This window comes from Plantactinospora sp. B5E13 (assembly GCF_039871775.1).
Lineage (GTDB): Bacteria > Actinomycetota > Actinomycetes > Mycobacteriales > Micromonosporaceae > Plantactinospora.
The window spans coordinates 1-57,671 of the sequence record NZ_JBDPLT010000019.1 but is presented as its reverse complement, the minus strand read 5'-3'; the positions used below and the strand labels follow the sequence as shown (position 1 = coordinate 57,671).

Sequence of the window (57,671 nt, the reverse complement as noted above, 5' to 3'; positions counted from 1 at the left end):
GGTGACGGCGCCGATCCGTTGATTCGCGAGCTGCGCGGAGCCGACCGGTAGGTCGATCCCGGCGTGTCGCCGGGTCGGCACGGGAGCGTGGCCGATCCGGGAAATCCTCTAAAGTTCCCTGCCATGACCGCCGTGGAGACGCCGCTCGCCGCGTCGACACCCACCCCTTCCACGCACACCGCTGCACCGCCCGTTCCGCCCTCCGCTCCGCCGGCGACCTCACCGCGTCCGCTGGGTCTCGTCGGCTGGCCGCGTGTGGTGCGTACGCTGATGATGCTGGCCGGCGCGGCGGTCGCGTTCGGCGTCGCCTACACGAACCCGGACCGTCAGCTGCCCCCGTACCACTCGAAGTGGCTGTTGTGGGCGACCGCCGCCGGGGTGCTCGGCGCGCTCAGCGGATCGACGATCGGCTCCGGGGTGGCGCGTTGGCACGACCTGCAGCGGATCCAGCCGGTGCCGGTATCCCGGGTCGTCCCGTCGCTGGCCGCCTTCCTCGTGCTGGTGGCCGGTGCCGTGGTCACCACGCAGGCGATCCTGGGCAGTGACTTCGGCTGGCGTTCGATGACGTTCGTGTCGCTCGTCGTACTCGGGGGGTTGCCGGCCGGGGCCACCATCGCGGGACTGCGGATCGTCTCGATGCGAGGGCTTACCGGCACCCCGGGTGAGCAGTTGGCCGCGTTGATGCGACTGCGGCGGATCCTGGTCCGCGTGTTGCAGATGATGGGCTCGCTGCTGCTGATGATGGTGCTGGTCGGGGCGACCGCGGTGGGCTGGGGCGGCTCGGAGCGGATTCCCCAGTCGACCGCGTTCGCGATCGGGGCGGCCGGCACGATCCTGATCGCGCTGATGCACGTACCCACCGCCACCCTGCTGCGTCGCCGCTGCCAGGTGTACGTGGACGAGTTCTCGGACCTCGCGCACGTGGCGAAGGCCGACCTGATCACCGCCGCCGAGGACCGGATCAAGTTGGAGGAGATCCTCGGGGTCAACCGCACCTCGGTCAGCGAGCTGCAGTCCGGTCTGGTCATCCTCGGCCCGCTGCTGGCCACCACGATCGCCGCCGTCATCCCCAAGTTCTGACCGGGTGTCGGCACGGTCAGGGACGGACGGTGACGTACCAGCCGTGGTGGTCGGTGTGCCGCATCGGATAGCGCCGGGCCGGCCCGAGGCCGACGTCGCCGTTGGTGATCAGATGCTGGACGTTGCCGTCCCCGAGGTGCCGGTGGTCGGCGGGGACGCAGTCCCGCACGCCCTGCGTGCCGTCGAGGCGCAGATTCAGGTCGCCCGCGACGAGCGCCGGGGCCGGGGAGCCGACCGCCGCCCGCATCGCGGGTATCTCCACCTCCAGCAGCTGCCGGCACTGCCGCAACGCCATCGAGGTGGCGGAGTACGTCAGGTGGGTGGTGCAGGCGTAGTAACTGTCGACTGCCGCCACGCCCGACGGGTCGAGGGGACGGCCGACCGAACCCCCGGTCGGCTCACCCAGTTCGGCGCAGGGACTCCGACCCGCCTCGGGGCAGAACGTCCGGACCGCCGGCAGCGTTTCCGCCGCGACGGCGGGTGGTCCGGTCGTGGGCGGTGGTGCGGGCCGGCCCTGCCCGCACGCGGCCAGCGACGCCCCGACGGGCAGCAGTGCTCCGACGAGCGGCAGCAGCGCCCCGACGAGGGGCCGGGACCGGACCGCCCGGACGGGCGCTGACGTGGGACGTCGCCGACGCCAGCGCCGAACGGCACTCCTCGCCGGCACCGTGTGGGCCGTCAGGGGTTGCGGGCCACGGCGCCGTAGGCGTCGATTCCCTCGGCGTCGGGGTCGTCCGGCCGCCACAGGGTGATCGGCACCAGACCCGGCTCCAGGAGGGTCAGGCCCGCGAAGCACTCGGCCAGTTGGTCGGGGCTGCGCAGGATGTACGGGACGCCGCCGCTCTGCGCCAGCCGGTCGGCGCCGGCGACCACCGACGGGCTGGTGTCGGTACCGTCCCAGAGCACCAGGTGGCTGCCGCTGGGGACGGCGTCCATCACCCGGCCCACGATCGAGCGCACCACCGCGAGGTCCGGCTCGTAGCCGAGCACACCCATGAACATCACCGCGACCGGTTTTTGGAGGTCCAGGGTTTCGCCGGCCTCGGCGAGGATCGTGGCCGGGTCGTGGTAGTCGGCGTGTACGTACCTGGTCACGCCCTCGGTGCTGGAGTCGGCGAGCAGGGCGCGGGCGTGCACCAGCACCATCGGGTCGTGGTCGACGTAGACGATCCGGGACTCCGGCGCGGCCTCCTGGGCGACCTGGTGGGTGTTCTGCATGGTGGGCAGGCCGGTTCCGATGTCGAGGAACTGCCGGATCCCCGCCTCGGCGGCCAGGGACCGTACCGCGCGGATGAGGAACTGTCGGGACTGGCGGGCCATGACGACGATCTCCGGATACACCTCGGCGACGGCGTCTCCGGCGGTGCGGTCGGCGTGGAAATTGTCCTTCCCGCCCATCCAGTAGTTCCAGATCCGCGCCGCGTGCGGGACGTCGAACTGCAGTTGCGCGGCGAGGTCGGGATCGGGTTCGGCCATGGTGGTGCTCCTCTGTGCGGATCGTCGGGTGTGGACCGAGAGGGCGACGGGATCGGCACATCGTACGTGGCCGAACATGAATCCCTCTCGGACCCGGATGGTTGCGGTTCCGGGGCGGGGCAGAGCGCCGGACTCCACCCCGCACGCCCGCGCGGGCCCGGTCGTCGGACCCGCCGCGTCATGTCCCGTTGTTGCCCGTCGCCGGGGTGGACGTACTGGTCACCAGCTCCACCCGGCGGTTCTCCGCCCGGTTGGCGGGGGAGGTGTCGGGCACCTTCAGTCGGGCCTCGCCGTACCCCCGGCTGGTCAACCGGTCGGCGGCGACGCCCTGGTCGAGCAGGAAGGTGAGCACCGCCTTGGCCCGTACCCGGCTGAGCACCAGGTTCGACGCGGCCGAACCGCTGGAGTCGGTGTGGCCCTCGATGCGGATCCGGGTACTCGGGTTGTCCCGCAGGATCCGGCCCAGCCGGACCAGGCTCGCCCGAGACGCCGAGGTGAGCGAGGCGCCACCGAGGGCAAAGGTGAGCGGCGGCAGTCCGGCGATCTGTTCGCGTACGTCGGCGACCCCGAGCCGGTCGACCAGCCCGACGCCGCCGCCTCGGGCGGCCGCGAGCACCCTGGCCTTCCGTACCTCCGAGGAGGCGGTGCCGATCAGGGTGAGTGTCCCGCCGTCCAAGGCCACCGTCGCATCGTCGGCGTCGCGGCCGAGCGCGGCCAGCACCCCGGGCAGGCTGGACAGCCCCGTGTCGGTCACGCCGTCGTCGACCGTCAGCCGCTCGTCGACGTCGTCGGTCCCGACCACGTCGGCGGCGGCGCGGACCAGCGCGGTGCGAAAGCCTTCACCGGGCACGGTGCCGCTGATCGACACCGTGCCGTCGGCCATGGTCAGCAACACCGATGGCGGTACGGGCACCGGGGCCGGCTCCGATTCGCGTGGCACCTCGGCCTTGGCCGCGCGTACGCCCTCCAGGGCCCGGACGATGTCGAGCGCCTGTCGGGCCTCGCCCGGCGAGGTGGCCCGCAGCCGTCCGTCGCGCCCGGTGAAGCTGACCCGGACGTCGGAGAGGCCGGCGGTGTGCAGCGCCTGTGTCGAGCGCTGGGTGAGGTCCGCCTCCATCCGGTGTCGGTTCGGGAACTGCTGGGCGGTGAGCAGGACGGCCAGGCCGAGGAGCGCGACCACCAGGCCGACCAGCGGGTGGAACCGGCGTGTCCCCCCTGTTGTCGCCGGCGGGGGCGTGAGCGGCGTGGTCCTCGAAGCGGTGGTCCTCAGCTCCCTGGTCATCAACGCTGTCCCGCCTCGGTCTCGTGCCCGGCCGCCTCGTGCCCGGTTGCCTCCGTGTCGCGGCCGGCCACCAGCCGCAGGGTGAGTTCGGCGAAGCCGTCCTCGTCACCGTCGGCGAGCAGGCGGGCCTGCCGGCCCCAGGTCACCAGACTCGGGGCGAAACTGAGCCCGGCGGCCTCGATGGCGGCCCGCCGGGTGCTGTCGTCGGTCTCGGCGAGCTGCCCGAAGGTGTGGATGCCGGCGGCCCGCAGCGCGGCGGCCATCTTCGGCCCGATGCCCTCGATCCGTTCCAGGTCGTCGTCGGGTACGGCGGCGGGTTCGGTCATCGTGGCCACCCCCGCGGCCACCGGTCGGGCCTCGTGGTCGGTGGCGACCGTCCGGACGTCCTGGTCCGTGGATGACGTCGGGACGTCCTGGTCGGCTGTTGCGGGCGGGACGCCGTGGTCCGTGCCCGACGGCGGTACGCCGTGGTCCGTGGTCATCCGGATCGGATCTCCGGCGGGTACCGGCGGAACACTGTGTTCCCTGGTCGCCGGTCGGGCGGTCGACTCGACGGCAGCCGGTGGAAGGTCGTGTTCACCGGTCGCCGGCCGGCTGGCGGTGTCGGCCGGGGGCGGTGACTGGGTTCTGGTGCCCCAGACCAGCCAGCCGACGAGCAACCCCAGAAGGAACGCCGCCAGAATGATGAAGAGCGACTGGTTGACGAACCAGGCCACGTTTTTCCTCCATGCCGATTGTCGGGATGCGTCTTTCGGGCTCGGTCAGCACGTGGGTACGTCCGGTCCGCAGAATATGTACATGCGGACGGATAGGGTGCCGAATGAGTGGGCCGAACGCGCGGTCGCGATCATCCTATATGGACGGACCGCGCCCCGGTACGCGAATGTATCGCAATAAGATCACAATTTTCTTTAGTGTTCGCTGGGGCTGTGGGCTGGTCATTCATTCACCCGAAAAGGTTGACCCCGGTTCGTCGTCGACGAGCTGAGAAATGGTGGGGCGGGCGTTTACGGTCACATCTCTGACCTCGCTACCGTCACTCCGTCGTGGGCTGCGTAATTGTTGTTCCTGCCTTCCGGAGGCCCCTGTGAAACTGGAGAACTGTCGGCGGGACGTGTCCGAACCAATATGTCCGGTGATTGTCGGCACAGGGGAGGGGGTGCTGGATCAGGCAACGGCGCTTCTCCGGCCGGCCGCCGCGGCCTCCGTTGCCCAACGGGCAAGGCCAACCGGCGCGGCCTCCGTCGCCCGACCGGGAGCCCGACCGGGAGCCCGACCGGGAGCCCGACCGGGAAACCGGCCGACTTCGCCAGGGAATGTCGCATGAGGGGCTTTTCATGGGCGTATATGGCTGTTAGCGTGCTCCCTCATCGATCATCCGGCCGGGTTGACCTCGTCAGGTGTCCCAGGGCGTACTCGGCCACCAGCCCGGGAAGGAAACCGATGGTTCGAACCCTGCGACTGGCCGTCACGGCCGGCGTCGTCACGCTGCTCGGTACGGTGGGAACACCGACGGTCGGCGCGGCGGCCGTCCCCGAAGGCCGGATCGTCGCTGTGCCCGGCGCGGAGGTGGTGCCCGACAGCTACATCGTGGTGCTGAGGGTGACCACCACCACGGCCGGTGCCACCGCGGTGAACGGTAAGGCGAAGGCGCTCGCCGGCCGACACGACGCCGTGGTGCGCACCACGTTCTCGCACGCTCTGCGGGGCTTCTCCGCCACCATGTCGGCCCGACAGGCGCGCCGGCTCGCCGCCGACCCGTCCGTTGCCTACGTGCAACCCAACGTCGTACACCGGATCTCCGCGACCCAGAGCAACCCGCCGTCGTACGGGCTGGACCGGATCGACCAGCGGAACCTGCCGCTCAGTTCGACGTACGCCTACGACCGGACCGCGTCGAACGTCCGCGCGTACGTCATCGACACCGGCATCCGGACCGGTCATGCCGACTTCGGCGGACGGGCGAGCAGCGGCTTCGACGCGGTGGACGGTGGTACGGCCGACGACTGCAACGGCCACGGCACCCACGTTGCCGGCACGGTCGGCGGATCCGCGTACGGGGTGGCGAAGGCGGTACGCCTGATCGCGGTACGGGTCCTCGACTGCGCGGGAAGCGGCACCACCGAGCAGGTCGTCGCCGGGATCGACTGGGTCACCAGGAACGCGGTCAAGCCGGCGGTGGCGAACATGAGCCTCGGCGGCGGCGTCGACCCCGCCCTCGACGACGCCGTACGCCGGTCGATCGCCTCCGGGGTCAGCTACTCGATCGCGGCAGGCAACGGACTGCTCGGGCTCATCCCGCTCGACGCCTGCACGCAGTCGCCGGCCCGGGTGGCCGAGGCGATGACGGTGTCCGCGACCGACCGTACCGACCGCAAGCCGCTCTGGGCCAACCACGGCAGGTGCGTCGACGTCTTCGCCCCCGGGATCGACATCAGCTCGGCGTGGAACACCGCCGACGGGGCGACGAACACCATCAGCGGTACCTCGATGGCGGCGCCGCACGTCGCCGGTGCCGCCGCTCTCTACCTCTCCGCGCATCCGGGAGCGTCGCCGGCCCAGGTGCACGCGGCGATCGTCGACAGCGCCACCACGGGCGCGGTCGGCGGTCCCGGACTCGGCTCGCCGAACCGCCTCCTCTACACCGGCGACCTCTGACGCGGCCGTGGGTGCCCCGCCGGTGGGGCACCCACGGGCACGTCGGAGCGGATCGGGCCGACCGGTCCGAGGCTGTCCTGTCCGGACCGTCGGGGGCGGGCCGGGCCGGAATCAGGAGCCGTTCGGGCATGGCGCACCGTCGGGTCACCGGGTAGAAACATCCCCATCCACCACTGTGCCCGACGTGCCGTGGCCGGCCGACTGGGAGAGCGCTCTCACCGCCGCGGCCGCCGCCCGGGCCGTACCGCCACGAGCAGGGAGACGCCCTGGTGAATCACTTCTCCACGGAACCGCCGCCGCGGTCGCCCCGCCCGCGACGACGGACCGGATGTGCCCGACCCACCGAGAACCACCCCGACGGCGGCCCGTCCGTCACCGGCTGGTCAACCGGGCCGCACCGCTCGGCCTCGTGCTGGTGACGGTCGCCGCGCTGACCCTGACGAACCCGGCGGCGTCCGTCGAGCGGATCCGGGCGGCCCTCGACGCGACGCACGCCGCGCAGATCGACAACGAGATGGGAACCAACCGGTACGCCTTCCTGTTCCGGCCCGGCACCTACGGGAGCGCCGAGCGGCCCCTGCAGATCAGGGTCGGGTACTACACCGAGATCGCCGGGCTGGGCGCCTCGCCGACCGACGTGGTCATCAACGGCAAGGTCGAGGTCTACAACCGCAGCACGTGGAGCCAACCGGAAGACCCCCGCGTACGCGGGCGGGCGGCTGTGAAGCGTGAACCCGGCACGGCACCCGCCGGTCAGACCGGGACCGTCCCACCGCAAGGTCGGACTACCAATCGTGTGCTCACTAAAGTGCACTGAAAGGTAACGGTACGCCGGCTACAAGGTCGGCGACCGGGTACGCCACCACACCCTGTACGGCGGTGGCGTGTACGTCTTCAACCAGAACAACCCGTCGATCCACACCGAGAACGGCTTCGAGGTGCCGGTGACGCCGGGGGTCCGGTTGCACCACGTGATGACGGTGAACCTGAGCGCCGGCACGATCGACCACGTGGTCAACGGCCTGGGTGACCCGGCCGACACCACCCGGACCGGTGCGCCGGTCCATCTGACGGAGTATCCGGTTCCCTGACCGGAGTCACCCGGCCGGCCGTCGACGTGAACGGCCGGCCGGGTCAACCGGTGGTGGTGCCAGCGGCCGGCAGCAGCCGGTCCAGTTGCGCGCGCTGGTCGGCGCGGGTTCGTTCGATCTCGGCGGCGACGGCCCGGGTGGCCGGTTCGACACCGTGCTCCCGCTCGGCCCGGGCGAGCCGGACCGACTGGTCCAGGTGGGCGCGCACCAGTTCGGCGAAGAGCTCGGCGGCGGCCCGGCCGGTGGCCCGGCGTGCCGCCGCGAGCTGTGCCGGGGTCGCCATCCCCGGCATGTCATGGCCCTCGTGCGGGTTCCGCGCGGGGCCGCCGGATTGTCCGTACAGGGCACGTAGCCGGGGCAGCGTGTCGTGGTGGGATGCCTCGAACCGGCGAATCAGCGCGCGCAGTCGCGGGTCGTCGACCCGTTCGGGTAGTTGGTCGAAGACCGGGATGATCCGTTCGTCCATCGCGATGGTCAGCTGCAGCCAGGCCCGGTCGGTGGCGCCGAACCCGCTCGGCGCCTCGGAGGCCGTGACGGTGTCGGTCGGCACGGTCCCGGCGGCCGGAGAGCGGGATCCGGTGACGGGTGCGCCGGACCCGGCGCCCGGAGGGCCGGTGCCGACGGTCGGCGGGCTGACCTCCGTGGCGGGCGGACCGCCACCGCCGCCACCGCAGCCGGCCAGGGCGACCAGGACGGCCAGCAGAAGGATGAGGGTCGGGGTGCGGTGACGGCGCGATCGCACGGATCCTCCCGAGGGGTTAGGGGAGCGCTCCCTGGGCTGTTCTCCGCCATCCGGTGATGTCCGTCGAGGTTCCGGGCCGATCGGGAGCCGGCGGACCGCTCTGGGGCAGGTTGATCAGCAGGGGGATGGATCTACATTGACACATGGCCATGTGTCGGTCAAAGTAAAAAGATGAGAGAGCGCTCTCTCTGTCGCTCTCTCCCCTCCACCGTCCACCCCGGGACTACCGATGGACCGGGTCGTCCACCGCCCGGCGGCAGCACGCCGTCCCCGCCCGGATGCACGCCGACCACGTCCGGGTCTACCAGTAGGAGTCGTCATGTACCGGACCACCCTCCGCAGACGGCCGCGTACCCTCTCGCTCGCCGTCGCCCTGCTCGCCCTGCTCGGCGGCTACCTGGTGGCCGGCGCCGCACCGGCCGCCGCCGCCGACGTCCTGCTCTCCCGGGGCCGCCCGGCCACCGCCTCCTCCGCCGAGAACGGCGGCAGCCCCGCCGCGAACGCGGTCGACGGCAACCCCGGCACCCGCTGGTCCAGCGCCTTCGCCGACCCGCAGTGGTTGCGGGTCGACCTCGGCGCCACCGCCACGGTCAACCGGGTCGTGCTGCGCTGGGAGGCCGCGTACGCCCGGACGTTCACCGTCCAGACGTCGTCGGACGGCAACACCTGGACCACCATCCACACCACCACGAACGGGACCGGCGGCGTCCAGGACCTCGCCGTCTCCGGCACCGGCCGGTACGTCCGGCTGTACGCCACCCAGCGGGCCACCCAGTTCGGCGTTTCACTCTGGGAGTTCGAGGTGCACGGCACCGGGGGCACCCCGCCGCCGACCAACCCGCCGCCGGGCGGGCCGATCGTGCGGGTCTCCGAGTTCCTCGCCGACTGCCCGTTCAGCCACCGGCTGCCGGACGACCCGATCATCTACCCGAACCTGCCGGGCGCCTCGCACATGCACAGCTTCTTCGGCAGCCGGGTGACCAACGCGTACACCAACGTCGGTGACCTGCTCGCCGGTGCCACCAACTGCAACCCGGTGGTCGACACGTCGTCGTACTGGGTTCCCACCCTCTACGCCGACAACCAGCCGGTGGAGCCGGTCACCGGGATCTTCTACTACCTGGGCGAGGGGGTCCGGGACGACGTGATCGCCCGGATCCAGCCGTTCCCGCTGGGCCTGCGGATCGTCGCGGGCAACGCCCGTGCCACCGGACCGGACGAGACCACCATCTCCCGGTGGTCGTGCCTGCACCACAACGAGGTCGGGGCGTCGAAGGACTTCATCACCTGCCCGGCCGACAGCATGCTGGAGTCCTACCTCGACTTCCCACAGTGCTGGAACGGCCGCGACCTCGACTCGCCGGACCACAAGAGCCACATGGCGTACCCGGTCGGCGGCGACTGCCCGGCCACCCACCCGGTGCCGGTGCCGAAGCTGCGCCAGGTGCTGCGGTACCCGGTCAACGGCCCGGCGTCACGCTTCCGACTGGCCTCCGGCGGAGGGTTCACCATGCACGGCGACTTCTTCAACGCCTGGCCGGAGGAGGAACTGGCCCGTCGGGTCCGGGACTGCATCCGGCCGATCATCAAGTGCGGGACCGACGGCCGTCCGTGACCGACACCACTCCCGCCGGCCCGGTCACCCGGGCCGGCGGGGCGTCCGGCCGGTGCCCAGGGGGCCCGGCGACGGGGCCGGGCGCGGTGACCGCTGGTGCTATAACTGTGCCATGACGGCCCGCCAGGCGGACGCGACGGGACGCCCCACGCTCGAGCAGGTCGCCGAGGCGGCCGGGGTGTCCAGGGCCACCGTCTCCCGGGTCATCAACGAGGTGCCCACCGTGGACCCGCGCATCCGGGCCGCGGTCGAGCGGGCGATAGCCGAGACCGGGTACGTTCCGAACCTCGCCGCCCGTTCCCTCGTCACCCGACGGACCGACTCGATGGCCCTGATCGTCTCGGAGGCGCCCGGGCACAACGGCTACGAGGCGCCGTTCCTGCAACGGATCTTCACGGATCCGTACATCGGTCGGGTCACCGCCGGGGCGCAGGAGGTGCTCCGCCCCCGGGGCATCCACCTCGTCATCATTCCGGCGGACCCGCCGGCCCACCACATGGTCACCCGCTACCTGCGGCAGGGGCACGTCGACGGGGTGCTGCTCATCTCGAGTCACGGCGCCGACCCACTGTCCCAACACCTGGTCGACCTCGGCATCCCGGCCGTCCTGTCGGCCCGACCCGGCCGTCCGGTGCCGGTCAGCTACGTCGACGTCGACCAGCAGGCCGGTGCCCGGCTGGCCGCCGAGCATCTGGTCGACCGGGGTCGGCGCCGGCTGGCCACCGTCTGCGGTCCGCAGGACATGCCGGCCGGGCAGGACCGGCTTGCCGGCTTCCGAGCAGCGGTCACGGCCCGCCTCGGGGTCGAGGTGCCGTTCGTCCGGGGCGACTTCACCCGGGGCAGTGGCGAGGCGGCGACCCACCGGCTGGTGGACCGGCACCCGGACATCGACGGCCTCTTCGTCGCCAACGACCTGATGGCCGAGGGTGCGGTGCGGGCCCTCCAGGAGCGCGGCCACCGGGTGCCGGAGGACGTCGCGGTGGTCGGCTTCGACGACAGCATCGCCGCCCGGGAGTCGCATCCGCAGCTCACCACGGTCCGCCAGCCGGTCGAGGAGATGGCCGGGGAGATGGCGCAGTTGCTGCTCGCCCAACTGCGTGACCCGCAGCGGGCGGCGCGCTCGGTCATCTTCGCCCCGACCCTGGTCGTCCGGCAGTCGGCCTGAACACCTGCACCGGCCGGGAAGAGCGGACGTACGACGGTCAGCCGCGGCTCGACCGGTGCTCGGCGGGGGAACGGACGGCGTCCCCGCTGTACCGCCGGCCCCCCGGCTGTCCGAGTGCCCGGCATCGCCTACCCTTCCCCATCCGTCGACAGACACCGCCCGCCGGACGTGCCGGTCCCGGCCGGCGTTACCGTCACGGTGCGGCCCGAGGGTTGCCGTGGCGTACCCCCCCCGCCCCGGGCGCCCGGTGGCCGCCCCTGTGACACCAGCACCCCCGGAAGGATCGTTCATGCTCAACGCCGCTGTCGCCCTGGACCCCGCCACCGTGGTGGCCCCGGTCAACCGCCGTACCTTCGGATCGTTCGTGGAACACATGGGACGGTGCGTCTACACCGGCATCTACGAGCCGGGACACCCGCTGGCCGACGGGGACGGCTTCCGCACCGACGTACTGGCGCTGGTCCGGGAACTGGGGGTGAGCGTGGTGCGGTATCCGGGTGGCAACTTCGTCTCCGGCTACCGGTGGGAGGACGGCATCGGACCGGTCGCGGACCGGCCGCGCCGCCGGGACCTGGCCTGGCACAGCGTCGAAACCAACGAGGTCGGCGTCGACGAGTTCGCCCGCTGGGCGTCCCGGGCCGACCTCGAGATCATGTACGCGGTCAACCTCGGCACCCGGGGCGTGCAGGAGGCGCTCGACGTGCACGAGTACGTCAACCACGGCGGCGGGACGTACCTGTCCGACCTGCGTCGGGCCAACGGCGCGAAGGAGCCGTACGGGATCCGGATGTGGTGTCTCGGCAACGAGCTGGACGGGCCGTGGCAGATCGGCCACAAGACGGCCCAGGAGTACGGGCTGCTCGCCGCCAACACCGCCCGGGCGCTCCGGGCCGCCGAGCCGGACCTGGAACTGGTCGTCTGTGGCAGTTCCGGGTCGTCGATGCCGACCTTCGGCGCCTGGGAGGCCACGGTCCTGGAGCACACCTACGACCTTGTCGACTACATCTCCTGCCACGCCTACTACGAGGAGCGTGACGGCGACCGGGGTTCGTTCCTGGCCAGCGCCGTGGACATGGACCACTTCGTGGACAGCGTCGTCGCCACCGCCGACAGTGTGGGCGCCCGGCTGCGCAGCAAGAAAAAGATCATGATCTCGTTCGACGAGTGGAACGTCTGGTACCTGACCCGCTTCCAGGAGCAGCAGGGCCAGCTGGGGCAGCCGACGTCGGCGGAGTGGGGGGTGGCGCCCCGGGTGATCGAGGACGAGTACAACGTCACCGACGCCGTGGTGGTGGGCAACCTGCTGATCTCCCTGCTCCGGCACAGCGACCGGGTCACCGCGGCCTGCCTGGCCCAGCTGGTCAACGTGATCGCGCCGATCCGGACCGAACCGGGTGGTCCGGCCTGGCGACAGACGATCTTCCACCCGTTCGCCCGGACCGCCGCGCTGGCCCGGGGCGACGTGCTCGCCACCCGGCTCGACTCGCCGACCTACGTCACCGAGCGGTACGGCGAGGTGCCGGTGGTGGACGCGGTCGCCACCCACGACCCGGCCAACCGGGACGTGGTCCTCTTCGCGGTCAACCGCGACCAGCACCAGCCGGTCCGGCTGACGGTCGACCTGAGCCGGTTCGGTGGCGAGTGGGACGTCGCGGAGGCGTGGACGCTCACCGACGACGACCTGACCGCGACGAACACGGCCGAGGCTCCCGACCGGGTCACCCTGCGTCCGGCCGACGCTGGCCCGGTCGAGGCCGGCACCGCCACAGTGGAGCTTCCCCGGGTCTCCTGGAACGCGGTCCGGCTGCGCCGTCGGGCGGACTGACGCCGGTCGGCCCCGACGTTGAGGCCGGCGGCACCCGTGGCCCGGCCACCGTTGGTGGCCGGGCCACCTCGGGCCGGTTGCTCGGGAGTCACTCACCTACACTGGCGGAGATCCCCGCACCCGCCCGTCACCGTTGCGGTGCCGCCGTGGCCGTCGCGCCCGAGAGGACGCGACCCCGGCAGGGCCGGCGGGAGACGGACGTAGGCGGCGGGAAGGCGGGGGAGCGAGATGGTGATGCGCGATCCCGCGATGACCGACGTGGCCCGCCTCGCCGGGGTATCCCACCAGACGGTGTCGCGAGTGCTCAACGGGCACCCGAACGTCCGGGAGCAGACCCGGTTGCGGGTCCAGGCCGCCATCGCCGAACTCGGCTACCGACCCAACCGCGCGGCCCGTGCCCTGGTCACCGGCCGCTCGCAGGTGATCGGTGTGGTGGCGCAGAACACCACCCTCTACGGCCCGGCGTCCCTGCTGGCCGCCTTCGAACAGGCGGCCGCCGAGGCGGGCTTCGCGGTCAGTGTCGGCAGCGTCCGCAACCTGGACCACCGTTCCATCTCGGCGGTCGTCGAGCGGCACCTGACCCACCGGGTCGCCGGCATCGTGGTGATCGCGCCGGTCGAGTCGGCCGGAGAGGCGCTGGAGCGGTTGCCCAAGGACGTGCCCCTGGTCACCGTCGACGGCGATCCGTGCCGGCCGGTGCCGCTGGTCACCGTCGACCAGATCGCCGGTGCCAGGGCGGCGACCCGGCATCTGCTGGACGCGGGCCACCGTACGGTGTGGCACGTCTCGGGGCCGGCGGACTGGTTCGACAGCGCGGGCCGGATCGAGGGCTGGCGGGACGAGTTGCTGGCGGCGGGTGCCGAGGTACCGCCGGTGATGCCGGCGGACTGGTCCGCCGCCTCCGGCTACCGGTGCGGTCAGCTGCTGGCCCGGATGCCGGAGGTCACCGCCGTCTTCACCGCGAACGACCACCTCGCGCTCGGTGTGCTGCGGGCGCTGAGTGAGTCCGGCCGCCGGGTGCCCGACGAGGTCAGCCTGGTCGGCTTCGACGACGTGCCGGAGGCGGCGTACTTTATGCCGCCGTTGACCACGGTGCGCCCCGACTTCGCCGCGGTGGCCGAGGCGAGTCTCGACCTGCTGCTGGCCCAGCTCGGACCCGGTGATCCCGGCACTCTGCGTCGGACCGTCGCGCCGACCCTGGTCCGCCGGGCCAGCGTCGCGGCACCGCCCGGCTGAACCGTGTCGACCGGGCGGCTCAATCCGACAGCGGTGCGCGGGTGCGGCGGCGGGCTCGGCCCGGACTGGCCGTACTGGCCCGGGCCACCAGTTCCGGCGCGAGCACCACGTGGTCGGGCGGTGCCGCGTCGTGCTGCTGGTCGATCTGGTGGAGCAGCACCGTGAGACTGCGCCGACCGAGTTCGGCGAAGTCCTGCCGGACCGTGGTCAGCGGCGGGATGAAGTACTCCGAGTCGGGCGTGTCGTCGAAGCCGACCACGCTGACCTGCTCGGGCACCCGGCGGCCGGCCTCGTGCAGGGCACGCAGCACCCCGAGCGCGATCTGGTCGTTGCCACAGAAGATCGCGGTCACCGAGGGGTCGGCGGCCAACAACCTGCCCTGTTCGTAGCCGGAGCGGGCGGTCCACGCGCCCGGCTCGACGGGGGGCACGATCGCCCCGGCGGCGTAAAGGGTACGTCGCCAGCCCTCGATCCGTTCGTGTGCCTCGGGCCAGTCCGGCGGACCGGCCACGTGGTGGACCGTGGCGTGGCCGAGGTCGAGCAGGTGCTGGGTGGCCAGCCGGGCTCCGTCGGCGTTGTCGATCCGTACGGTGGGCACGGCGTCGTCGTCGACCGCGCCGCCCACTCCGACGCTGGCCAGCCCGGCCGGGACCTGCAGCAGCGCGTTGGTGACCGTGGGCTTCGGTGCGATCGCGACGATTCCCTCCACCGACTGTTGGCAGAGCCGGTCGATGGCGTCGAGTATCGACTGACGGTCGAGGTTCGGCACCGTCGCGACACTGACGAAGTAGCCGGCCCGCCGGGCGGCGTCCTCGATGCCGTAGAGCATCGAGGCGGGCCCGAACAGCGTGGTCTCGAAACCGATGATGCCCAGCGTGCGCGACCGGCGGGTGACCAGCGTACGAGCGGCGAGGTTGCGCCGGTAGTTCAGCGCCCGCATCGCCTCCAGGACCCGTAGCCGGGTCTCCTGGCGGACGTTCGGGTGGTCGTTGAGCACCCGCGACACGGTCTGGTGGGACACGCCGGCCAGCCGGGCGACGTCCCGCATGACCGAGCCGCGTTGGCGGATCCGCGCCGCCTCAGCCGGTCCGGTGTCTCCGTCTCCGGGCGGGGGATTCAACCGCACGTGATCCTCCTGATCTTGATGTTACCGATCACACTCTACCGGCCGTGAGCGGTGTTCGGCCGACACCGCCTCGGTCGAGCGCTCGTCGGTGCGGTGGGTAACGCGCCGGAAACGTTCTCGCAGTCGGTCTTGACGCCGAGATAGAGAACGGTAACATTCTCGCACGCGGCATGTGATGAAGGACACCGACCGCTCCGTGGTGGACGTGGCTCCGCTCTGATCTGTCGTCCGCGCCGGGACTGTCCCGGTGGCAGCTCCATCACCGTCGATCGTCAGTCAGCACCTCAAGATCAGAAATGTGATCGTTCACCTCGACCGGCCGGCAGGCCGGCGAGCCGCGCCGGGGGCGCGGACCGATCCGCCGCCCTGCCGGCGGCAGACGACAGGAGGGCGCAGTGTTCAAGAGATGGTCCGTGGCGGTGCTCGGCGGCGTGCTGGTCGCCGCGACGCTCTCCGCCTGCGGTGGCGGTAACGGGTCCGGCGGCGCCGACGACGGCCGGATCACCATGGGTTTCTCGCAGGTGGGTGCGGAGAGCGGGTGGCGTACCGCGAACACCGACTCGGTACGGAAGGCCGCCGAGGAGGCGGGCATCGAACTGAAGTTCTCCGACGCCCAGCAGAAGCAGGAGAACCAGATCAAGGCGATCCGCAGCTTCGTCCAGCAGAAGGTCGACGTGATCGCCTTCTCGCCCGTGGTCGAGTCCGGTTGGGACACGGTCCTCAAGGAGGCGAAGGACGCCGGCATTCCGGTGATCCTCACCGACCGGGCCATCGACTCGCCGGACAAGTCGCTGTACAAGACCTTCCTCGGCTCGGACTTCGTCGAGGAGGGCAAGAAGGCCGGTCAGTGGCTGGTCGAGGCGTACCAGGGCAAGTCGGAGCAGGTGAACATCGTCGAGCTGCAGGGCAGCACCGGTTCCGCCCCGGCCAACGACCGTCGCGACGGTTTCGCGGAGGTGATCAAGGCTGACCCGAAGTTCAAGGTCATCGCCTCGCAGACCGGTGAGTTCACCCGGGCGAAGGGCAAGGAGGTGATGGACGCGTTCCTCAAGGCGCACACCGACATCGACGTGCTCTACGCGCACAACGACGACATGGGCCTGGGCGCGATCGAGGCCATCGAGGCGGCCGGCAAGAAGCCCGGCGTCGACATCACAATCATCACCGTCGACGCGGTGCGCGACGGCATGCAGGCCCTCGCCGACGGCAAAATCAACTTCATCGTCGAGTGCAGCCCGTTGCTCGGGCCACAGCTGATGGACCTCGCCAAGAAGGTCGTGGCCGGGGAGACCGTCCCGGACCGGGTGGTGACCGAGGAGACCACCTTCACCCAGGAGCAGGCGAAGGCCGTGCTCCCGCAGCGCCAGTACTGAGCACGATCAGCGACGACGGGACACCGACCGCCCCGGCCGAACCAGGCCGGGGCGGCGGGCTCGGGACGGGGAGGACATGGCCGAGGCAGCACCGATCCTCACGATGACCGGCATCAGCAAGCGGTTCCCCGGCGTGGTCGCCCTGGCCGGGGTGGACTTCCGGATGCTGCCCGGCGAGGTGCACGCCCTGATGGGCGAGAACGGCGCCGGGAAGTCGACCCTGATCAAGGTGTTGACCGGGGTCTACGACATCGACGAGGGCGACATCCGACTGGCCGGCGAACCGGTCCGGTTCACCGGCCCGCCGCAGGCCCAACAGGCCGGCATCAGCACCGTGTACCAGGAGGTCAACCTCTGCCCCAACCTCTCGGTGGCGGAGAACATCCAACTCGGCCGCGAACCCCGGCGCCTCGGCGCCATCCGCTGGGCCGAACTGCGGCGCCACTCCAGTGAACTGGTCGGTCGGCTCGGGCTCGACATCGACGTCACCGCGCCGCTCGGCACGTACTCGCTGGCCGTGCAGCAGATGGTGGCGATCGCCCGGGCGGTGGACGTCTCCGCCAAGGTGCTCATCCTCGACGAGCCGACGTCCAGCCTGGACGCCGGTGAGGTCGCCCAGCTGTTCCGGGTCATGCGCCAACTCAAGAGCGAGGGGGTGGCGATCCTGTTCGTCTCGCACTTCCTCGACCAGGTCTACGAGATCGCCGACCGGATGACCGTGCTGCGCAACGGGCGACTGATCGGCGAGTACCGGGTCGCCGAACTCTCCCCGCTGGAACTCGTCGGTCGGATGATCGGCAAGGAGCTCGCCACCCTGGACGAACTGGCCGAACACTCCCGACGTCCACTCGCCACCGTCGAACGGGGCGAACCGGTCGTCGACGCCCGGGAACTGGGACGCGACGGGGCGGTGGCCCCGTTCAGCCTCACCATCCACGCCGGGGAGGTGGTGGGCCTCGCCGGCCTGCTCGGCTCGGGGCGTACCGAGGTGGCCCGGCTGCTCTTCGGCGCGGACCGGGCCGACCACGGCAGCCTCCGGATCGACGGTGCCGAGGTCAGCCTCCGCAACCCCCGGAACGCGATGGGACACCGGATCGCCTTCTGCTCCGAGAACCGGCGTACCGAGGGGCTGGTCGAGGAGCTGACCGTCCGGGAGAACATCATCCTCGCCCTCCAGGCGGCCCGCGGCTGGTCACGGCCGATTCCGCGACGCCGCCAGGACGAGCTTGTCGACCGGTACGTCCGCGCACTGGACATCCGACCGGCGGACCCGGAGGCCCGGGTCGGGCACCTCAGCGGCGGAAACCAGCAGAAGGTGCTGCTCGCCCGCTGGCTGATCACCGAGCCCCGGTTGCTGATCGTGGACGAGCCGACCCGGGGAATCGACGTCGGCGCCAAGGCGGAGATCCAGCGGCTTGTCGTCGAACTCTCCGACGGCGGGATGGCGGTGCTGTTCATCAGCGCCGAACTCGAGGAGGTGCTACGGCTGAGCCACAAGATCGCGGTACTTCGCGACCGGCGGATGGTCGAGCAGGTGGAGAACTCCGAGGACGTCGACGCCGACCGGATCATGCGGACCATCGCCAGTGGAGGTGCGGCATGACATCCCCGGCCACCCTGTCTGCCCTGCTCCGCCACCGGCTGGTCTGGCCGGTCGGCGTACTCGTGCTGCTCATCGTCGGCAACCTCGTCTTCACGCCCAGCTTCCTGTCGATCGAGGTACGTGAAGGCCACCTCTACGGCTCGCTGATCGACATCCTGCGCTCCGCCGCCCCGCTCGCCCTGGTCGCCCTCGGCATGACCCTGGTCATCGCCACCGGCGGCATCGACCTGTCGGTCGGCTCGGTCGTCGCCATCTCCGGAGCGGTCGCCTGCTGGTGGATCGTCGGACTCGGCGACCAGAACAGCCTCGGCGGAGTGCTCGGCGCGGTCGCCCTCGCGCTCGGCCTGTCCCTGTTGCTCGGCGCCGGAAACGGACTGCTCGTCGCCGCCGTCGGCATCCAGCCGATCATCGCGACGCTGATCCTCATGGTCGCCGGTCGCGGGGTCGCCCAGCTCGTCACCGACGGACAGATCATCACGGTGAACTCCGGCCCCTACGAGGTGATCGGAAAAGACTACTGGCTCACCTTCCCGGTCTCGGTCCTCATCGTCGCGGTGATGGTCGCCGGCACCCTGGTGCTCACCCGGCGTACCGCGCTCGGCCTGCTGATCGAGTCGGTCGGCGGCAATCCCACGGCGAGCCGACTGGCCGGCGTCAACGCCCGCCGGCTCACCGTGCTGGTGTACGTCTTCGCCGGTTTCTGCGCCGGTCTGGCCGGCCTGATCGTCAGCTCGAACGTCTCCAGCGCGGACGGCAACAACGCCGGCAACCTCATCGAACTCGACGCGATCCTCGCGGTGGTGATCGGCGGCACCGCGCTGGCCGGCGGCCGGTTCTCCGTCCTCGGCAGTGTGATCGGCGCCCTGGTGATCAAGACGCTGGACATCACCATCTACACGATCGGCGTACCGACCAACACCACCCTGCTGTTCAAGGCGATCGTGGTGGTGGTGCTCTGTCTCGCCCAGTCACCCGCCTTCCGGGCCCGGGTCCTCGGCCGGCGACGGCGCGGACCGGACGTACCCGATCCGGCCCCGCCCACGGCGCGGACAGAGGTGCCGGTGTGAGCCGGCGGGAGCACGTGCAGAGCGAGGAGGCGCGATGACCGACCTGGAGACCCGGACGCCGCCGGCGGCCACCGCCGCCGGCGTCCGTGGCCGCGGCTACCGACCGAACCAGCGGCACGTCCCGGTGCTCGCCACCCTGGGGTTGCTGGTCCTGATGTACGGCGTCGGGGTGGTCAACTACGAGGGCTTCTCCGACACCCAGATCGTGCTGAACATCTTCGTCGACAACGCGTTCCTGCTCGTGGTCGCGGTCGGCATGACCTTCGTGATCCTCACCGGCGGCATCGACCTGTCGGTGGGGGCGGTCGTCGCGCTCACCACCCTGATCGCGGCGGAACTGCTCAACGCCGGCTGGCCGGCCGCCGTGGTGCTGCCCCTGGTCCTGCTCGTCGGTACCACCATCGGCCTCGGCATGGGCTGCATCATCCACTTCTTCGAGGTGCAGCCGTTCATCGCCACCCTGGCCGGGATGTTCCTGGCCCGGGGCCTGTGCTTCCTGATCAGCGACGCGTCGGTGCCGATCGCCGACCCGTTCTGGACCGGCGTCGCGCAGCAGCGGCTCGCGTTCGGCGGGTTCTTCGTCTCGATCAGCGCGGTCGTCGCCGTGCTGGTGGTGCTGGTCGCCGCGTACGTCCTCGCGTACACCCGGTTCGGCCGGACCGTGTACGCCGTCGGCGGCAATCCGCAGTCGGCCGGGCTGATGGGACTGCCGGTGGGTCGTACCCGGATCGTGGTCTACACGATCAGCGGGTTCTGCTCGGCGCTCGGTGGCGTACTGCTCAGTTTCTACATGCTCTCCGGTTACAGCCTGCACGCCCAGGGCATGGAACTCGACGCGATCGCCGCCGTGGTGATCGGCGGAACCCTGCTCACCGGCGGCTCCGGTTACCTTTTCGGCACGGTGCTCGGGGTGCTGGTCTACGGGCTGATCCAGACGATCATCACGTTCCAGGGGGATCTCAGTTCGTGGTGGACCCGGATCGTGATCGGGGTGCTGCTGCTCGCGTTCATCCTGCTGCAGCGGCTGGTCACCCACCGGACGCGCCGTTGACCGGGGGAGTCCGGGCGGGCGGCCGCCCGGACTCCCGTACCGTCGGCGACGGTTCACGGCCGGCGGTCAGTGGACGTACGGCGGTCAGTGGACGTACGGCCAGCCGGCGGCGTCGTAGTTGAGCAGGTTGATGCCGAGCAGGGCCGTGCCGTTGTCGGCGTAGTAGTGGTGGAAGAGGACGTCGCCGTCGACGTCGGCGAGGACCGCCTGGTGGCCGGGGCCGTGCACGCCGCCGTGTCCGGGCAGGATCTCGGTGCCGTCGCCGGAGGTCAACGGCACCCCGTTGCGGTCGAGGAACGGGCCGGTCGGGCTGGTCGCAATCCGTGTGATCCGGGCGCCGTAGGTCGTGATCTGGTGTCATACCGGCTCGGCGGGTCCCCGTACGTCGGGCAGAGCCGGGATAACCTGCCTGCGGTGCCTCGAGGCGCGTGACCGGAGGAGTCGATGCGGAGATGACGGCAGGGCGACCGATGCCCACACAGGACGACGTGCTCGGGTATTTCCGCACGCTGTCGAACTGGGGACGGTGGGGCGACGACGACCAGCTCGGGACGCTGAACCACATCACCGACGACGTCCGGCTGGCGGCGGCCCGGGCTGTGCGCCACGGCAGGAGCGTGTCGTGCGCGTGGGAGGTTGCCGTACCGGAGGAGATGGAGCGGGCGACGACGACGTGTCCGTGCGCCGCCGACATGCCGGGTGCCGAGCAGATGCCGCCCGCCTTCCATGCCGACCGGCGTTGGGGCTTCTCGTCCGAACGGCTCGGCATCACCTTCCACGGCAACACGGTCACGCACGTCGACTCGCCGTGCCACATCTTCTGGGACGGCACGATGTACAACGGGCGGTCGCACTCGTTGGTCGACGCCGGGACGGGATCGGGGTGGGCGGCCGTCACGGCGGCGGCGAACGGGATCGTCACGCGTGGGATCCTGCTGGACATCGCGCGGGTCCGCGAGGTGCCGTGGTTGGAGCCGGGGCAGGCCGTGTTTCCCGAGGATCTCGAGGAGGCCGAGCGGCGCCAGGGTGTGCGGGTCCGGTCCGGCGACGCGGTGCTGCTGCGGACCGGCTATGGCCGCTTCCGCCACGAGGCCGGTGCGGCCGGCGGTGTCACGCAGGCCGGCTGGCACGCGTCCTGCCTGCCGTGGCTCCAGGAACGGGAGGTCGCGCTGATCGGCGCCGACACCCCCCAGGACGTGCAGCCGTCGGGGTACGAGGACGTGTTGATGCCGGTGCACGCCGTGGGTCTCGTCGCGATGGGTCTGTGGCTGCTCGACAACTGCGACCTGGAGGGGTGCGCGACGACGGCTGCCGAGCTCGGCCAGTGGGACTTCCAGCTCGCGGTCGCGCCGGTCCGCTTCGCCGGTACGTCCGGCAGCCCGGTCAACCCGATCGCCACTTTCTGACCTGAGCTGCGACCCGCCGGGCCGGTGCGCGGGTGGCTGCCGCTCTCACGCGCTGCCGCGACGACGGGTCCGGCCACCGGCGAGGGGCGGCCGGACCCGTGTGGTCGTACCCGGTGGTGGACCGGGGTCAGCGGGCGGCGCCGGCGCGGCGCTTGGTCCAGACGTCGAACGCGACGGCGGCCAGCAGGACCAGGCCCTTGACCAGCATGACCCGCTCCGAGGGTGCGTTCAGCAGGGACATCCCATTGTTGATCACACCCATGATCAGGCCGCCGGTGATCGCCCCGACGATCCGGCCGACCCCGCCCTGGACCGCGGCGCCGCCGATGAACGCCGCCGCGATCGCGTCCAGTTCGAACTGGTTGCCGGCGACCGGGTTGGCCTGGTTGAGCCGGCCGGCGAAGATGACCCCGGCGAGGGCGGCGAGCACGCCCATGTTGACGAAGATCCAGAAGATCACCGACTTGACCTTCACGCCGGAGAGCGTGGCGGCGTGCAGGTTGCCGCCCACCGCGTAGATCTGCCGGCCGAAGACGGACCGGTTGGTCAGCACCGAGTAGCCGATCACCAGTCCGGTCAACAGCACCAGCACCCACGGCAGGTTGCGGAACCGGGCCAACTGCACCACCACGAAGAGCAGCACGATCGACGGCATGATGATCCGGAGCAGGAAGACCGGCATCGGGTCGACGGTCTGCTGGTAGCGGATCCGCGCGGCCCGGGACCGCCACTGGGTGGTCGCGATGCCGGCGACCGCGACCAGGCCGATCAGCAGGCTGAACAGGTCCGCGCCGCCGAGCGGCCCGAGGCCGACGTTGCCGAGGTAGCCCTCGGTGAACCCGTTGGAGAGGGTCCGCAGTTCGTCCGGGAACGGGCCGATGCCCTGGTTGCCGAGCGTGGTCAGGGTCAGCGCGCGGAACAGCAGCATGCCGGCGAGGGTGACGATGAACGCCGGGATGCCGAAGTAGGCGATCCAGAAACCCTGCCAGGCGCCGATCAGACCACCGACGACCAGGGTGATCAGCAGCGCCAGCGGCCACGGTACGCCGTGGTTGACGGTCAGTACGGCGGTGACCGCGCCACAGACCGCGACCACCGAGCCGACCGACAGGTCGATGTGCCCGGCGATGATGATCATGATCATCCCGATCGCCAGGATCAGGATGTAGGAGTTCTGCACCACGATGTTGCTGATGTTCTGCGGCTGCAGCATGTCGCCACCGGTCAGCACCGAGAACAGCACGACGATGAAGGCGAAGGCGATGTAGATGCCGCTCTGCCGCAGGTTGATCGTGAACCGGCGGGGAGCGCCGTCGGGGCTGCCCGGCGCGGCCGGGGTGCTGTCGACCGCGAGGTCGGCGTTGGTTGGTGCGACGCTGGTCATCGCGGTCTACTCCTGTCCCTTGGTCATGTATGTCATGAGGCGCTCCTGGGTGGCCTCCGCCCGGGGCACCTCGCCGGTGATCCGGCCGGCCGAGAGCGTGTAGATCCGGTCCGACAGACCGAGCAGTTCGGGCAGCTCGGAGGAGATCAGCAGGATCGCCTTCCCCTCGTCGGCCAACCGGTTGATGATCGTGTAAATCTCGTACTTGGCACCGACGTCGATGCCCCGGGTCGGCTCGTCGAGGATCAGCACGTCCGGATCCGTGAAGATCCACTTGGACAGTACGACCTTCTGCTGGTTTCCGCCGGAGAGGTTGCCGGTCACGCTGAGCACGTTCGGCGCCTTGATGTTCAGGTCCCGGCGGAAGCCGTCGGCGACCTGGTACTCCCGGTTGTCGTCCACCCAGCCCCGCCGGGCCAGCTTGCCCAACCCCGAGGCGGAGACGTTCCGCTTGATGTCCTCGATCAGGTTCAGTCCGTACCGCTTCCGGTCCTCGGTGGCGTACGCGATGCCGTGCCGGATCGCGTCCTGGACGCTGCGCAGCTCGATCGGCTGACCGTCCTTGACGATCCGCCCGGAGATCCGGTGCCCGTACGACCGCCCGAAGACACTCATCGCCAGCTCGGTGCGGCCGGCGCCCATCAGCCCGGCCAGCCCGACGATCTCACCCCGGCGCAGGGTCAGGTTGGCGCCGCTGACCACCCGCCGGTCGTGCTGGACGGGGGAGTAGACGGTCCAGTCCTCGATCCGCAGCACCTCCGTGCCGATCTTCGGCTCGCGCGGCGGGAACCGGTGGTCGAGGTCGCGCCCGACCATGCCGGAGATGATCCGGTCCTCGGTCACCTGGTCGGTGGCCATGTCGAGGGTTTCGATGGTCCGACCGTCCCGGAGGATGGTGATCGCGTCGGCGATCGAGATCACCTCGTTCAGCTTGTGCGAGATGATCACGCAGGTGATGCCCTCGTCGCGCAGCCCCCGGAGCAGGTCGAGCAGGTGCGCCGAGTCCTCGTCGTTGAGCGCGGCCGTCGGCTCGTCGAGGATCAGCAGCCGTACCTCCTTGGAGAGCGCCTTGGCGATCTCCACGAGCTGCTGCTTGCCCACCCCGACGTCGGAGACGACGGTGGTCGGGTTCTCGACCAGGCCGACTCGCTTGAGCAGCAGCGCGGCCTCGTGGTTGGTCCGGTTCCAGTCGATCAGGCCCCGCCGGGCCCGCTCGTTGCCGAGAAAGATGTTCTCCGCGATCGACAGCTGCGGGGCGAGCGCCAGTTCCTGGTGGATGATGACGATGCCGCGCTGCTCGCTGTCCCGGATCCCGGAGAACCGGCACGGCTCGCCGTCGAAGACGATCTCACCCTCGTACGTCCCGTGCCGGTAGACCCCGGACAGCACCTTCATCAGCGTGGACTTGCCCGCGCCGTTCTCGCCGCAGATGGCGTGGATCTGTCCCCGGCGCACCGACAGGTTGACGTCCTGCAACGCCTTGACTCCGGGAAACGACTTGGTGATGCCGCGCATCTGCAGGATGTGGTCGCTCATGGTCCTCACTGCTTTCCGCGGGTGCCCATGACGGGACCCGCCCCGTGGCCGACGGCCACGGGGCGGGACCGCCGGGTCAGCTCAGGTCGGCCTGGGTGTAGTAGCCGCTGTCGATCAGCGCCTGCTTGTAGTTGCTCTTGTCGACGATCACCGGGTCGAGCAGGTACGACGGCACCACCTTGTTGCCGTTGTCGTAGTCCTTGGTGTTGTTGACCTCGGGCGTGCCGCCCTTGAGCAGCGCGTCGGCCATCTTCACGGTCACCTCGGCGAGCTTACGGGTGTCCTTGTAGATGGTGGAGAACTGCTCGTTGGCGATGATCGACTTCACCGACGCCTTCTCCGCGTCCTGACCGGTCACCACCGGGTACGGCTGCCCGGCCACCCCGTAGCCGGCGCTCTTCAGTGCGGACAGGATGCCGATCGACAGGCCGTCGTACGGCGACAGCACGCCGTCGACCTTCGCCCCACTGCGGTACGTGGAGGTGAGCACGTCCTCCATCCGCTTCTGCGCGGTACCCGGGTCCCAGCGCAGGATCGCCACGGTCTTGAAGTCGGTCTGGCCGCTGGCCACCTTGAGGGTGCCCTTGTCGATGTACGGCTGCAGCACGCTCATCGCCCCGTTGAAGAAGAACGTGGCGTTGTTGTCGTCCGGCGAGCCGGCGAACAGCTCGACGTTGAACGGCCCCTTCGCCTCGCCCGGGGTGCCGTCCTCCTTCAGCAGCTTCAGGCCGACCAGCAGCGAGGTCGCCTGCTGCACCCCGACCTTGAAGTTGTCGAAGGTGGCGTAGTAGTCGACGTTGGGGCTGTTGCGGATCAGCCGGTCGTAGGCGATGACCGGGATGTTGGCCGCCTTGGCCTGCTCCAGCTGGCTGGTCAGCGCGGTGCCGTCGATGGACGCGATGATCAGCAGCTTGGCGCCCTTGGTGATCTGGTTCTCCAGCTGGTTGACCTGCGTCGGGATGTCGTCCTCCGCGTACTGCAGGTCGACCTTGTAGCCGAGCGCCTCGAGCTGCTTCTTGACGTTGTCGCCGTCGGCGACCCAGCGCTCGGATCGCTTGGTGGGCATGGTGACCCCGATCAGCGCGCCGGCGTTGTCACCGGCCTGCGGCTTCTCGTCCACCGTCTTGGTGCTCGAGCCGCAGGCGGACAGGGCGGCGGCCAGCGTGACGGCGGTGGCCGCCGTCACGAGCCGGGTGAACTTCATTGTTCTCTCCTTCATCGGTGGCGGATTCGGTGGACCCGTCCGTGGTGTGCCGGCCGACGACCGGCGGTGCTCAACGGTTGGTCGGAATGCCCTGGGCGAGCCGGTGGTATGCCTGGTTCCAGCGCATCCGGTCCCGGAAGTCGACGGCGGTGGTGTGCTCGTCGATCAGCAGCAGTTCGGTGTGCAGCATGTCGGCGAAGTCCCGCAGCGGTTCGGCACCGACCGCCTGGGTCAGTACGGTGTGGTGCGGTCCGCCGGCGGTGAGCCACGCCTCGGCCGAGGTGGAGAGGCTCGGCGCCGGCTTCCACACCGCCCGGGCGACCGGCAGGTTCGGCAGGGGCTCGTCCGGGGTGACCACCTCGACCTCGTTGGCCACCAGCCGGAACCGGTCGCCGAGGTCGACCATGCCGATCACCACGCCCGGGCCGGGGGCGGCGTCGAAGACCAGCCGCACCGGGTCCTCCCGGCCGCCGATGCTCAGCGGGTGGATCTCACACGACGGCTGCCCGCCGGCGATGCTCGGGCAGACCTCCAGCATGTGCGCGCCGAGGATCTTCGGCTCGCCCGGTCCGAAGTGGTAGGTGTAGTCCTCCATGAACGAGGTGCCCCGGCCGGTGCCGGCGCCCATCGCCTTCACCCCGGCCAGCAGCGCCGACGTCTTCCAGTCGCCCTCGCCGCCGAAGCCGTAGCCGTCGGCCATCAGCCGCTGCACGGCCAGGCCGGGCAACTGGCGCAGCCCGCCCAGGTCCTCGAAGTTGGTGGTGAAGGCGCCGAAGTCCCCGGCGGTCAGGAACTGGCGCAGCCCCGCCTCGATCCGCGCCGCGTAGCGCAGCGAGTCGTGCCGGTCACCGCCCCGGACCAGTTCCGGCGCCAGCCGGTAGACGTCGGCGTACTCGGCGACCAGCGCGTCGACCGCCTTGTCCTCGACCGCGTCGACCGCGGCGACCAGGTCGTTGACCCCGTACGTGTTGACCGAGAAGCCGAACCGCAGCTCGGCCTCGACCTTGTCGCCCTCGGTGACCGCCACGTCCCGCATGTTGTCGCCGAACCGGGCCAGCCGCAGTCCGCGCAGGTGGGCGACGCCGGCCGCGGCCCGGGCCCAACCGTCGACCCGCTCGACGGTACGCGGATCCGAGACGTGTCCGGCAATGGTCTTGCGAGCCACCCCGAGCCGGGTCTGCACGAAACCGAACTCCCGGTCGCCGTGCGCGGCCTGGTTGAGGTTCATGAAGTCCATGTCGATGGACTGCCAGGGCAGGCTCAGGTTGAGCTGGGTGTGCAGGTGCAGCAGCGGCTTGCGGAGCGCGTCCAGACCGGTGATCCACATCTTGGCCGGGGAGAACGTGTGCATCCAGGCGATCACCCCGAGGCAGGCCGGGTCGGCGTTGGCCGCGAGCATCACCTGGCGGATCGCCGCCGCGTCGGTGAGGACCGGCTGCCACACCAGCTCGACGGAGAGCCGGCCGGAGGAGACCAGCTCACGCTGGATGCGCTGGGACTGGTCGGCGACCTGCGCCAGCGTTTCCGGACCGTACAGGTGCTGGCTCCCGGTGAGGAACCAGACCTGTGGCTTGCTGCTGCTCGGCATGACGGACCCTCCGGTCGGTGGCAGATTCACTGCCCGTAGACGTTCTGGTAGCGCGCGTACAGCGCGTCGATGTCCCGCTCGGCGATCGGCAGCGGGGTGCCGAGCTGGCGGGCGATGTGTACGGTGCGGGCCACGTCCTCGCACATCACGGCCGCCTTCACCGCGGCCTTCGCGGTGGCGCCGATGGTGAAGACGCCGTGGTTGCGCATCAGCACCGCCGGCGAGCGGTGTCCGGCGAGGGTCTGCACGATGCCCCGGCCGATCGAGTCGTCACCGATCAGCGCGAACGGCCCGACCGGGATCTCACCGCCGAACTCGTCGGCGATCATCGTGAGGACGCAGGGGATCGGCTCACCCCGGGCGGCCCAGGCGGTGGCGTACGTCGAGTGGGTGTGCACCACCCCGCCGACCTGAGGCATGTGCTGGTAGACGTACGCGTGCGCGGCGGTGTCCGAGGAGGGCGCGAGGTCGCCGTCGACGAGCGTGCCGGTCAGGTCGGTGACCACCATGTTCGCCGGGCTGATCTCGTCGTACGCGACACCGGAGGGTTTGATCACCAGCAGGTCGGCGCCCGGCACCCGGGCCGACACGTTGCCGGCGGTCCAGACCACCAGTTGGTTACGGGGCAGCTCGGCGTGCAGCGCGGCGACCTCACGACGGAGTACGGCGATGGTCTCGGCGACCGCCGCCACGGTCCGGGTCACCGGGTCACCAGCTCGTCACCGGCAGGTGCCGGTTCGGTAAGCGCCCGCCGTTGGATGGCCCGCAGTCTGCGCATCACGGTGTTCCCTCCCCGTCCGAAGTGGTCGTGCAGTTCCCGGTACTCGCGGTACAGCTCGTCGTACCGGGCGGCGGCGGCCTCGTCGGGCTGGTAGACGCCCCGTTCGACCCCGCCCATCCGGGCGGCGGCGGCCCGGATGTCCGGGTACGCCCCGGCGGCGACCGCCGCGTGGATCGCCGACCCGAGCGCCGGTCCCTGGTCGGAGACGATCCGGGCCAGCGGCAGCCGGGTGACGTCGCTGTAGATCTGCATCAGCAGTCTGTTGCGGACCAGTCCGCCGCTGACCACCAGTTCGGTGACCGGCACCCCGGCGGCGGTGAACGTCTCGATGATGGTCCGGGTGCCGAACGCGGTGGCCTCGATCAGGGCGCGGTAGATGTCCTCCGGGCGGGTGGCCAGGGTCTCCCCGACGAGCAGGCCGGAGAGCTCGTGGTCGACCAGCACCGAACGGTTGCCGCTGTGCCAGTCCAGCGCGATCAGGCCGTGTTCGCCGATCCGCTGCCGGGCGGCCAGCCGGGTCAGGTGCTCGTGTACCGAGATGCCGCCGGCGCGGGCCGCGTCGACGTAGTCCGGGGGAACGTGCCGGCGTACGAAGTGGGCGAAGATGTCGCCGACGCCGCTCTGCCCGGCCTCGTAGCCCCACAGTCCCGGGACGATGCCGCCGTCCACCACGCCGCACATGCCCGGGACCTCGCGCAGTTCGGCGCCGTTCATCACGTGGCAGGTCGAGGTGCCCATGATCGCCACCATCTGGCCGGGGTCGAGGGCCTGGCCGGCGGCGGCGGTGACGTGCGCGTCGACGTTGCCGACCGCGACCGCGATCCCGGCCGGCAGGCCGGTCCACTCGGCGGCCTGGGCGGAGAGGGTGCCGGCGCGGGCGCCGAGCTCGCCGGTCGGCTGGTCGATCTTGCTGACGAAGTCGGCGAAGTCGGGGTTGAGCGCGGCCAGGAACTCCGGGTCGGGATAGCGACCGTCCTGGCGGATGCCCTTGTAGCCGGCGCTGCAGACGTTGCGGACGTAGCTGCCGGTGAGCTGCCAGACGATCCAGTCGGCGGCCTCGACCCAGTGCACGATCGCGGCGTAGACCTCGGGGTCCTCTTCCAGGACCTGCAGCCCCTTGGCGAACTCCCACTCCGAGGAGATGAACCCACCGTAGCGGGGCAGCCACCATTCGCCGCGATCGGCGGCGAGCTGGTTGATCCGGTCGGCCTGCGGTTGCGCGGCGTGGTGGCGCCAGAGCTTGACGTAGGCGTGCGGCCGGTCGGCGAAGGCGGGCAGTTCGGACAGGGGGGTGCCGTCGGCCAGGGTGGGGACCATCGTGCAGGCGGTGAAGTCGGTGCCGATCCCGACCACCCGGCCGGGGTCGACCCCGGCGGCGGCGATCGCGGCGGGGACCGCCTTGCGCAGTACGTCGACGTAGTCGCCGGGGACCTGGAGAGCCCAGTCGGGGCCGAGGGGCGTGCCGCTGCCCGGCAGCGCCTCGGTGACCACCGCGTGGGGGTATTCGTGCACCGCGGAACCGAGTTCGGCACCGTCGGAGACCCGGACGACCACGGCGCGTCCGGAGAGCGTGCCGAAGTCGATCCCGACGACAAGAGCTTCCGACTGGTCATGCGTCATCTGCGGCACCTCGGTGTGCTGGGGGCGTACGGCGACAGCCGTGTCGTGAGGCACATTGTTATCGCTAACATTTTGCCCGGTCAACCGGGGCAGGTAACGCTTGGGTAACGTTGGTCAGGTTGCCGTAACGTGCAGTTCGCCTCGTCAGTCGTCGATCGGCCGCGCCAGCTGACAGGCAACCGCCGGCTGGTCGAAGCGTTGCTGTGAGCGGTAACAGAACCGACCGTCGGTCGAGCCCGGCGTGCGGGTCGGCGTGCGGGTCGCTCCCGGTTGCCGCCGGTCCGCCGCTCCACCACCGCGCCACGTCTCCTCCCGGCCAGCCCGCCGGGGACCGACCAATCATAACTGTCGATCACGCCGGAGCCGAGCGGCCGGCACCGGCCGACGGACCGCCGGACGGTCCGGCGAGGGTGGCCCGGAACAGGCGTTCGGAACTGTTCCGAACACGGTGAGTGTTGTCGGAACGTCACGCGTGATGGTTCGGTGGTTCCAGGTGCGTTTCCTTCGACCGATGTGCGGGGGGAAGGACAGAGGTTGGCCGAATTCCATGTCGACGACGCCGGCCTCGAGCAGTTGGCCAAGGCTCTCGAGGAGGCGTTTCTCGATGCCTCCCAGATCCAGTACCGACTGACCCACCACGCGGAGTTGCCACCCGGCCGAGAGGGACTCCTCAACGCCGTACGGGGCGGTGTGCAGCACACGTACCGGTGGGGACAGGAGCACACGCAGCGGATCGCGCTGCTGCTCAGCGACACCGGCCGGGCGGTGGAGGCGGCGGGCAAACGCTACCGGGAGTCCGACGACCGGGCGGCCCGGGCCCTGGACAGCTTTTTCGTGGGACAGGACGAGGGCCGGTTCAGGGAGCTTCCACCGCCTCGTACCGGCCGGCTCTTCAAGGACAGCGGCGTCCACGGGGTGGAGTGGTACCTCGAGCCGGGCAACCACATGCGGGAGGCGCCGAACTTCGAATACCAGTTCAACCATCTGGCCGACACGTTGAGCGCCAGCGCGCACATCCGCAACATCATCTACCAGCTCTTCAACTACGACATCTTCGAGTTCTTCCTGGAGTGGATCGCTGGTGACTGGAACGGGCTGTGGAGAGCGGGCAGCGAGTTCCAGAACGCCGGAGCGGCCGTCGAGTGTCTCGGCAACAACGTCGTTGCCTTCGCCAACGACCTGCCGGCGGTGTGGCGGGGCAATGCGGCCGACGGGTGCCGGGACTACCTGCTGCGACTGGGGCAGGCGATCAGCGCGCAGGAAGGTGTCTACCGATCGGTCGGCGCGGAGTACCACCAGGCGGCCAAGTTGGCGTACCAGGAGTTCGAACTGGCCGGCGCCGTGCTGGGCCTGTTGCTGGACAAGCTCATCGAGATCGGCGTCGCGATCGTGGCCGGCACCGCGACCATCGAGACGGTGGTCGGCGGAGTCATCGGGTACGGCGTCGCCGCCTACCTCATCAAGCAGGCGTACGACCTCTGGACCGAGTTCAACGGCATCTTCGCGAAACTCGACACCATCATCAAGTCCATCAACTACGGCCTGACCAACGTCAACGGCAGCAACGGAGTCCGGATCTGTGCCCTTCCGCTGCCGACGGCGCCGTACAGGTTCACACAGGACAAGGCCGGACCGGTCGCGCCGACAGGCTAGGGGAGCGGGACTGACGTGGAGGAACTCCGCCAGGACGAGGTCGTCGACTACCTGCGGCACGGGCTGCTCCGCAACCTCCAACGCACGTCCGCGGACGAGGTGCTGCGGGAGGTCGCCGACGCCGTACTGTCCGGGCACGTCACGCTCCGGGAGGCGTTGACCAGCCGGGCGTACGGGGAGGCGCTCGGTGGGTTGCTGGAGAAGGTCGGCGAGGACCCGGACGCGCTGTCGCCCGAGGCGCAGGCCCGGTACGCCGAGGAGGCGCGCGGGTTCGAGGAGCGGCTGGCCAGCGAACAGGGCATCCGGATCGTCGGCACCTGAGGTACCGGTGCCGGACCGGCGATCCGCGGTGCGGGAAAAAATCCGAGCCGGATCCGCAACCGGGTGCCGTTGACAGATATGATCCGCCGGTTGCGCCCTACCCCGCCCGTAGCCGAGCCGTCGGGACCGGGTCCGCGATCGTATGGAGGATGACGCATGTCCCAAGGGCAGGACTTCTTCGGCCTAACCGAGGACATGATCTCACGGCCGAACTTCGAGTCCGTACTGCGCGGTTTCGACAAGCGACAGGTCGAGCAGTACGTCGCCCAGGTCTCCGCCGAGGTGTCGAAGCTGACCGCCGAACGCGGGCAGGCGTACAATCAGCTCCAGCACGTGACCGCGCAGCTGCAGCAGGTGCAGGCGGAGCTGAGCGAGCTGAGCCAGCGGCCGGCGCAGGTGGACCGGGCCTCCTTCCGGGATCTCGGCCCGATGGTCGACCAGATCCTGGCGCTGGCCGAGAAGCAGGCCGAGGCGATCGTGAACACCGCCGCGCAGCGGGCCTCCGAGCATCAGAACGAGGCCGAGCGGCTGCTCGCCGAGAGCCGTGAGCGGGCCGAGAAGCTGATCGCCGACGGCGAGGCCGCCCAGGCCCGGGCCGAGCAGGAGGCGTTGCGGATCAACGAGCAGAGCGCCCAGCAGATCGAACAGGCGCGCAGCGAGGCCGAGGCGATGGTGGAGGCCGCGCGGATGCGGGTCCACCAGGAGATCGAGGCGGCCCGTGGCCAGACCCAGCAGGAGTTGGCCCAGTGGAAGGCCAACGTCGAGCGGGAACTGAACGAACGGCGGGCCGCCGCCGAGGCGGAGCTGGCCCGCCAGCAGAGCGTCGTCGAGCAGGAGAACGCCGCACGTCAGGCGGAGACCCAGCAGTACGTGACCGACCTGCGTCGGCACGCCGAGGAGCAGGCTGCCGCCGCCCAACAGCAGCTGACCACGGTCCAGGAGGAGATCGAGTCCCGGCAGCAGGCGCTGGCCCAGCTCCAGGCGGCCCAGGAGACCGCGCAGCAGCGGCTCGGACAGTCGCGTCAGGAGCGGGCCACGGCGGAACACGAGATCGCCCAGTTGCAGCAGCGTCTCGGCGAGGTGCGGCAGGACCTCACCGCCGAACTCAACCGGCTGGAGGAGGCGCGGCGGGCGGCGGACACCGCCGAACGGCACGCCCAGGAGGTCCGGGCCCGGGTGCAGCGTGAGGCGAAGCGGGTGGCCGACCGGGCCGCGGCGGCGGTGATGGCGGCGGCGGCGATCAGTGCCGAGACCGGCGAGTACCGGATGGTGGCGGTCCGGGCGGACGCCGCCCGTGCCGCCGCCGAGGAGACCGTCGCCGAGTTGGAGGCTGCCGCGTCGGCCGAGCCGGCCGCTGAGCCGGCCGCCGAACCGGTTGCCGAGCCGGTCGCCGCCGAGGTCGGTGCGCATCACCACCACCAGCACTACCACCAGCCGATGCCGGTGGCCGACAACGGCCGGTTCTAGGTTCGCCGGCGGCAGCGGCACGCTGGCGGCCCGACACCCTCGCCCACGTCCCCCTCGACGGCCTCGTTCTGCGCGGAACGGACCTCTTCCCGCCGGTCGTGCCCGATCCTGGAAGTGGTCCCCTGCCCGGGCCGGTCGCCCGGGGCGTGTGCCGTTCTTGCCGTGGGTGACGCGGAACACCTGCGAAAACGGGCTTTGTAATAGGTGACCGGGCTACGGTTATTTCATTGGCCAGGGACGTCCGAGCGCGGCTCGGACCGACCCGGCGACCGCAGCCGTCATCGAGGGGGAGCCATGGCCGCAGCTGTCCTGTCCTACGAGGTGTTCGTCTCCGACGGTCCGGCCCGGGCCGGTGAGCAGCGCATGCCGGACGGATCACCGATCTACTGGAATCCGCTCTCGTCCACGCTGATCTACGGCGCCGAGGAGGCGCTCCTGGTGGACCCGCCGTTCACCCGGGAGCAGATCGCGCAGGTGGGTGACTGGGTCGAGGCTTCCGGACGGCGTCTCGCGTACGTCTACGCCACGCACGGACACGGGGACCACTGGTTCGGCACCAACGAGCTGCTCAAGCGCTTCCCCGGCGCCGTCGCCTACGCGACGCCCGGCACCATCGAGGTCATGCACCAGCAGGCCACCGTCGGACGCGAGCAGTTGTTCGACCGGGTCTTCCCGGGACTGATCCCGGAGTCACCGGTCGTCGCCGTGCCGGTCCCCGCCGAAGGGTTCCTGCTCGAGGGCAACCCCGTCCGGGCGGTCGAGACCGGACACACCGACACCGACCAGACCACCGTCCTGCACGTGCCCTCGATCGGCCTCGTGGTGGCCGGTGACGTCGTCTACAACGGCGTCCACCAGTACCTCCTGGAAACCGTCGATGGTGGCCTGCGGGAATGGCTCGAAGCCCTCGACCGTGTCGAAGAACTCGCACCCCGCGCCGTCGTCGCCGGACACAAGAACCGGGACCGCTCGGACGACCCGGTCTGCGTCGACCTGACCCGGAAGTACCTGCTGGACGTGGAGCGGTTGCTGACGGAGAAGTCGACCGCCCGGGAGTTCTTCGACGAGATGATCCGGCTCTACCCGGACTGGGTGAACCGGGGACCGGCGTGGTACGGGGCGCTCGGCCTGATCGGGAAGTGACCCGATGACGCCCCCGCCCACGCCAGCCGCGGTTCCGGCACCGTGGCCCGCCACCGCGCGCTACGACCTCGAACCGGCTCCGGACGGCCTCGGGCTCGTCCAGGATCTGCTCAACACGGTGGACGCCGGGGTACCGAGGCAACCGGACCTCCTCGGCGACCTGGCGAGTGCCGCACGGTGGGCCAACGACGCGACGGCCCGGTGGTCGGCGGTCACCGGGCGGCCGGTCTCCGGGATCGTGCTCGATTCCGCCGGGCTCCGGGACCTGCGGGCCTTCCGTGACCGACTGTGGCAGGAGATCGACTCCCGGCTCCGTGCCGAGTCGGACCCCGGGCCCCCGGTGTCCGGACCCGCTGACGCCGTCCCGACCGGTCCCCGCCGAGCCGGTGCCGTGCTCCGGCTCGACGGGACCGGAGCCGTCCATCTCGAACCAGCCGGGACCGGGGCCGACCTGCTGATGTCGGTCGTCCTGGCGGCGCTGTTCGAGGCGCAGCTCGGCGACGTCCGGCGTCGGCTCAAGACCTGCCGAAATCCCCGCTGCCGGGTGGCCTTCTTCGACCGTTCGCGTAACAACAGCGGGGTGTGGCACTCGGTACGCGTCTGTGGGTACCCGACGAACCTGCGTGCCCACCGGGCGCGTCGGCGCCAGCCGGACTGATCGCTCGCGCCGGGCGCCCGCCGTCGGCGTTTTAGATCATGTGGCGCTTGCTGTCAATATCCGCTGTTTCGTCGGAGCTCGCCCGGGACTGCGCTCAGTGAGCGGCCGAACCGGGTGGGCGATTGCGCTGCGTACACCCAAGATCGTGTCTGCGCACCCTGAAACGATCATGGTCTGCCACGGTGGGTGATCCAGGCGGCGCGTCGTCACTGTCCGAGATGGTGTAACCGCATTCGTGATCATTGTCTCACTCGACATGTCCTAACGGGACACACACGATGTGTGAGAAATGAGGCGTCGTCACCTTGACCGACCGTTCTGCCGGCAATGTCGTACCTGACGGGAACAGCATGTTCCGTACCGATCGGGCGCGGCTCGGCGACGACGAGATGGGGAACGGGCCGTCCCGACGCCGGTGGCGTCCGGACGGCCCGTCGCTTGACGCTGCCACGAACCGGTTCGACCGAGAGGGAGAGGTAATGGTGGACTTGTCCCTTGTCGAGCACCTGAGCGGCCAGTTGGCCCGCCTGTCCGAGGTCGCCGGGCTCGACCCGGGCACCCCCCTCGACCTGCTGACCCGGATCCTCGGAACCGCCGGTCCCCGGCCGCTCACCGAGCCACCGGTGTGGCCGTCCGACGTGGCCGACGACCACACCCCGGTCGAGTACTCCCTCGCGTTCAACCGGGGCGAGCCACCGACCCTGCGGATCCTGGCGGAGGCACTGGGCTCGCCCCCCGACGCCCGGACGAACCTCGCCGCCGGCCACCGGTTCCTCGACGAGCAGGCCCGCCGGTTCGGACTCCCGACGTCCCGACTGGAGCAGGTCCGCGACCTGTTCAGCACAGACCGACCGCAGGGCGAGTTCGCACTCTGGCACTCGCTGGTGTTCCGCCACCGGCGGCCACCGGAGTTCAAGGTCTACCTCAATCCCGAGATCCACGGCGTCGACCGGGCACCCGGGCTGGTCGCCGAGGCACTGCACCGGCTCGGCCTCGGCAGGTCGTACCGGAACCTGCTGGACCACGGGGTACGCCCGGGTGAACTCGGCCGCCGGGACCGGCTCACCTTCTTCGCGCTCGACCTGCACGACGGGCCGCACACCCGGGTCAAGCTCTACCTGAGCCACCACGGCGCCGAGGTGCGGGACGTCATCCGGTCGGCCGGCGTGGTGGACGGTGTCGACGGGGCGGAACTCGCCGACTTCTGCGCCGTCGCCGGCGGCCGCACCGGCCCCTTCGACGGCCGGCCACTGGTGGGCAGCTACACCTTCACCGGCGACGCCGACCGGCCCGTGGGCTACAGCCTCTACGTGCCGATCCGTAGCTACGTCAGCGACGACGAGGAGGCCCGCGACCGGGTGGCGGCCCTGCTCACCCGGTACGGCTTCGACAGCGCGCAGCTCGACCGGGCGATCGCGGCGGTGACGCCGCGGTCGCTGCGCGACGGCGTCGGGCTGATCGCACACGTGTCGCTACGGCTGGGACCGCCCCGACCCGGGGTGACGGTCTACCTCTCCGCCGAGGCGTACCGGGTCTCGCCACCGCGCCCCCGCCACCTGCGGACGCCCGGTGACCCGCTGACCGTTCCGGACGGCCGATCCCGGCCCGGACAACACCTGAGATACGAGGAGCGAGTTGTGTCCGTCCATCCGCGAGTGACGTTGCCGCCGTACCGGATCAAGGTTGTCGAACCGATCCCCTTTCTCACCGCGGAGCAGCGTCGCCAGGCCCTCGCCGACGCCGGCTACAACCCGTTCAACCTGCGCGCCGACCAGATCACCATCGACCTGCTCTCCGACTCGGGCACCGGGGCGACCTCGGCCGCCCAGGAGGCCGCCGCCGCGCTCGGCGACGAGTCGTACGCGGGTGCCCGCTCCTGGTTCCGCTTCCTCGACGAGGTACGGGACCTCACCGGATACCCGCACATCCTGCCGGTGCACCAGGGCCGGGCCGGCGAGCGGGTGCTCTTCGGCAGCCTGCTGAGACCCGGGCAGCTCTGCGTCAGCAACACCCACTTCGACACCACCCACGCCAACGTGACACTGGCCGGCGCCGAGCCCCGCGACCTGCCGTGCCCGGAGGCCGCCGACCTGGACGACCCCGCCCCGTTCAAGGGCAACATCGACCTCGTCGCGCTGGAATCGCTGCTGACCGGGCCCGAGGCGCCCCGGGTCGGGCTGGTCCTGATGACCATCACCAACAACGGCCTCGGTGCCCAGCCGGTCTCGATGGCGAACCTGGAGGCTGTCCGGGAACTGTGCCGTCGGCACCGGGTGCCGTTCTTCCTGGACGCCGCGCGGTTCGCCGAGAACGCCTGGCTGGTCGGGCAGCGGGAGCCGGCGTACCGGGACTGGACGCCCCGACAGATCGCCGCCCGGGCCTTCGCGCTCGCCGACGGCTGCGTGGTCAGTCTGAAGAAGGACGGCCTGTCGGCGATCGGCGGCTTCATCGGGCTGCGCGACGACATCCTGCACGCGGCCTGCGAGGCGAACCTGATCGCCACCGAGGGCTTCTCCACGTACGGCGGACTGGCCGGCCACGACCTGGAGCGGCTGGCCCAGGGCCTACGCGAGGTGGTCGACCCGGCGTACCTGGGGGCGCGGGCGGCGGCGACCGCCCGACTCGCCCAGATGATCAACGATGCGGGGGTGGACACCGTCCAGCCGCCCGGCATCCACGCCCTGTACCTCAACGCCGGCCGGCTCCTGCCGCACCTGGCGCCGCACGAGTTCCCCGGACACTCCCTCGGCTGCCAGCTCTATCTCGACGGCGGGATCCGTTGCGCCGAACTCGGCTCGCTCTACCTCGGCCGGATGGACGAGCGGCACCAGCTGGTCAGCCCGGCTCCCTTCGAACTCGTCCGGCTGGCCATCCCGCGCCGGGTCTACACCGACGAGCACTTCGAGTACGTCGCCGCGATCCTGGCCGACATCGCCAAGGATCCCGAACGTGTCCAGGGATACCGGATCGTCTCGTCGCCGCCCCTGCTGCGCCACTTCAAGGTACGGCTGGCCCCGGCGGCGGAGCGGGTCGCCGGATAGTCCGCACGCGCCACCCGGGACCCGTGTCGGCGCGGTCAGCACCGTGCCGACACGGGGTGAGGCGTGTCGTGGTCAGCCGGCGACCGGCAGTCGGGACAGCGCGTGCCGGACCAGTTCGATCAGCGCCTGCTTGCTGGACGCGCGGTCCCGGGCGTCACACCAGAGCAGCGGTACGGCCGGATCCAGTTCCAGCGCCGAACGGATCTCCTCCTCGGTGTACAGGCACTCGCCGTAGAACCGGTTCACCGCGGCGACGAACGGGATGCCCCGCCGCTCGAAGTAGTCGATGGCCGGGAAACTCGTACCGAGTCGCCGGGTGTCGACCAGGACGATGGCGCCCACCGCGCCCTGGGCCAACTCGTCCCAGATGAACCAGAACCGGTCCTGTCCCGGCGTGCCGAAGAGGTAGAGCACCACGTCGTCCGCGATCGTGATTCGTCCGAAGTCCAGCGCGACGGTGGTGTTCGTCTTGTCCTCGACACCGGTCATGTCGTCGACCCCGACGCTGGCCTGGGTCAGGACCTCTTCCGTGGTCAGGGGTGGGATCTCGCTGACCGATCCGACCAGGGTGGTCTTGCCGGTGCCGAAGCCGCCCGCCACGACGACCTTGACCGATGTGCGATCCACGTTCTATCAGTCCCTCTTGTCTAGAGTCTTTCGAGACCAGCGAGAACTGTCTCCAGCAGCCGGCGGTCCGCGATCCGGTGCTGGGCCGGCGACCCGATGCCCAGGTAGCCCTGGTCGAGCAGCACGTCGACCATCACCTTGGTGATGGTGAGCGGGCGGTGCAGGTAGGCGCCGATCTCGGCGATCGAGATCCAGTTCAGGCACCGGCCGACGATGTCCCGGTACTCCGGCTCCAGCCGGCTCGTGTCGGCCGGCCGGGCGATCACCTGGGTGGCCAGGTCGAGGTTGGTGTTCCGGGGACTCGTCCGACCGTTGACGAGGATGTACAGCGGGACGAGCCGCCCCGCCTCCGCCTCGTCGTCGCCGTCCCAGGCGTCGTGGGTCACGGTAGATGCCCGGGTTGACCGTTGACCATCGAGGCGACCGATCGCACCTCGGAGCCGAGGTACTCGCCGATCCGGGTCACCAGCCGGCTCATCTCGTAGGCGACCGTGCCCATGTCGACGCTCTGTTCGCAGACCACGGCGAGCCGGGCGTTCTTGCCGGCGGCGGCGACGAACAGGGTCTGTCCCTGGTATTCGATGATGACCTGCTGGACCGGGCCGCTGTCGAAGCGCCGGCCCATGCCGGCGGCGACGCTGTGCAGCGACGAGGCGCCGGCGGCCAGCAGTTCCGCATCGTCACGCGGCAGCGACGAGGACTTCTGCACGACGAGTCCGTCGGTGGAGAGGACAACCGCATAAACGACATCGGGAATCTCTACAAGACCGTCCAACATCCAGGTCAGGTCATTGTGCGATGTGCCGTTGGTCACGCGTTCCTGCCTTGATCATCAATGGTTGCGGTTTCCGCGGTTTCCGTGGTGTCCGCGGTCTGTCCGGCGGCCCACGCCCGTTGATACTGCGTGAACCGGCTCCGGGCCTCTTCGGGGGTCCTGGCCGGGCCCGTACCGGGTGAGCCGGTACCCGCCGGACGCTCGTCGCGGAGCTGGGGGACAAGGTGCTGCTGCGGCTGCCGGTGCGGCAGCGGAGGCCGGTTGGCGACGGGCGCGTCCGTGCCGGCCTCCGACCCGGTGGGTCGCGGCCCCGTGCCTGCTCCGGTGGCCGGTCGGCCGGCCTCCTGCGGCCGGTTGGCCGGCGGAACCGCGGTCTGCCGCGCTCCCGGCTGCCCGGCCGCCGCCGGTGGACGGGTCTGCGGTGCGGCCGCCGGTGGTGCGCCGCCGGTGACGCGCGTCCCGGCGGCCGGTGTGCCGGCCGGGGACGGTCCGGAGACGGCCGGCGCACCGGGGCCCGACCGCTGGCCGGGCCGGCCAGCGTCGACCGTGCGGCCCTCGGCCGACTCCCGCTGTCGAGGAACACCGGACCCGTTACCGGCCTGCTGGTTGATCGGTCGATTGTCGTTCATCATGCCGCCCGCGCGGTCAGGTCGTCGTCCTTCGACAGTCTGGACGCCCGATACCGGGCCCGAACCGTTCACGGCCGGTGCGTACCCCCCGACGGCGGCGGCGAGACGCGGACCGGGTCGCCCGGCGTCGCCGGCGCCGGGCGACGGTGTACCGGACCGCCGGGCGCCCATGTCACCACGACCGCCACCGTCGGCCGGGAGCGCGGTGATGATCCGGTCCGGCAGCAGCACGATCGCCAGCAACCCGCCGTACGCCGAGGTACGGAGGCTGACCTGGATACCGTCGCGCTTCGCCAGCTCCGCCACGACGTGCAGACCGATCTGCGCGCCGTCGTTGAGCGCCGTCACGTCCGGGGTGGGCGCGGTGGCCAGCAGGTGGTTCGCCTCTTCCAGGGCGTCCCCCTTCATCCCCACGCCGGCGTCCTCGATCTCCACCGCGACGCCGCGCTTGACCTCGTTGCAGGTGACCCAGACGGTGGTGCCCGGTGGGGAGAAGGCGAGCGCGTTGTCGAGCAGTTCGGCGAGCAGGTGGATGGTCCCGGCCACCGAGTGTCCCAGCAGCGCCACGTCGGGCGCGCTGCGCAGGGTGATCCGCTGGTAGTGCTGTGCCTCCGCGAACGCCGCCAGCATGACCCGACGGACCGGTACCGGATTCTGGAACCGCCGCCCGATCTGGCCACCGGCCAGGATGACCAGGTTCTCCAGGAACCGCCGGGTCTGGGTGAGCTGGTGGTTGATGTCGAACAGTTCGGTCAGCAGCTTCTCGTCGCCGATCCGGTTCTGCAGGTCCTCGATGACCTTCAGGCCTCGCTGCAACGGACGCTGCGGACGACGGGCGACGCCCATCAGCATGGCGACACCGGCCGCCCGGGTCTTCGCCTCGTCCACCGCCGCGGCCGCCGCGGCCTGCAACGACCGGTTGATGACGTCCGCGACCTGGCCGATCTCGTCACTGCCGTAGTTCTGGCTCGGCAGTTCGGCGTCGAGGTCCACCTTCTCGTGCCGGCGCAGCCGCTCCATGATCGCCGGGAGTCGTTCGTCGACGACGACGGCGGCGTCCCTGCCCAACTGCGCCAGCCGGACCGAGAGGGCCCGGTCCACCAGGACCTGTGACTGGCGGATTGCCCAGAGGATCGCGGCGACGGCGATGGCGAGCGCCATCAGACTACCGAGCGAGGCGGTCAGCAACTGGTTGTTACCGGTACGCAGCGCCCGCGCCGACACCTGGTCGGCCTGGGCGACGGTGAGTGCGATCAGGTCGTCGGAGACCTGCCGGGTCAGCGACTCCCAGCGGGACCGGTTCGCCAACAGACCCCGGGGCGTGCCGTCGCGCCATGCCCCGGCCCCGACAAGTTCGTTCTCCGCGGCGACGAGCCGCTGCCACGCCTCGCTCGCGGTGATCGCCTCGTACTGTCGGCGTGCGTCCGGCTGCAGGTGCGGGGCCACGTTCTCCAACGCCGAGTGGTACGCCCCGATCAGGCGGACGAAGTCGAGGTGGCTCTCCTGGCCCAGCGCCCGGGAGCCGAAGGCGCCGTCGATGATCGAGGCGGACCGGGACATCAGGTCGCTGGCCCGGAACGTCTCGGTGGCCGCGATGCCGCCCTGTGCCGCCGTGACGTCGGGAACCACCCGGGCCTGGGTGTCGAAGAGGCTGGTCGCGGCGTCGAGGAGTTGGTTGTAGAAGGCGTAGACCTGCGCACCGCCGGCCGACCGGGAGTCGATCGTGCTCCGTACGTTCGGCAGCTGGTCGAGCTGCTCGGTGAGCGTCTGCCACCGGGTGGTGATGGACCCGGGCGCGTTGGCGAGCGCCGAGTTGGCGGCCGACCGCAGCGCGGAGAGCAGCTCGTCGGTGCGTCGCCGCTGGTCGAGCAGGGCCTGCAGGTCGTTCGTGGGCTGGGCGAGGTAGGCGACGCTCAACCGTCGTTCCTGCTGGATCGAGCCCAGTGCGGGCACCGCGGGGATCGACACCTGCCGGACCCCGTTGGCCACCTCGCGGTTGTAGAAGCCCTGGAAGACCAGGTAACCGGAGGCGATCAGCCAGATCACCATGGCGACGACACTGGGGATCAGCACCAGCCGGACGACCCGCCGCTTGATGGACCGCTGTCGACCGCGTCGCTTGCCTGACGTTGGTTCGGGCTGGTCAGAGGCGGGGAGCCGGCTCGCGCGGTCGGCCTGATTCTGCGCCAACTTCCATCCAATCATGGGCAAACCGAGAGAACCGGCGGGCGTTTGCTGCTTCCATCGCCGATGTGTGGGCAACCCTACCGGTCTGTCCGCTCTCGCACTAGCCCGCCGGACTCGCAGTGATGAGCACCTATCGTTCGTACTGATGGGGCAATGCCGGTAGCGGACACGCGAGGAGGCCCCAACGGTCGGTTCGCACACCTGTCCGGTAATTTCTGGCTCTGGTCGTACCGCCCGGACAGGAGAAACTCAGGCATGGGTAAGCGGACAGTTCACGTCTCCGACTTCAGTGGCAAGGTGCTGCGGAGCGCCGACGAGGTGGTGCGCGTCGTGGTGCTCGAGCACCCGGACCTGGTCGCCGGGCCGGTGCAGCTGGAGGCCGAGCCGACCGAGATCGAGAGCATCGACGACGCGGCACTGGACGTCGCGGTCGTGGAGATCCACGAGAACGGGGAGGACGAACCCCGGCGGGTGGTGCTCAACGCCAGCGAGTTCGACGCGCTGGCCGTCGACGTACCGATGGCGCAGCTGTTGCGGACGGCCGAGCGGGTCCGGCCGGCGAAGACGAGCCGGAAGTCCGAGCGGGTCGACTACGGCACCCTGGAGCACGCCGGCAAGCCGCACCGGGGACGGGTCACCGAGGAGGAGGCCCGGCTGGTCCGCGAGCACCTCGACGAGGTCAACAAGCGCCTCGCCGACGAGGGGATTCGACAGATCGACCCGACCGACCCGGAGCACGTCGCCCGTTACGGGTTTCCGACCCCGGACTGATCCGCGAGCCGGTCCGGGCTGAGCGGCCAGGGCTGATCCGCGAGCCGGTCCGGGCCCTGGCCGCCGTCACGAGCCGGAGAGCGTCCGGGAGAGCCGCCTGGCCTCGGTGACCAGGCGCGAGCCGCCGGTCCGGGCGGCCACCTCGGCCAGCCCGGGGATCTCCCGGCGGATCCCGGTCCCGGCGGCCGTGCCGGCGGCCAGCGCCAGCAGGTCGGCCGTGCCGGGACGGGGCTCCGACAGCGCCAGCAGCGTCGGCAGGGCGGCGGCCGCGACCGCCCAGACGGCGGCGGCGCCGGACCGCGACACCTCCTCGAGCGCCCCGACCGCCCGACGCAACACCACCCGACCGCCGCCGGCCAGCTCGCCGAGCAGCCGGCCGAGCAGCTCACCGTCGAACTGACCACGCCCGACGAGCAGCACCGTGGCGTCCACCGTGTGGAGCCGGTCGGCGTCGCGGCGGGCGGCCAGGCCGTACGCCAGACAGAGGGCCATCGCGGGGCCGAACGGGCCGTCGCACCGGGCCAGCGCGGGCAGGGCTTCGGTGCCCCCGCTGCGATCGCGGTCGGCGGCCGCTGTCACGTACGGCTGGATGTGCGCGGCGACGACCTCCCGGTGCGAGGGCAGCACACCGGGCCAGAGCATAAGATCGTCCGGCGCCCAGTACACGCCGTAGGCCCGGGACCGGGCCGCCGCACCGGCCGGCAGCGTGAGCAGGTCCGGCGGCACCGGCCAGTCCGCAGCGGCCGGTCGGACCGTGGTGACCAGCCGGCCGTCGGGCTGGTCCAGGCACCAGCAGCGGTACCCGTGGTAGGAGCCGCCGCCGTGGGTGCAGGGTCTGCGGAGCACCGCCAGTATGTCGACGAGCGGGTCGGGCAGGCCGCCCCGGTCGAGCCAGTGGTGCAGCCGCCGGCCGGCGGGGGAGCGGAGCGCGGCGGCGGCCGTACGCAGCCCGGGGCGCGCCGCGTCCCGGGGCAACCGCAGCAGCGCCTGGGTCAGGTCGGCCCCGCCCGGCTGCCAGCCGTCCCGCTCGGCCGCGACCAGCAGCCCGAGCAGCCGTTCGGGATCGACCTGCCCGCTGACGGTCGCCGGGGTGGCGAGCAGCGCCGGCGGCGCGGTGTCGGCCCGGAAACCAGCGGCGAGTTCGGCCAGCCGGCGATGGAGGAACGCCCTCGGCGCCGGCTCCGGTGTGGACCGGACGGGCAGGTGAGCGGGGTGGATCTCGGGATCCTCGCGGCCGACCACCGCGCGCAGCACGCTCCAGACCTGGCCGCTCCACGGGGGAGCGTCTGGCTCCAGGGCGGCGACGAGGCCGGCCCGGTCGATCCGGAACCAGTGGGTCAGTCCGGCCAGCACCCGCTCCAGCAGCACCGGGTCGTTCCCCTCCCGACGCAGCCGGCTCACCTCGCCGGCCAGCTCACCGATCGAGCCGACCGGTGGTGGGGCCGGCTCGTCGACCCAGCCGCCGGGGTCGGCGGCCACCGGGTCGACGCCGCTCACCGCTGCGGGCGGTGCCATGCCGAGCAGCGCGTACGCCTGCCGTGCCAGGTCGCCGGTGAGCCCGGCGGCCGCCGCACGCAGGGTCCGCCCTCCGGCCGGGCCGGCGGCCGGCAGGTGCCGGGCCAGCACGGTCAACGCCCGCTCGGCGAGGTCGACGGCCGGATTGCCCAGCCCGACCGCCAGCGCGTCGACGAGTTCGGGCAGCTGACCGGGATCCCGCCCGGCCGCCCGGTCCAGCCAGCCGAGCTGGGCCCGGACCAGTTTCTTCTCCGGCCGGAGCAGGATCACCCTGCCCGCCTCGACCAGGGCGGCCGGTGGCAGTCGCCCGACGTCGTCGAGGGCGCGCAGCGCCCGCTGCGCCGTCTCCACCACCTGCGCGTGCGCGCTGGACAGCACCCCCAGGTACTCCTGGTGGTGCGCGGCGATCTCGTCCAGGTCCGGTTCGAGTCGGTGGTGCAGGGAGAGGATGTGCCGCATCGGGGTGACCCGGTCGCCGGACCGCATCCGGCGCAGGCAGCCGGCGAGCAGGTCGGCCCGGTCGATCCGCCCCTGGCGAGACAGGTCGAGCAGGACCGTGCCACCCTCCTCCCGCAGGTCGGCGCCGACCCCCTCCACCTCGAACACCTGCGGCACCATCACCGGCAGCCACTCGTCGGACCACCGGACGTCCGGCCGGTCGGACGGGAGGGCGTACCGGACCCAGCCCCGGACCAGTGGATCGCTGACCCGGGGACCCACACCGGAGGCGTTCAGCAGCGCGTACGCCAGCGGCCACTGACGGGCCAGGGTGGACATCCGTACCCGGTCGGCGAACCGTCGGGCGACCGTGGCGATCGCCGGACGGCCGGGAGCGCGGAGCACCCGGACCACGTGGTCGAACGGCGAGTGCTGGTGCCACGCCCAGGTCAGCTCGGGACGGCGTAGCCAGGTCACCACGTCGGCGGCGGTGGGCAGACAGCCGGCACCGGCGACCAGCAGGGCGGGTCCCTCGTGCCGCAGCTCGTCGTAGCGCCGGTCCAACCCCGCCAGGTGCTCCCGGACCGCGCCGGCCAGCTCACGTCGGGCCGGCTCGGGCAGTCCGACCAGTGCGTCGGCGACCCGGTACGGATCCGCGTAGGAGATCAGCTTGCGGAGCTGGTCGGCGTCGAGGGTCATCGTGCTCCTCCGGTAACGGCCGGGTCGGTGACGGTCGCGGCCAGTACGTGCTTGCAGGGACCCCGTCCGCCCTGGTGCTCGGCCCACCAGGGGCAGGTGCAGCCCAACCGGCCGTCGGCGGTCCGGTGCACGAGGTAGCGGCGGCCGCCGGAGCTCACCTCCACGTCGTCGCCGAGCCGCCGCACGGAGTCGGCACCGGCGAGCAGCCGGGCGGCGGTCAGCCGGGGATGCAACGTGTCGACCCGCTCAGGGGCGTACGGCAGCTCGCGGTGGAAGTGGCCGACCTCGGCGCAGTCGTACCCGACCCGACCGGAGCTGGCCAGCACGGCGAGCGCGGCGCGTACCCGGTCGACGGTGAGCCCGGACCGGGCCGCGACCTCCGGCACGTCGACGGTGGGCGCCCAGCCGAGCAGCCCGCCGACCAGGTCGGCGTCGCCGACGGCGCGCGCCGGGCCGTCGACGTCCCCGGCACCGCCGGACAGTGCGTCGAGCAGCCGCCCCTCACCGGAGAACCCCCGGTTGGTGGCCGGGGAGAGCATCAGCCAGAACCGCGCGACGCCGAGATCCAGCTCCCAGCCGCTGCACAGCGCGGAACTGCCGGCCCGGGCCGTCGGGCCGTAGAGCCGCAGCGCCCGGGTGAACCGCAGCAGTGGCCGGAGCACGGCGAGCCGGTGCGGTGCGGCCAGGCACACCGCGCCGGGCAGCGGGGCGGCGCAGGTGCGCAGCGAGCGACCGGCCGGCATCAGCCAACGGACCTCGGTGCCGCCCCGGATCGGCAGCCGCTGCAGGAACGCGTGCGCCTCGGCGGCGGACAGTTCGGCCCGCGGCTCGAAGCCGGCGGCCACGGCGGGCACCTCGGCCAGCCCGCGCAGCCACCGCTGCGGCAACGGGACCCGCTTCTCCACCACGGCGCCGTCCAGGGTGGTGACGGTCAGGTCGTCCGGGCCGACCGAGAGGCGCAGTGGGTCACCGGCGCCGACCCGGGTCAGCGCGGTGTGGAGCGGCGGGTTGATGTCGACGTTGGTGGTGCCCCGGCCGAGCCACTCTCCGTCCAGTCCGGGCGCGAGCACGTCGAGCCGGGCGTACCCGCCGCAGCAGCCGGAGAACGCCTCGAACCGCAGCCGCTCGCCGTCGCCGGTGACCACCGGGTCCCGGTAGCTCCGCCAGGTCCCGTCGAGGGACTGCCGGGACCGACGGAAGTCCGTCCGGGCAAGGTCGGCGAGGACAACCAGCCCGGCGGCGGTCGCCCGGGGGTCGACCGCGAACCCGGTGAAGAAGCGCGGGTGCGCCGCCGGCCCCCGTGCGGTCCGCCCGCCGGCGGTCTGCAGGACCAGCCGTTGGTCCAGCAACGTGGAGGCGCTCCGATAGCCGTACGTCTCTGTCTCGCCGCTCATGGCCGCCGACCATAGGAGCCGCCTCCGACACTTTGCGTGCGTCGGCCGGCGGGCCGGGTCGGCCATGATGGACGGACGGCGCGGGGGACTAACGCTTCAGGCCGACGCCGGCCGCCACTTTCAACATGGTCGGCGGCGCCGTCTCGTCCGGCCACCACTGCTGTACGTCGACCACGCCGGGGGGCAGCAGTTCGAAACCGTCGAAGAACCGCTCGATCGCGTCCCGGGAGCGGAACGTCATCGGCGCCGGCGAGTTCACCGAGATCTCCTCCAGCTTCGCCCGGGCCGCCGGATCACTGCCGTCGCTGCAGAACTGGGAGATGCAGACGTAGCTGCCCGGGGCCAGCCGCTCACGGAACTCGGCGACCAGTGCCGCCGGATCCTCCTGGTCGGTGACAAGGTGGAACAGGCCGATGAAGAGCAGCAGCACCGGCTCGTCAAAGTTGATCAGTTGCCGTATCCGGTCGTCGTCGAGGAGTCGCCGGGGCTGGCGGACGTCCGCCTGGATCGACGCCACCCCGTTGTCGTCGGCCAGCAGCGCCCGGTTGTGCATGAAGACGATCGGGTCGTTGTCGACGTACACCACCCGGGAGTCGGGGGCGATCGCCCGGGCGCTCTCGTGCACGTTGGGCCGGGTCGGGATGCCGGCACCGATGTCCAGGAACTGCCGGATCCCGGCCTCGGCGCACATCTGCGTGACCCGGAGCAGGAACCGCCGCTGCGCGCGGCCGAGCGCCGGCAGGTCCGGGGCGAGCGCGATGACCTGCGCCGCGGCCTCCCGGTCCACCGCGAAGTTGTCCTTGCCGCCCAGCACGTAGTCGTACGCGCGGGCGTGGCTCATCTGGGTGGTGTCGATTCCGGTCAACGCGAGATCCTGTTCGGACATGACGACTCCCGTGATCGTCTCGAACGATGGCAGTCGATCATATTCGGTGGGTCGCCGTGCCGCGAGGCACGGCGGTACCGCGGCCGGTACTGGCGGAACCGGTCGATCTTCGACGTAGGATGGGCCCCCGGGCGGCGACGGGCGGAAACTTCCCGGTACGGGTGGGAACCGCCGTCGGACGGACGCGTCGCCGTGCCACGGGTGCGGAGTCGAGGAGGACGCCGACGTGCCGGGCGCCCAGCTCCGTGCCACGATCCCCCGGTGGATCGGGCGGTACCTGGTGCCGGCGCTCTTCGCCGCCGTCTTCGCCGCTCCACTGTGGTTCATGGTGGTCGGCTCGCTCCGGCCCACCGGGCTGCCGCCGCCTCGGACGCTTGAGGTCCTGCCGCCCGAACCGACCCTGAACGCGTACGCGCGGCTGCCGGAACTGTTGCCGCTCTTTCGCTACCTGGCGAACTCGGCGCTGGTGGTGGCGCTCGCCGTACCGCTGACCGTGGTGGTCGCCTCGCTGACCGGGTTCGGCATCCGACTGCTCGGGCCGGTCGCCCGGCGTCGGGTGGTCACCGGACTGCTTGTGGTGCTGCTGGTGCCGGTCACCGCGGTCTGGGCGACCCGGTTCGAGGTGTTCCGGCTGCTCGGCGTGGTCGACACCTACCTGCCGCTGCTGGCGCCGGCACTGCTCGCGGTGAGCCCGTTCCTGGTGCTGCTCTACGCCTGGAGCTTCGGCGGCGTACCAGAGTCCCAGCTGGAGGCCGCCCGGCTGGAGGGCGCCCGGTGGTGGTCGGTCTGGCGGCGGGTGGCGTTGCCCCAGGTCCGGCCGGCGACGCTGGCGGTCGCGGTGCTCGCCTTCACCTACCACTGGGCGAACTTCATCGACCCGCTGCTCTACCTGCACAGCGGGGACCGGTACACGTACGCGCTCGGCCTGCAGTTCCTGCGACTGCTGAACCCCACCGACTGGCCGCTGCTGATGGCCGGCTGTGTGCTCGCCACCCTGCCGTGCGTGCTGGTGTTCCTGCTGGCGCAGCGGATCCTGCTCAGCGACAACCCGTTGGTGGCACTGCGACAGGGAGGACGCCGATGACGACCCGGAGCACGCGGACGACAGGCCGGAGCAGGGCGACGGCAACCCGGCCATGGCGACGGTGGGGCGCCGGCCTGCTCGCCGCCGTACTCGCCGCCGGGGCACTCGCCGGCTGCGGCGGGGACGACGATCCGGACGGAGCAGGCGCGATCACCGTGGTGCTCTTCGGCGACGCCGAGGAGATCGCCGGCTACCGCACCATGGTCGAGGAGTTCGAACGGGCCAGCCCCGAGGTCGACGTCACGCTCTCCCCCGTGGCGACCCAGGACGAACTGATGGCCCGGCTCACCACCTCGTTCGCCGGCGGAACCCCGCCGGACGTCTTCCTGCTCAACTACCGCCGGTACGGGCAGTTCGCCGCCCAGGGGGTGATCGAACCCGCCCAGTCCCATCTCGACGCCAGCACCGTGCTCGACGAGGCCGACTTCAGCCCGCGCGCCCTGGACGCGTTCCGGTTCGACGGGAAGTCCCTGACCTGCCTGCCGCAGAACCTCTCCTCGCTGGTCGTCTACTACAACGCCACGATGTTCCGGGCCAGGGGCCTCGCGCCGCCGAAGGCCGGCTGGACCTGGGACGACTTCCTCGCCACGGCGAAGGCGCTGACCGGCGACGGGACGTACGGGGTCGGGGTGGAGCCGTCGGTGCCCCGGCTCGCGCCGTTCGTCTGGTCCAACCGTGGCGACCTCGTGGACCATCCGGACCGGCCCGGCACCCTCACCCTGACGGCGCCGCCGGCCACCCGGCAGGCCGTCGACTGGTTTCTGGACCTGCAGCTCACCCACCACGTGGTGCCGCCGGACGCGCAGGAGCAGAGCGAGTCGAGCGAGGCCCGGTTCCTGCGCGGCACGCTCGGCATGTACCTGAACAGCCGGGTCGCGGTCCCCACCCTGCGGACCATCTCCGGATTCGAGTGGGACGTGGCGCCGTTGCCGGTCGCGCCGGGCGGCGTACCTGCCTCGATCCTGCACAGTGACGCGTACTGCATGAGCGCCGGCCGGCCGGACCACACCGGTGCCTGGCGGTTCATCGAGTTCGCGATGGGGGAGCGGGGACAGCGGATCCTCGCCGAGTCCGGACGTACCGTGCCGTCCCGGCTCGACGTCGCCCGCTCCGACGTCTTCCTCTCCCCGAGCCTTCCGCCCCGGTCCGCGCAGGTCTATCTCGACGCCGAGCCGCACCTGCGGGCCACCCCCCGCACCGCCGGCTGGTCGCGGGTGGAGAAGGAGACCGACGCGCTGCTGGAGGAGGTCTTCTACGGCCGGGTCGGCCGGGAGGAGGGGCTGCGGCAGATCGAGGAGCGGATCCGGCCGCTGTTCCAGGAACCTGTCCGGTGACCGCCCGCCGGGCTGGGACGGATGCGGCAGATCCGGAAGCGGTGCGGGCGGGGGCGGCGGGTGAGATCCGGATCGAGTCGCTGACGAAGACGTACGGCCGGATCACCGCCCTCGACGGCCTGGACCTGGTGGTCCGCCCCGGTGAACTGCTGACCCTGGTCGGCCCCTCCGGTTCGGGCAAGTCGACGGTGCTGCGACTGGTCGCCGGGCTGGACCGGCCGGACCGGGGGCGGGTCCTGCTCGACGGCGCGGACGTCGCCCGGGTACCGCCGCACCGGCGGGCGGTGGCGATGGTCTTCCAGGACTACGCGCTCTATCCGCACCTGACCGTACGCGGCAACCTGCTCTTCGGGCCGCAGGTCCGGCGGGTACCCCGGGCGGAGGCGGACCGGCAGATCCGGGACGCCGCCGAGCGGCTCGGCATCACCGACCTGCTCGACCGGTATCCGGACCAGATGTCCGGGGGGCAGCGGCAGCGGGTCGCGCTGGCCCGCGCGCTGGTCCGGCGGCCGAGCGTCTATCTGCTCGACGAGCCGCTGGCCAGCCTCGACGCCCAGTTGCGGGTCACCACCCGGGCGGATCTGCTCGCCGTGCACCGGACCCTCGGCACCACGATGGTGCACGTCACCCACGACCAGGCGGAGGCGATGACCCTCGGCGACCGGGTGGCGGTGCTCGACGGCGGCCGGGTACGCCAGGTCGGCGTACCCCAGCAGGTGTACGACCATCCGGTCGACCTGGTCGTCGCCCGGTTCCTCGGCAGCCCGCCGATGAACCTGGTCCCCGGCGGCGGGGTGCTGGGCGGGTCGCCGGACACCACCGTCGGGGTGCGGCCGGAGGACCTGGTCCGTGACCCGGAGGGGCCGGTCGAGGTGACGGTCGAGGCGGTGGAGTCGTTGGGCAGCGAGGCGATCCTGCTGACCCGGTGTGACGACGGCACCCGGCTGGCGGTCCGGACCGGCCCCCGCCCGGGCGTCGGCACCGGTGACCGGCTGCGGCTGCGTCCCGACCCGGACCGGCTGCACCGCTTCGACACCACGACCGGGCGTCGCCGGTGACCCCGGGACGGGTACGCCGCCCGCTCACCGGCTGGGCCTTCCTCGCCCCGTACGGGGTGGCGGTCGTCCTGCTGATCGCGGTCCCGGCCCTGCTCAACCTCGGGTACGCGGTCACCGACCACACCGGGTTGACCCGCGACCCCCGGTTCACCGGCCTGGCGAACGTCCGTCGGCTGTTCGCCGACGACTTCTTCCTGGACAGCCTGGAGGCGTCGCTGTTCCACGTGGCGGTCTCGGTGCCGCTGCGGTTGCTGGCCGCGATCGGGCTCGGGCTGCTGCTCGCCGCGCCGAGGCCGGGCGGGCGCTGGTTCCGGGCCGCCGTCTACCTGCCGACGGTGATCCCGGACGTGGCTCTGGCGGTGCTCTTCCTCTGGGTGCTCAACCCGTTGTACGGGCCGTTGAACCAGCTCCTCAATCTGGTCGGCCACCCCGGTTTCACCTGGCTCGCCGAACCGACCACGGCCCGGGTCGCCGTGGTGATCATGCTGCTCTTCCCGATCGGGGAGGGATTCCTGGTGGTCCTGGCGGCCCGCCGGATGCTGGACGGGCGGCTGTACGAGGCCGCCACGCTCGAGGGCTGCGGACCGTTCGGCCAGCTTCGCCGGCTGACCCTGCCGCTGCTCGCCCCGGTGCTGGTGCTGCTCGCGGTCCGGGACACCATCCTCACCCTGCAGGTCAACTTCGTGCCGGCGTACGTGCTCACCGACGGTCGTCCGGCGAACGCCACCCAGTACCTGCCGGTCTACATCTTCGACCAGGCCTTCGAGTTCTCCGGTTTCGCGTACGGCGCGTTGATCACGATCGTCCTGATGGTGATCACTGCGGCGATCATCACGGTGCAGTTGCTCGCGGTCCGACGCTGGCGGGTGCTGCGCTGACCGGCTTCCGGTGCCGGCGGGTGCCGCGCCGGGCGGTCCGGTGCTACTGGCGGCTGCCGCGTGGGGCGTGCCATCCTGCTCGGATGAGAGCCCGGGTCTGTCTGGTCGCCGTCGCCCTGCTCGGACTCGCCGGCTGCGGTGGTGGGTCGGCGCAGACCCCGACGGCGGGGGACCGGGGGCAGGCGATGCTGGCCAACCTGCCGAGCTGTGACCGGGTGCCGATGGACGCGGGTCGCGAGGTGAGCGGCGAGGTCACCGGCCTGGTGCTGCCGGCGGGGGCCCGGGTCACCTCGACCGTGCCGCAGGGCGCGCTGACCACGGTCGAGGCGACGGTCCGGATGACCCCGCTGGACGTCCGGGCCCACTACCAGGGGCGTACCGACGTCGAGGTGCTGAACGTCGAGGACGAGATCTTCGAGTCGGAGGTGCTGCTGCGGGCCGGGCAACGGCGGATGTACCTGCGGGCCACCGCCCTCTGTGCGGACGGCACCGCGCTGACCGCCGTCGTCGGACCGGACTCCGACGACGCCGGACTGCCGGAGTTCCGCAGTGCCGGCTGATCCTCCCGCCGCCGACGAGGGCGGCGCTCTGCCGCTGTCGCTCCGTTCCCGGACCGGACAGGGCCCTGACCAGCGATGTCCCGGGTTTCCCGGGGCCGGCGGAGCCGGTCCGGAAAAATTCTGGGCGGCGCTGTCGAAACCGGCGCCGGCCGTTCGACGCGTTGGTGAAGGCTGGTCAACGGCCCGACCCGGTGAGCGCAGGACCAAGGGAGAAGAACATGCGGTACATGCTGGTGCACAAGCTCGACGACAAGGACCCGGCCGCCTGGTCGCCGACCCCGGAGTTCATGGGCCGGATGGGTGCCTTCATGGAGGAGGCCAACAAGGCCGGGGTGCTGCTCGCCGGGGAGGGCCTGCGGCCGACCGCGGAGGGCGCCGCCAAGGTCGACGTCAAGGAGGGCAAGGCGACGGTGGTCGACGGCCCGTTCGCCGAGGCGAAGGAGGTCATCGCCGGGTTCGCCATCCTCCAGGTACGGGACCGGGCCGAGGCGGTCGAGTGGGCGACCCGTTTCGGGGAGATGTTCGACACGGTGGAGATCGAGATCCGGCGGGTCGCCGAATTCTCCGATTTCGCCTAGGGACGCCGTCCCACCCCCATTCCCGGGGACCCGGACGAGAGCCCGGGCGCCGGTGTGGACCGGCGCCCGGGGCCGCCGCCGTGCCCAGGGGATACGTCACGAATTGTGTACCCGCGCCGAGCGCTATCGTGGGCCGGTGGCGGCCACGGAGACGAATCAGACGATCGAGGCGGTGTGGCGGATCGAGGCGGCCCGGGTCATCGCCGGTGTCGCCCGGTTGGTCGGTGACCTCGGCCTGGCCGAGGAACTGGCCCAGGACGCCCTGGTCGCGGCCCTGGAGCAGTGGCCGTCCGAGGGCGTACCCCGCAACCCCGGCGCCTGGCTGACCACCACTGCCAAGCGCCGGGCCATCGACCAGATCCGGCGCCGGGAACGGTTCGAACGCAGCCTCCCCGACCTGGTCGTGCCGGAGACCGCGGAGACCACCGACTTCGACGCGGTGCTGCAGGAGGAGCCGATCCCCGACGACCTGCTGCGACTCATCTTCACCGCCTGCCATCCGGTGCTCTCCGCCGAGGCCCGGGTCGCGCTGACCCTGCGGCTGCTCGGCGGCCTCACCACCGACGAGATCGCCCGGGCGTTCCTGGTGCCGTCGCCGACCATCGGGCAGCGGATCAGCCGGGCGAAGAAGACCCTGGCCGAGGCGCGGGTGCCGTTCGAACTGCCGGTCGGCGCGGACCGGACCGAGCGGCTGGACTCGGTGCTGGAGGTCATCTACCTGATCTTCAACGAGGGGTACTCGGCGACGGCCGGCGACGACTGGCTGCGTCCGGCGCTGTGCGAGGAGGCGCTGCGGCTCGGCCGGATCCTGGCCGGTCTGATGCCGGCCGAGCCGGAGGTACACGGCCTGGTCGCGCTGCTGGAGATCCAGGCGTCCCGGACCCCGGCCCGGACCGGCCCGTCCGGCGAGCCGATCCTGTTGCTCGAACAGGACCGGCGGCGCTGGGACCGCCTGCTGATCAGCCGAGGGCTGGCCGCCCTGCAGAAGGCCGAGGCGCTGGGCGGCGGGACGTACACCCTGCAGGCCGCCATCGCCGCCTGCCACGCCCGGGCCCGGACGGCGGAGGAGACCGACTGGGCCGAGATCGCCGCGCTCTACGCCCGGCTGGCCGAACGGGCCCCGTCACCGGTGGTGGAGTTGAACCGGGCGGTGGCGGTGTCGATGGCCGAGGGACCGGTCGCCGGCCTGGCGGTGCTGGAACCGTTGCTCGCCGAGCCGGCGTTGCGCCACTACCACCTGCTGCCGAGCGTGCGCGGCGACCTGCTGGCGAGACTCGGCCGGGCCCCGGAGGCGAAGGCCGAGTTCGAGCGGGCGGCGGAGCTGACCCGCAACGAGCGCGAACGGATTCTGCTGCTCGACCGGGCGGCCGCCTGCGACTGAGTGTCGTGGCCGGCCCGGCGCACCGGCCGTTGTCGGCGGTCCGGGCCGACCCGTCGTCGATCCTCTCATCGAACCCTCTTCCATCTCCCCTGCGGTCCGTCGTGGCGCCGCAGGTGGAGATGGGGGCGCGTGCGCCGCGTGGTTCAGGTTGAGAAAGGTTCATTGACCATGATCGGTGCTGCTGTCTAGCCTGGCCACACGTCGACCCGATGACAGGTCGCACTCCAGTGTGGACAGGAGAGAAACCGTATGAAGGCTTCGCTCGTCCGACATCGTCGGGGCAGTGCGGTGACAGCGACCCTGGCACTGCTCGCCACCGGCGCGTTGGCGGCCTCGGCCGCCCCGTCCCGCGACCAGACCTCCGGCGACCGGTTGTCGCTGGCGACCAGCATGCCGACCGGCCCGATGGAACTGCCCGCCGAGTGGATGACCTCCCAGCGGCTCAGCGACGGCAGCCGGGAACTCTCCGCCGCCAAGTACGTCCGGGCCCGGGGCGAGGCGAACGGCCTCTTCGGCCGGACCCGGGGCGCCTACCGGGTGCTGGCCGACCAGCGGTGGGACTTCTTCGGGCCGACCAACATCGGCGGCCGGGTCGTGGACATCGCCATCGACCCGAAGGTCGACGACCAGATCTTCGTCGCCGCCGCCTCCGGCGGGGTGTGGCGGTCCCGGGACGCCGGAATGACGTACGAGTCGGTGTGGCCGCACGACTGGGTGCAGAGCATGGGCGCGGTGGCGATCACCCCACGCGGCGTACTCTTCGCCGGCACCGGCGAGGCACAGCCCGGCGGCGGCTCGATCACCTTCGGCGGTGACGGGATCTACCGCTCGAAGGACCGGGGAAAGAGCTGGAAACGGGTCGGGCTGACGGACAGCCACGCCATCGCCCGGTTCGCGATCGACCCGCGCGACGAACGGCGGATCTTCGCCGCGGCGGCCGGCAACCTCTTCGTCCCCGGCGGGCAGCGCGGCGTCTACCTCTCCGAGAACGGCGGCGACAGCTGGCGCCGGGTGCTGACCCCGCCGAACGCCACCACCGGGGCGACCGAGGTGGTGATCGATCCGGTCAACCCGAACCGGATGTACGCGGCGCTCTGGGACCACCTGCGGGAGCCGCACCAGCGGACGTACGGCGGCCCCGGCTCCAGCCTCTGGCGTTCCGACAACGCCGGCCGGAGCTGGCAGCGGATGACCAACGGGCTGCCGACCGACGCCGACCAGGGTCGGTGGGGCATCGCGCTGGCCCCGGGCGATCCGCGCCGGCTCTACGCGTACGTCGGCACCGCGCTCGGCCCGTTCCGGGCGTTCTACCGTTCCGACGACGGCGGTGACACCTGGACCCAGACTCCGGTCACCGCGAACCAGGCGTCGCAGTCGACGTTCAGTTGGTGGTTCGGCAAGCTCTGGGTCGACCCGGACGACGCCGACCACGTCTTCCTCGCCGGGGTGAACCTGATGCGTTCCACCGACGGGGCGCAGAGCTTCTCGTCGGTCAGCGGCGTGCACGCCGACCAGCACGTGATGCGCTGGGATCCGAAGGTGCCCGACCGGGCCTACCTCGGCAACGACGGCGGCATGTACCGCTCGGACACCAACGGGGTCGGCGGCTGGACCAAGGCGACGTACGAGCCGTACACGCAGTTCTACACGGTCGACGTGGCACAGACCGACCCGGCGTTGAAGGTGGCCGGCGCCCAGGACAACGGTTGCAACCGGGGCTACCAGGGTCGGGGCGGCCCGTGGGAGGCGATCGGCTGCGGCGACGGGCTCCAGGTGGTCATCCACCCGCAGGCGTCGAACATCGTCTTCGGGTGCAGCCAGTACGGCTCCTGCTACCGGTCGGAGAACAGCGGCGGCACCCCGCGGCAGACCATCGGCACCGGGCAGACCGTCTCACAGCGGCGCAACTGGCAGACGCCGCTGCAGTTCGACCCGACCGACCCGAACGTCATGTACTACGCCGGCAACATCGTCAACCGGTCGACCGACAACGGCCGTACCTGGACCGCGATCAGCCCGGACCTGACCGGCGGCGGCCCGAACGACCCGAACGGCTATCCGTGGGGCACGGTCACCACGCTCGCCGCCGCGCCGACCGACGGCAACACGTTGTACGTCGGTACCGACGACGGCCGGCTCTGGTGGACCGACGACCTCGGGGCGAACTGGCACCAGGTCGATCCGGCGCAGCTGCCGGGCACCTGGGTCACCCGGGTCGCGGTGCACCCGCGCGACGCCGACATCGCGTACGCCACGTTCTCCGGATTCCGCTCCGGCAGCGACCGGCCGCACGTCATGGTGACCCAGGACGGTGGCCGTACCTGGACCGACATCGGCCGGGGGCTGCCGGACGCGCCGGTGAACTCGATCATCCCCACCTCCGACGGCCTGCTGCTGGTCGGCACCGACGTCGGGGTGTACGTCTCGGCGTGGAACGGCGGCGAGTGGGCCGCGCTCGGGGCGAACCTGCCGATGGCGGCGGTGATGTACCTGCGCTACCACGAGCCGACCCGGCAGTTGACCGCGGCCACCTTCGGTCGGGGCGTCTACGACGTCACGGTGCCCCGGTGTTCCGGGGCGTCGACCCGGCTGCCGTTGCGCCGGCCGGGCGTCGGGGTGGTCGGGGCGCTGGCCTCGTGCCGGGCCCGCTGACCCGGCGCTGACCCCTGTGGCGGGGGGGGGGGG

General features: G+C 71.3%; 48 protein-coding genes and 1 pseudogene (1 of these 49 running past the window's edge). 29 read left to right on the top strand and 20 right to left on the bottom strand.

The genetic code is table 11. The features are described from left to right. Positions 1-51, top strand: the end of a protein-coding gene (locus ABGB05_RS18935; RefSeq protein WP_347654754.1) for a hypothetical protein. Its footprint begins 357 nt before the window's first position; 51 of the gene's 408 nt are visible here — the last part of the coding sequence; its start codon lies off the left edge, out of view; it ends in the stop codon at positions 49-51. 72 nt (positions 52-123) lie between these two features. Next, the gene (locus ABGB05_RS18930) at positions 124-1,080 is read left to right on the top strand and encodes a hypothetical protein (protein ID WP_347654753.1); all 957 of its coding nucleotides are present in this window, start codon (positions 124-126) and stop codon (positions 1,078-1,080) included. A 16-nt stretch (positions 1,081-1,096) separates the two neighbouring features. Here ABGB05_RS18930 and ABGB05_RS18925 read toward each other — a convergent pair whose 3' ends face one another. The 4 genes from ABGB05_RS18925 to ABGB05_RS18910 form a co-directional block, all read right to left on the bottom strand. Further along, positions 1,097-1,747 carry a hypothetical protein gene (locus ABGB05_RS18925; RefSeq protein WP_347654752.1) on the bottom strand — a complete coding sequence of 217 codons (651 nt, stop codon included), beginning with the start codon at positions 1,745-1,747 and terminating at the stop codon, positions 1,097-1,099. Positions 1,748-1,758: 11 nt separating this feature from the next. Next, the gene (locus ABGB05_RS18920) at positions 1,759-2,556 is read right to left on the bottom strand and encodes an SAM-dependent methyltransferase (RefSeq protein WP_347654751.1); all 798 of its coding nucleotides are present in this window, start codon (positions 2,554-2,556) and stop codon (positions 1,759-1,761) included. 178 nt (positions 2,557-2,734) lie between these two features. After that, positions 2,735-3,838: an OmpA family protein gene (locus ABGB05_RS18915; RefSeq protein ID WP_347654750.1), complete on the bottom strand. Its 1,104-nt coding sequence runs from the start codon at positions 3,836-3,838 to the stop codon at positions 2,735-2,737. After that, on the bottom strand, positions 3,838-4,554 hold the full coding sequence (locus ABGB05_RS18910) for a helix-hairpin-helix domain-containing protein (RefSeq protein ID WP_347654749.1): 717 nt from the start codon (positions 4,552-4,554) through the stop codon (positions 3,838-3,840). The genes ABGB05_RS18915 and ABGB05_RS18910 overlap by 1 nt, the downstream gene beginning before the upstream one ends. Positions 4,555-5,281: 727 nt before the next feature. On the opposite strand from ABGB05_RS18910, the gene ABGB05_RS18905 reads away from it, so the two are divergent. From ABGB05_RS18905 to ABGB05_RS18895, 3 genes and pseudogenes are all read left to right on the top strand, one after another. After that, positions 5,282-6,496, top strand: coding sequence for a S8 family serine peptidase (locus ABGB05_RS18905; protein ID WP_347654748.1), 1,215 nt, complete (start codon positions 5,282-5,284; stop codon positions 6,494-6,496). 328 nt (positions 6,497-6,824) lie between these two features. Further along, positions 6,825-7,313: a hypothetical protein gene (locus tag ABGB05_RS18900; RefSeq protein ID WP_347654747.1), complete on the top strand. Its 489-nt coding sequence runs from the start codon at positions 6,825-6,827 to the stop codon at positions 7,311-7,313. 10 nt (positions 7,314-7,323) lie between these two features. Further along, a pseudogene (locus ABGB05_RS18895) lies at positions 7,324-7,587 on the top strand (adenylyl cyclase); the annotation flags it as partial. A gap of 43 nt (positions 7,588-7,630) precedes the next feature. Here ABGB05_RS18895 and ABGB05_RS18890 read toward each other — a convergent pair. Then, positions 7,631-8,329: a DUF305 domain-containing protein gene (locus ABGB05_RS18890; protein ID WP_347654746.1), complete on the bottom strand. Its 699-nt coding sequence runs from the start codon at positions 8,327-8,329 to the stop codon at positions 7,631-7,633. Between the two features lie 319 nt (positions 8,330-8,648). On the opposite strand from ABGB05_RS18890, the gene ABGB05_RS18885 reads away from it, so the two are divergent. From ABGB05_RS18885 to ABGB05_RS18870, 4 genes are all read left to right on the top strand, one after another. Continuing rightward, the gene (locus ABGB05_RS18885; protein WP_347654745.1) at positions 8,649-9,944 is read left to right on the top strand and encodes a DUF1996 domain-containing protein; all 1,296 of its coding nucleotides are present in this window, start codon (positions 8,649-8,651) and stop codon (positions 9,942-9,944) included. 112 nt (positions 9,945-10,056) lie between these two features. Beyond that, complete coding sequence (locus tag ABGB05_RS18880; protein WP_347654744.1) at positions 10,057-11,109, top strand: LacI family DNA-binding transcriptional regulator; 1,053 nt, start codon at positions 10,057-10,059, stop codon at positions 11,107-11,109. Between the two features lie 289 nt (positions 11,110-11,398). Then, a complete protein-coding gene (locus ABGB05_RS18875; RefSeq protein ID WP_347654743.1) occupies positions 11,399-12,934 on the top strand; it encodes an alpha-N-arabinofuranosidase in 1,536 nt (511 codons plus the stop codon). 234 nt (positions 12,935-13,168) lie between these two features. Beyond that, a complete protein-coding gene (locus tag ABGB05_RS18870) occupies positions 13,169-14,170 on the top strand; it encodes a LacI family DNA-binding transcriptional regulator (RefSeq protein WP_347654803.1) in 1,002 nt (333 codons plus the stop codon). 19 nt (positions 14,171-14,189) lie between these two features. On the opposite strand, the gene ABGB05_RS18865 is transcribed toward ABGB05_RS18870, so the two are convergent. Next, positions 14,190-15,218: a LacI family DNA-binding transcriptional regulator gene (locus ABGB05_RS18865; protein ID WP_347654802.1), complete on the bottom strand. Its 1,029-nt coding sequence runs from the start codon at positions 15,216-15,218 to the stop codon at positions 14,190-14,192. Between the two features lie 473 nt (positions 15,219-15,691). On the opposite strand from ABGB05_RS18865, the gene ABGB05_RS18860 reads away from it, so the two are divergent. The 4 genes from ABGB05_RS18860 (at position 15,692) to yjfF (ending at position 20,390) form a co-directional block, all read left to right on the top strand. Next, positions 15,692-16,669, top strand: coding sequence for an ABC transporter substrate-binding protein (locus ABGB05_RS18860; RefSeq protein WP_347654742.1), 978 nt, complete (start codon positions 15,692-15,694; stop codon positions 16,667-16,669). A gap of 76 nt (positions 16,670-16,745) precedes the next feature. Then, a complete protein-coding gene (locus tag ABGB05_RS18855; RefSeq protein WP_347654741.1) occupies positions 16,746-18,272 on the top strand; it encodes a sugar ABC transporter ATP-binding protein in 1,527 nt (508 codons plus the stop codon). Then, complete coding sequence (locus tag ABGB05_RS18850) at positions 18,269-19,339, top strand: ABC transporter permease (protein WP_347654740.1); 1,071 nt, start codon at positions 18,269-18,271, stop codon at positions 19,337-19,339. The genes ABGB05_RS18855 and ABGB05_RS18850 overlap by 4 nt, the downstream gene beginning before the upstream one ends. Before the next feature lie 34 nt (positions 19,340-19,373). After that, positions 19,374-20,390, top strand: a complete 1,017-nt coding sequence (gene yjfF / locus ABGB05_RS18845) for a galactofuranose ABC transporter, permease protein YjfF (protein WP_347654739.1) — start codon at positions 19,374-19,376, stop codon at positions 20,388-20,390. Between the two features lie 84 nt (positions 20,391-20,474). Here the strand turns inward: yjfF and ABGB05_RS18840 are convergent, their stop codons facing one another. Beyond that, entirely contained in the window at positions 20,475-20,669 is a 195-nt protein-coding gene (locus ABGB05_RS18840; RefSeq protein WP_347654738.1) for a hypothetical protein, read from the bottom strand. Positions 20,670-20,860: 191 nt separating this feature from the next. Between ABGB05_RS18840 and ABGB05_RS18835 the strand changes: the two genes are divergently transcribed. Beyond that, positions 20,861-21,796 carry a cyclase family protein gene (locus tag ABGB05_RS18835; RefSeq protein ID WP_347654737.1) on the top strand — a complete coding sequence of 312 codons (936 nt, stop codon included), beginning with the start codon at positions 20,861-20,863 and terminating at the stop codon, positions 21,794-21,796. Between the two features lie 127 nt (positions 21,797-21,923). Here ABGB05_RS18835 and mmsB read toward each other — a convergent pair whose 3' ends face one another. The 6 genes from mmsB to araB form a co-directional block, all read right to left on the bottom strand. After that, entirely contained in the window at positions 21,924-23,180 is a 1,257-nt protein-coding gene (gene mmsB / locus ABGB05_RS18830) for a multiple monosaccharide ABC transporter permease (RefSeq protein ID WP_347654736.1), read from the bottom strand. 6 nt (positions 23,181-23,186) lie between these two features. Beyond that, positions 23,187-24,716, bottom strand: coding sequence for a multiple monosaccharide ABC transporter ATP-binding protein (gene mmsA, locus ABGB05_RS18825; RefSeq protein ID WP_347654735.1), 1,530 nt, complete (start codon positions 24,714-24,716; stop codon positions 23,187-23,189). Positions 24,717-24,792: 76 nt separating this feature from the next. Then, the gene (chvE, locus tag ABGB05_RS18820; protein WP_347654734.1) at positions 24,793-25,920 is read right to left on the bottom strand and encodes a multiple monosaccharide ABC transporter substrate-binding protein; all 1,128 of its coding nucleotides are present in this window, start codon (positions 25,918-25,920) and stop codon (positions 24,793-24,795) included. A 70-nt stretch (positions 25,921-25,990) separates the two neighbouring features. Continuing rightward, a complete protein-coding gene (gene araA, locus ABGB05_RS18815; RefSeq protein ID WP_347654733.1) occupies positions 25,991-27,508 on the bottom strand; it encodes an L-arabinose isomerase in 1,518 nt (505 codons plus the stop codon). Between the two features lie 26 nt (positions 27,509-27,534). Continuing rightward, the gene (locus ABGB05_RS18810; RefSeq protein WP_347654732.1) at positions 27,535-28,212 is read right to left on the bottom strand and encodes an L-ribulose-5-phosphate 4-epimerase; all 678 of its coding nucleotides are present in this window, start codon (positions 28,210-28,212) and stop codon (positions 27,535-27,537) included. After that, positions 28,209-29,909, bottom strand: a complete 1,701-nt coding sequence (araB, locus tag ABGB05_RS18805) for a ribulokinase (protein ID WP_347654731.1) — start codon at positions 29,907-29,909, stop codon at positions 28,209-28,211. Before araB ends, ABGB05_RS18810 begins: the two co-directional genes overlap by 4 nt. A gap of 534 nt (positions 29,910-30,443) precedes the next feature. On the opposite strand from araB, the gene ABGB05_RS18800 reads away from it, so the two are divergent. From ABGB05_RS18800 to ABGB05_RS18775, 6 genes are all read left to right on the top strand, one after another. Further along, complete coding sequence (locus ABGB05_RS18800; RefSeq protein WP_347654730.1) at positions 30,444-31,562, top strand: hypothetical protein; 1,119 nt, start codon at positions 30,444-30,446, stop codon at positions 31,560-31,562. 15 nt (positions 31,563-31,577) lie between these two features. Beyond that, entirely contained in the window at positions 31,578-31,883 is a 306-nt protein-coding gene (locus ABGB05_RS18795; RefSeq protein ID WP_347654729.1) for a hypothetical protein, read from the top strand. Positions 31,884-32,039: 156 nt separating this feature from the next. Continuing rightward, positions 32,040-33,350 carry a hypothetical protein gene (locus ABGB05_RS18790; RefSeq protein WP_347654728.1) on the top strand — a complete coding sequence of 437 codons (1,311 nt, stop codon included), beginning with the start codon at positions 32,040-32,042 and terminating at the stop codon, positions 33,348-33,350. Positions 33,351-33,644: 294 nt separating this feature from the next. Further along, a complete protein-coding gene (locus ABGB05_RS18785) occupies positions 33,645-34,493 on the top strand; it encodes an MBL fold metallo-hydrolase (protein WP_347654727.1) in 849 nt (282 codons plus the stop codon). Between the two features lie 4 nt (positions 34,494-34,497). Then, a complete protein-coding gene (locus ABGB05_RS18780; RefSeq protein ID WP_347654726.1) occupies positions 34,498-35,151 on the top strand; it encodes a CGNR zinc finger domain-containing protein in 654 nt (217 codons plus the stop codon). Between the two features lie 479 nt (positions 35,152-35,630). Continuing rightward, positions 35,631-38,192: a tryptophanase gene (locus ABGB05_RS18775; RefSeq protein ID WP_347654725.1), complete on the top strand. Its 2,562-nt coding sequence runs from the start codon at positions 35,631-35,633 to the stop codon at positions 38,190-38,192. Between the two features lie 72 nt (positions 38,193-38,264). On the opposite strand, the gene ABGB05_RS18770 is transcribed toward ABGB05_RS18775, so the two are convergent. From ABGB05_RS18770 to ABGB05_RS18755, 4 genes are read right to left on the bottom strand one after another with little or no spacing between them, the layout of a single operon-like run. Next, positions 38,265-38,819, bottom strand: coding sequence for an ATP/GTP-binding protein (locus ABGB05_RS18770; RefSeq protein WP_347654724.1), 555 nt, complete (start codon positions 38,817-38,819; stop codon positions 38,265-38,267). Positions 38,820-38,839: 20 nt separating this feature from the next. After that, entirely contained in the window at positions 38,840-39,205 is a 366-nt protein-coding gene (locus ABGB05_RS18765) for a DUF742 domain-containing protein (protein WP_347654723.1), read from the bottom strand. Then, positions 39,202-39,633, bottom strand: a complete 432-nt coding sequence (locus ABGB05_RS18760; protein WP_347654722.1) for a roadblock/LC7 domain-containing protein — start codon at positions 39,631-39,633, stop codon at positions 39,202-39,204. The genes ABGB05_RS18765 and ABGB05_RS18760 overlap by 4 nt, the downstream gene beginning before the upstream one ends. Continuing rightward, on the bottom strand, positions 39,630-42,296 hold the full coding sequence (locus ABGB05_RS18755; protein ID WP_347654721.1) for a nitrate- and nitrite sensing domain-containing protein: 2,667 nt from the start codon (positions 42,294-42,296) through the stop codon (positions 39,630-39,632). The genes ABGB05_RS18760 and ABGB05_RS18755 overlap by 4 nt, the downstream gene beginning before the upstream one ends. Positions 42,297-42,665: 369 nt before the next feature. Between ABGB05_RS18755 and ABGB05_RS18750 the strand changes: the two genes are divergently transcribed. Continuing rightward, positions 42,666-43,181, top strand: coding sequence for a hypothetical protein (locus ABGB05_RS18750; protein WP_347654720.1), 516 nt, complete (start codon positions 42,666-42,668; stop codon positions 43,179-43,181). A 66-nt stretch (positions 43,182-43,247) separates the two neighbouring features. Here the strand turns inward: ABGB05_RS18750 and ABGB05_RS18745 are convergent, their stop codons facing one another. From ABGB05_RS18745 to ABGB05_RS18735, 3 genes are all read right to left on the bottom strand, one after another. Further along, positions 43,248-45,833 (bottom strand): DUF6493 family protein, encoded by a 2,586-nt coding sequence (locus tag ABGB05_RS18745; protein WP_347654719.1) that lies wholly within the window; start codon positions 45,831-45,833, stop codon positions 43,248-43,250. Further along, on the bottom strand, positions 45,830-47,227 hold the full coding sequence (locus tag ABGB05_RS18740; protein WP_347654718.1) for an SWIM zinc finger family protein: 1,398 nt from the start codon (positions 47,225-47,227) through the stop codon (positions 45,830-45,832). Before ABGB05_RS18740 ends, ABGB05_RS18745 begins: the two co-directional genes overlap by 4 nt. A gap of 88 nt (positions 47,228-47,315) precedes the next feature. Continuing rightward, positions 47,316-48,113, bottom strand: coding sequence for an SAM-dependent methyltransferase (locus tag ABGB05_RS18735; RefSeq protein WP_347654717.1), 798 nt, complete (start codon positions 48,111-48,113; stop codon positions 47,316-47,318). Between the two features lie 226 nt (positions 48,114-48,339). On the opposite strand from ABGB05_RS18735, the gene ABGB05_RS18730 reads away from it, so the two are divergent. The 8 genes from ABGB05_RS18730 to ABGB05_RS18695 all read left to right on the top strand — a co-directional run bounded on the left by ABGB05_RS18730 (position 48,340) and on the right by ABGB05_RS18695 (position 57,638). Beyond that, on the top strand, positions 48,340-49,197 hold the full coding sequence (locus ABGB05_RS18730) for a carbohydrate ABC transporter permease (RefSeq protein ID WP_347654716.1): 858 nt from the start codon (positions 48,340-48,342) through the stop codon (positions 49,195-49,197). Continuing rightward, positions 49,194-50,531 (top strand): sugar ABC transporter substrate-binding protein, encoded by a 1,338-nt coding sequence (locus ABGB05_RS18725; protein WP_347654715.1) that lies wholly within the window; start codon positions 49,194-49,196, stop codon positions 50,529-50,531. Before ABGB05_RS18730 ends, ABGB05_RS18725 begins: the two co-directional genes overlap by 4 nt. After that, positions 50,528-51,589, top strand: a complete 1,062-nt coding sequence (locus tag ABGB05_RS18720) for an ABC transporter ATP-binding protein (protein WP_347654714.1) — start codon at positions 50,528-50,530, stop codon at positions 51,587-51,589. The genes ABGB05_RS18725 and ABGB05_RS18720 overlap by 4 nt, the downstream gene beginning before the upstream one ends. Then, on the top strand, positions 51,586-52,467 hold the full coding sequence (locus ABGB05_RS18715; protein WP_347654713.1) for a sugar ABC transporter permease: 882 nt from the start codon (positions 51,586-51,588) through the stop codon (positions 52,465-52,467). The genes ABGB05_RS18720 and ABGB05_RS18715 overlap by 4 nt, the downstream gene beginning before the upstream one ends. Positions 52,468-52,550: 83 nt before the next feature. After that, complete coding sequence (locus ABGB05_RS18710) at positions 52,551-53,027, top strand: hypothetical protein (RefSeq protein WP_347654712.1); 477 nt, start codon at positions 52,551-52,553, stop codon at positions 53,025-53,027. A 218-nt stretch (positions 53,028-53,245) separates the two neighbouring features. After that, the gene (locus ABGB05_RS18705; RefSeq protein ID WP_347654711.1) at positions 53,246-53,605 is read left to right on the top strand and encodes a YciI family protein; all 360 of its coding nucleotides are present in this window, start codon (positions 53,246-53,248) and stop codon (positions 53,603-53,605) included. Between the two features lie 136 nt (positions 53,606-53,741). Next, a complete protein-coding gene (locus ABGB05_RS18700; protein ID WP_347654710.1) occupies positions 53,742-54,986 on the top strand; it encodes an RNA polymerase sigma factor in 1,245 nt (414 codons plus the stop codon). A gap of 288 nt (positions 54,987-55,274) precedes the next feature. Then, the gene (locus ABGB05_RS18695; protein WP_347654709.1) at positions 55,275-57,638 is read left to right on the top strand and encodes a glycosyl hydrolase; all 2,364 of its coding nucleotides are present in this window, start codon (positions 55,275-55,277) and stop codon (positions 57,636-57,638) included. The last annotated feature ends 33 nt before the right edge of the window (positions 57,639-57,671 follow it).

Bases quoted from the DNA above. Each gene is read 5' to 3' on its own strand.
- ABGB05_RS18930 (WP_347654753.1), top strand. From the start codon at position 124: ATGACCGCCGTGGAGACGCCGCTCGCCGCGTCGACACCCACCCCTTCC.
- ABGB05_RS18920 (WP_347654751.1), bottom strand. From the start codon at position 2,556: ATGGCCGAACCCGATCCCGACCTCGCCGCGCAACTGCAGTTCGACGTC.
- ABGB05_RS18915 (WP_347654750.1), bottom strand. From the start codon at position 3,838: ATGACCAGGGAGCTGAGGACCACCGCTTCGAGGACCACGCCGCTCACG.
- ABGB05_RS18905 (WP_347654748.1), top strand. From the start codon at position 5,282: ATGGTTCGAACCCTGCGACTGGCCGTCACGGCCGGCGTCGTCACGCTG.
- ABGB05_RS18900 (WP_347654747.1), top strand. From the start codon at position 6,825: ATGTGCCCGACCCACCGAGAACCACCCCGACGGCGGCCCGTCCGTCAC.
- ABGB05_RS18885 (WP_347654745.1), top strand. From the start codon at position 8,649: ATGTACCGGACCACCCTCCGCAGACGGCCGCGTACCCTCTCGCTCGCC.
- ABGB05_RS18880 (WP_347654744.1), top strand. From the start codon at position 10,057: ATGACGGCCCGCCAGGCGGACGCGACGGGACGCCCCACGCTCGAGCAG.
- ABGB05_RS18875 (WP_347654743.1), top strand. From the start codon at position 11,399: ATGCTCAACGCCGCTGTCGCCCTGGACCCCGCCACCGTGGTGGCCCCG.
- ABGB05_RS18870 (WP_347654803.1), top strand. From the start codon at position 13,169: ATGCGCGATCCCGCGATGACCGACGTGGCCCGCCTCGCCGGGGTATCC.
- ABGB05_RS18865 (WP_347654802.1), bottom strand. From the start codon at position 15,218: ATGCGGGACGTCGCCCGGCTGGCCGGCGTGTCCCACCAGACCGTGTCG.
- ABGB05_RS18855 (WP_347654741.1), top strand. From the start codon at position 16,746: ATGGCCGAGGCAGCACCGATCCTCACGATGACCGGCATCAGCAAGCGG.
- ABGB05_RS18850 (WP_347654740.1), top strand. From the start codon at position 18,269: ATGACATCCCCGGCCACCCTGTCTGCCCTGCTCCGCCACCGGCTGGTC.
- yjfF (WP_347654739.1), top strand. From the start codon at position 19,374: ATGACCGACCTGGAGACCCGGACGCCGCCGGCGGCCACCGCCGCCGGC.
- ABGB05_RS18835 (WP_347654737.1), top strand. From the start codon at position 20,861: ATGCCCACACAGGACGACGTGCTCGGGTATTTCCGCACGCTGTCGAAC.
- mmsB (WP_347654736.1), bottom strand. From the start codon at position 23,180: ATGACCAGCGTCGCACCAACCAACGCCGACCTCGCGGTCGACAGCACC.
- mmsA (WP_347654735.1), bottom strand. From the start codon at position 24,716: ATGAGCGACCACATCCTGCAGATGCGCGGCATCACCAAGTCGTTTCCC.
- chvE (WP_347654734.1), bottom strand. From the start codon at position 25,920: ATGAAGTTCACCCGGCTCGTGACGGCGGCCACCGCCGTCACGCTGGCC.
- araA (WP_347654733.1), bottom strand. From the start codon at position 27,508: ATGCCGAGCAGCAGCAAGCCACAGGTCTGGTTCCTCACCGGGAGCCAG.
- araB (WP_347654731.1), bottom strand. From the start codon at position 29,909: ATGACGCATGACCAGTCGGAAGCTCTTGTCGTCGGGATCGACTTCGGC.
- ABGB05_RS18790 (WP_347654728.1), top strand. From the start codon at position 32,040: ATGTCCCAAGGGCAGGACTTCTTCGGCCTAACCGAGGACATGATCTCA.
- ABGB05_RS18785 (WP_347654727.1), top strand. From the start codon at position 33,645: ATGGCCGCAGCTGTCCTGTCCTACGAGGTGTTCGTCTCCGACGGTCCG.
- ABGB05_RS18780 (WP_347654726.1), top strand. From the start codon at position 34,498: ATGACGCCCCCGCCCACGCCAGCCGCGGTTCCGGCACCGTGGCCCGCC.
- ABGB05_RS18775 (WP_347654725.1), top strand. From the start codon at position 35,631: ATGGTGGACTTGTCCCTTGTCGAGCACCTGAGCGGCCAGTTGGCCCGC.
- ABGB05_RS18750 (WP_347654720.1), top strand. From the start codon at position 42,666: ATGGGTAAGCGGACAGTTCACGTCTCCGACTTCAGTGGCAAGGTGCTG.
- ABGB05_RS18745 (WP_347654719.1), bottom strand. From the start codon at position 45,833: ATGACCCTCGACGCCGACCAGCTCCGCAAGCTGATCTCCTACGCGGAT.
- ABGB05_RS18740 (WP_347654718.1), bottom strand. From the start codon at position 47,227: ATGAGCGGCGAGACAGAGACGTACGGCTATCGGAGCGCCTCCACGTTG.
- ABGB05_RS18735 (WP_347654717.1), bottom strand. From the start codon at position 48,113: ATGTCCGAACAGGATCTCGCGTTGACCGGAATCGACACCACCCAGATG.
- ABGB05_RS18725 (WP_347654715.1), top strand. From the start codon at position 49,194: ATGACGACCCGGAGCACGCGGACGACAGGCCGGAGCAGGGCGACGGCA.
- ABGB05_RS18710 (WP_347654712.1), top strand. From the start codon at position 52,551: ATGAGAGCCCGGGTCTGTCTGGTCGCCGTCGCCCTGCTCGGACTCGCC.
- ABGB05_RS18705 (WP_347654711.1), top strand. From the start codon at position 53,246: ATGCGGTACATGCTGGTGCACAAGCTCGACGACAAGGACCCGGCCGCC.